Origin of the sequence: Pseudoalteromonas sp. PA2MD11 (assembly GCF_017808125.1) — a bacterium.
GTDB lineage: Bacteria > Pseudomonadota > Gammaproteobacteria > Enterobacterales > Alteromonadaceae > Pseudoalteromonas > Pseudoalteromonas simplex.
This window is the reverse complement of sequence record NZ_JADKNF010000002.1, coordinates 57,672-115,342: the sequence shown is the minus strand read 5'-3', so window position 1 is coordinate 115,342 and position 57,671 is coordinate 57,672. Positions and strand designations below refer to the sequence as shown.

46 protein-coding genes (2 of these 46 cut by a window edge) are annotated in these 57,671 nt (G+C 41.1%); 12 read left to right on the top strand and 34 right to left on the bottom strand.

The window, feature by feature from the left end:
- Nucleotides 1–626 carry the 3' portion of a hypothetical protein gene (locus tag ISP07_RS03195; RefSeq protein ID WP_209326769.1) on the top strand. 637 nt of this gene lie to the left of the window's left edge, so 626 of the gene's 1,263 nt are visible here — the last part of the coding sequence; the start codon falls outside the window, past its left edge; its stop codon occupies nt 624–626.
- Between the two features lie 206 nt (nt 627–832).
- Here ISP07_RS03195 and pyrF read toward each other — a convergent pair whose 3' ends face one another.
- The 9 genes from pyrF to gyrA all read right to left on the bottom strand — a co-directional run bounded on the left by pyrF (nt 833) and on the right by gyrA (nt 11,079).
- Complete coding sequence (pyrF, locus tag ISP07_RS03190; protein WP_063705476.1) at nt 833–1,537, bottom strand: orotidine-5'-phosphate decarboxylase; 705 nt, start codon at nt 1,535–1,537, stop codon at nt 833–835.
- A 32-nt stretch (nt 1,538–1,569) separates the two neighbouring features.
- Nucleotides 1,570–2,706, bottom strand: coding sequence for a lipopolysaccharide assembly protein LapB (lapB, locus tag ISP07_RS03185; RefSeq protein ID WP_209326768.1), 1,137 nt, complete (start codon nt 2,704–2,706; stop codon nt 1,570–1,572).
- Nucleotides 2,707–2,708: 2 nt separating this feature from the next.
- Nucleotides 2,709–2,990, bottom strand: coding sequence for a lipopolysaccharide assembly protein LapA domain-containing protein (locus ISP07_RS03180; RefSeq protein ID WP_054551349.1), 282 nt, complete (start codon nt 2,988–2,990; stop codon nt 2,709–2,711).
- A 20-nt stretch (nt 2,991–3,010) separates the two neighbouring features.
- Nucleotides 3,011–3,298, bottom strand: coding sequence for an integration host factor subunit beta (ihfB, locus tag ISP07_RS03175; RefSeq protein ID WP_036968575.1), 288 nt, complete (start codon nt 3,296–3,298; stop codon nt 3,011–3,013).
- A 65-nt stretch (nt 3,299–3,363) separates the two neighbouring features.
- Entirely contained in the window at nt 3,364–5,031 is a 1,668-nt protein-coding gene (gene rpsA / locus ISP07_RS03170; RefSeq protein WP_054551350.1) for a 30S ribosomal protein S1, read from the bottom strand.
- Between the two features lie 98 nt (nt 5,032–5,129).
- Complete coding sequence (gene cmk / locus ISP07_RS03165) at nt 5,130–5,837, bottom strand: (d)CMP kinase (RefSeq protein WP_209326767.1); 708 nt, start codon at nt 5,835–5,837, stop codon at nt 5,130–5,132.
- 104 nt (nt 5,838–5,941) lie between these two features.
- Nucleotides 5,942–7,222, bottom strand: coding sequence for a 3-phosphoshikimate 1-carboxyvinyltransferase (gene aroA / locus ISP07_RS03160; RefSeq protein WP_209326766.1), 1,281 nt, complete (start codon nt 7,220–7,222; stop codon nt 5,942–5,944).
- Nucleotides 7,223–7,224: 2 nt separating this feature from the next.
- Nucleotides 7,225–8,313 (bottom strand): 3-phosphoserine/phosphohydroxythreonine transaminase, encoded by a 1,089-nt coding sequence (gene serC / locus ISP07_RS03155; protein ID WP_209326765.1) that lies wholly within the window; start codon nt 8,311–8,313, stop codon nt 7,225–7,227.
- Nucleotides 8,314–8,382: 69 nt separating this feature from the next.
- Nucleotides 8,383–11,079 (bottom strand): DNA topoisomerase (ATP-hydrolyzing) subunit A, encoded by a 2,697-nt coding sequence (gene gyrA / locus ISP07_RS03150; RefSeq protein WP_138600685.1) that lies wholly within the window; start codon nt 11,077–11,079, stop codon nt 8,383–8,385.
- A gap of 176 nt (nt 11,080–11,255) precedes the next feature.
- On the opposite strand from gyrA, the gene ubiG reads away from it, so the two are divergent.
- From ubiG to yfaE, 5 genes are all read left to right on the top strand, one after another.
- On the top strand, nt 11,256–11,966 hold the full coding sequence (gene ubiG, locus ISP07_RS03145; protein WP_209326764.1) for a bifunctional 2-polyprenyl-6-hydroxyphenol methylase/3-demethylubiquinol 3-O-methyltransferase UbiG: 711 nt from the start codon (nt 11,256–11,258) through the stop codon (nt 11,964–11,966).
- On the top strand, nt 11,966–12,640 hold the full coding sequence (locus ISP07_RS03140) for an HAD family hydrolase (RefSeq protein ID WP_063528553.1): 675 nt from the start codon (nt 11,966–11,968) through the stop codon (nt 12,638–12,640). Before ubiG ends, ISP07_RS03140 begins: the two co-directional genes overlap by 1 nt.
- A gap of 392 nt (nt 12,641–13,032) precedes the next feature.
- Nucleotides 13,033–15,318, top strand: a complete 2,286-nt coding sequence (gene nrdA / locus ISP07_RS03135) for a class 1a ribonucleoside-diphosphate reductase subunit alpha (RefSeq protein ID WP_054551357.1) — start codon at nt 13,033–13,035, stop codon at nt 15,316–15,318.
- Nucleotides 15,319–15,388: 70 nt separating this feature from the next.
- Nucleotides 15,389–16,519 (top strand): class Ia ribonucleoside-diphosphate reductase subunit beta, encoded by a 1,131-nt coding sequence (nrdB, locus tag ISP07_RS03130; protein ID WP_054551358.1) that lies wholly within the window; start codon nt 15,389–15,391, stop codon nt 16,517–16,519.
- Nucleotides 16,519–16,791, top strand: coding sequence for a class I ribonucleotide reductase maintenance protein YfaE (yfaE, locus tag ISP07_RS03125; RefSeq protein WP_209326763.1), 273 nt, complete (start codon nt 16,519–16,521; stop codon nt 16,789–16,791). The genes nrdB and yfaE overlap by 1 nt, the downstream gene beginning before the upstream one ends.
- Here the strand turns inward: yfaE and ISP07_RS03120 are convergent.
- Nucleotides 16,788–17,315, bottom strand: a complete 528-nt coding sequence (locus tag ISP07_RS03120) for a YaeQ family protein (RefSeq protein ID WP_209326762.1) — start codon at nt 17,313–17,315, stop codon at nt 16,788–16,790. The genes yfaE and ISP07_RS03120 overlap by 4 nt on opposite strands.
- A gap of 162 nt (nt 17,316–17,477) precedes the next feature.
- Here ISP07_RS03120 and ISP07_RS03115 point away from each other — a divergent pair, with 162 nt between their 5' ends.
- Nucleotides 17,478–19,898 (top strand): TonB-dependent receptor domain-containing protein, encoded by a 2,421-nt coding sequence (locus tag ISP07_RS03115; RefSeq protein ID WP_209326761.1) that lies wholly within the window; start codon nt 17,478–17,480, stop codon nt 19,896–19,898.
- An 85-nt stretch (nt 19,899–19,983) separates the two neighbouring features.
- On the opposite strand, the gene glnS is transcribed toward ISP07_RS03115, so the two are convergent.
- A complete protein-coding gene (gene glnS, locus ISP07_RS03110) occupies nt 19,984–21,651 on the bottom strand; it encodes a glutamine--tRNA ligase (RefSeq protein ID WP_209326760.1) in 1,668 nt (555 codons plus the stop codon).
- Between the two features lie 228 nt (nt 21,652–21,879).
- Between glnS and ISP07_RS03105 the strand changes: the two genes are divergently transcribed.
- Nucleotides 21,880–22,950 carry a DUF3083 family protein gene (locus tag ISP07_RS03105; RefSeq protein WP_209326759.1) on the top strand — a complete coding sequence of 357 codons (1,071 nt, stop codon included), beginning with the start codon at nt 21,880–21,882 and terminating at the stop codon, nt 22,948–22,950.
- 76 nt (nt 22,951–23,026) lie between these two features.
- On the opposite strand, the gene argA is transcribed toward ISP07_RS03105, so the two are convergent.
- The 9 genes from argA to sdhC form a co-directional block, all read right to left on the bottom strand.
- A complete protein-coding gene (gene argA / locus ISP07_RS03100; protein ID WP_175078374.1) occupies nt 23,027–24,367 on the bottom strand; it encodes an amino-acid N-acetyltransferase in 1,341 nt (446 codons plus the stop codon).
- A 194-nt stretch (nt 24,368–24,561) separates the two neighbouring features.
- The gene (gene sucD / locus ISP07_RS03095) at nt 24,562–25,434 is read right to left on the bottom strand and encodes a succinate--CoA ligase subunit alpha (protein ID WP_054551365.1); all 873 of its coding nucleotides are present in this window, start codon (nt 25,432–25,434) and stop codon (nt 24,562–24,564) included.
- Nucleotides 25,434–26,600, bottom strand: coding sequence for an ADP-forming succinate--CoA ligase subunit beta (gene sucC / locus ISP07_RS03090; RefSeq protein ID WP_054551366.1), 1,167 nt, complete (start codon nt 26,598–26,600; stop codon nt 25,434–25,436). Before sucC ends, sucD begins: the two co-directional genes overlap by 1 nt.
- A gap of 177 nt (nt 26,601–26,777) precedes the next feature.
- Nucleotides 26,778–28,274 carry a 2-oxoglutarate dehydrogenase complex dihydrolipoyllysine-residue succinyltransferase gene (gene odhB, locus ISP07_RS03085; RefSeq protein WP_199529670.1) on the bottom strand — a complete coding sequence of 499 codons (1,497 nt, stop codon included), beginning with the start codon at nt 28,272–28,274 and terminating at the stop codon, nt 26,778–26,780.
- A gap of 3 nt (nt 28,275–28,277) precedes the next feature.
- Nucleotides 28,278–31,097, bottom strand: coding sequence for a 2-oxoglutarate dehydrogenase E1 component (locus ISP07_RS03080; RefSeq protein ID WP_209326758.1), 2,820 nt, complete (start codon nt 31,095–31,097; stop codon nt 28,278–28,280).
- 84 nt (nt 31,098–31,181) lie between these two features.
- Nucleotides 31,182–31,898, bottom strand: a complete 717-nt coding sequence (locus ISP07_RS03075) for a succinate dehydrogenase iron-sulfur subunit (protein WP_054551369.1) — start codon at nt 31,896–31,898, stop codon at nt 31,182–31,184.
- A 10-nt stretch (nt 31,899–31,908) separates the two neighbouring features.
- Nucleotides 31,909–33,681 carry a succinate dehydrogenase flavoprotein subunit gene (sdhA, locus tag ISP07_RS03070; RefSeq protein WP_054551370.1) on the bottom strand — a complete coding sequence of 591 codons (1,773 nt, stop codon included), beginning with the start codon at nt 33,679–33,681 and terminating at the stop codon, nt 31,909–31,911.
- On the bottom strand, nt 33,682–34,029 hold the full coding sequence (gene sdhD / locus ISP07_RS03065) for a succinate dehydrogenase, hydrophobic membrane anchor protein (RefSeq protein ID WP_054551371.1): 348 nt from the start codon (nt 34,027–34,029) through the stop codon (nt 33,682–33,684).
- Nucleotides 34,020–34,397: a succinate dehydrogenase, cytochrome b556 subunit gene (sdhC, locus tag ISP07_RS03060; protein WP_082389167.1), complete on the bottom strand. Its 378-nt coding sequence runs from the start codon at nt 34,395–34,397 to the stop codon at nt 34,020–34,022. Before sdhC ends, sdhD begins: the two co-directional genes overlap by 10 nt.
- Nucleotides 34,398–34,805: 408 nt before the next feature.
- On the opposite strand from sdhC, the gene ISP07_RS03055 reads away from it, so the two are divergent.
- The 3 genes from ISP07_RS03055 (at nt 34,806) to ISP07_RS03045 (ending at nt 37,845) form a co-directional block, all read left to right on the top strand.
- Nucleotides 34,806–36,092, top strand: coding sequence for a citrate synthase (locus ISP07_RS03055; RefSeq protein WP_054551373.1), 1,287 nt, complete (start codon nt 34,806–34,808; stop codon nt 36,090–36,092).
- A gap of 111 nt (nt 36,093–36,203) precedes the next feature.
- Complete coding sequence (locus ISP07_RS03050; protein WP_209326757.1) at nt 36,204–37,418, top strand: aminotransferase class V-fold PLP-dependent enzyme; 1,215 nt, start codon at nt 36,204–36,206, stop codon at nt 37,416–37,418.
- A gap of 13 nt (nt 37,419–37,431) precedes the next feature.
- A complete protein-coding gene (locus tag ISP07_RS03045) occupies nt 37,432–37,845 on the top strand; it encodes a SufE family protein (RefSeq protein WP_054551375.1) in 414 nt (137 codons plus the stop codon).
- 3 nt (nt 37,846–37,848) lie between these two features.
- Here ISP07_RS03045 and tcdA read toward each other — a convergent pair whose 3' ends face one another.
- Genes tcdA through ISP07_RS03010 form a run of 7 tightly spaced genes read right to left on the bottom strand, consistent with a single transcriptional unit; the run spans nt 37,849 to nt 45,183 of the window.
- Nucleotides 37,849–38,643 carry a tRNA cyclic N6-threonylcarbamoyladenosine(37) synthase TcdA gene (tcdA, locus tag ISP07_RS03040; protein WP_209326756.1) on the bottom strand — a complete coding sequence of 265 codons (795 nt, stop codon included), beginning with the start codon at nt 38,641–38,643 and terminating at the stop codon, nt 37,849–37,851.
- Nucleotides 38,644–39,318, bottom strand: coding sequence for a TIGR01621 family pseudouridine synthase (locus tag ISP07_RS03035; protein ID WP_209326755.1), 675 nt, complete (start codon nt 39,316–39,318; stop codon nt 38,644–38,646).
- 2 nt (nt 39,319–39,320) lie between these two features.
- On the bottom strand, nt 39,321–40,076 hold the full coding sequence (gene kdsB / locus ISP07_RS03030; RefSeq protein ID WP_209326754.1) for a 3-deoxy-manno-octulosonate cytidylyltransferase: 756 nt from the start codon (nt 40,074–40,076) through the stop codon (nt 39,321–39,323).
- Nucleotides 40,064–40,261 carry a Trm112 family protein gene (locus tag ISP07_RS03025; protein ID WP_036968654.1) on the bottom strand — a complete coding sequence of 66 codons (198 nt, stop codon included), beginning with the start codon at nt 40,259–40,261 and terminating at the stop codon, nt 40,064–40,066. Before ISP07_RS03025 ends, kdsB begins: the two co-directional genes overlap by 13 nt.
- Nucleotides 40,251–41,228: a tetraacyldisaccharide 4'-kinase gene (lpxK, locus tag ISP07_RS03020; protein ID WP_209326753.1), complete on the bottom strand. Its 978-nt coding sequence runs from the start codon at nt 41,226–41,228 to the stop codon at nt 40,251–40,253. The genes ISP07_RS03025 and lpxK overlap by 11 nt, the downstream gene beginning before the upstream one ends.
- A complete protein-coding gene (gene msbA, locus ISP07_RS03015; RefSeq protein WP_209326752.1) occupies nt 41,228–42,970 on the bottom strand; it encodes a lipid A export permease/ATP-binding protein MsbA in 1,743 nt (580 codons plus the stop codon). Before msbA ends, lpxK begins: the two co-directional genes overlap by 1 nt.
- A 59-nt stretch (nt 42,971–43,029) precedes the next feature.
- Nucleotides 43,030–45,183 (bottom strand): DNA internalization-related competence protein ComEC/Rec2, encoded by a 2,154-nt coding sequence (locus ISP07_RS03010; protein WP_209326751.1) that lies wholly within the window; start codon nt 45,181–45,183, stop codon nt 43,030–43,032.
- 96 nt (nt 45,184–45,279) lie between these two features.
- Between ISP07_RS03010 and ISP07_RS03005 the strand changes: the two genes are divergently transcribed.
- Nucleotides 45,280–45,789, top strand: a complete 510-nt coding sequence (locus ISP07_RS03005) for a DUF2062 domain-containing protein (RefSeq protein WP_054551382.1) — start codon at nt 45,280–45,282, stop codon at nt 45,787–45,789.
- Nucleotides 45,790–45,867: 78 nt separating this feature from the next.
- Here the strand turns inward: ISP07_RS03005 and ISP07_RS03000 are convergent, their stop codons facing one another.
- From ISP07_RS03000 to ISP07_RS02970, 7 genes are all read right to left on the bottom strand, one after another.
- Nucleotides 45,868–47,613: a DUF3466 family protein gene (locus tag ISP07_RS03000; protein WP_194441518.1), complete on the bottom strand. Its 1,746-nt coding sequence runs from the start codon at nt 47,611–47,613 to the stop codon at nt 45,868–45,870.
- An 11-nt stretch (nt 47,614–47,624) separates the two neighbouring features.
- Nucleotides 47,625–49,535, bottom strand: a complete 1,911-nt coding sequence (locus tag ISP07_RS02995; protein WP_199529675.1) for an ABC transporter ATP-binding protein — start codon at nt 49,533–49,535, stop codon at nt 47,625–47,627.
- A gap of 14 nt (nt 49,536–49,549) precedes the next feature.
- On the bottom strand, nt 49,550–49,783 hold the full coding sequence (locus ISP07_RS02990) for a glutaredoxin family protein (protein WP_054551385.1): 234 nt from the start codon (nt 49,781–49,783) through the stop codon (nt 49,550–49,552).
- Complete coding sequence (rlmKL, locus tag ISP07_RS02985; RefSeq protein ID WP_209326750.1) at nt 49,776–51,893, bottom strand: bifunctional 23S rRNA (guanine(2069)-N(7))-methyltransferase RlmK/23S rRNA (guanine(2445)-N(2))-methyltransferase RlmL; 2,118 nt, start codon at nt 51,891–51,893, stop codon at nt 49,776–49,778. Before rlmKL ends, ISP07_RS02990 begins: the two co-directional genes overlap by 8 nt.
- 344 nt (nt 51,894–52,237) lie before the next feature.
- Nucleotides 52,238–52,768, bottom strand: coding sequence for a cell division protein ZapC domain-containing protein (locus tag ISP07_RS02980; protein ID WP_138600650.1), 531 nt, complete (start codon nt 52,766–52,768; stop codon nt 52,238–52,240).
- A gap of 120 nt (nt 52,769–52,888) precedes the next feature.
- Entirely contained in the window at nt 52,889–53,899 is a 1,011-nt protein-coding gene (pyrD, locus tag ISP07_RS02975; RefSeq protein WP_209326749.1) for a quinone-dependent dihydroorotate dehydrogenase, read from the bottom strand.
- Between the two features lie 114 nt (nt 53,900–54,013).
- Nucleotides 54,014–57,671, bottom strand: the 3' portion of a protein-coding gene (locus ISP07_RS02970; protein WP_209326748.1) for an NAD-glutamate dehydrogenase. Its footprint extends 1,181 nt past the window's final position; the window shows 3,658 of its 4,839 coding nt (coding positions 1,182–4,839); its start codon lies beyond the right edge, outside the window — the gene reads right to left on this strand; it ends in the stop codon at nt 54,014–54,016.

Below are 57,671 nucleotides of genomic sequence, written 5' to 3'. Positions count from 1 at the left end.
TAAGAAAAAGGGAGTCAGAACTTTCTTCAAAACTGCAGCTGCTGAAAGAAGAGCATGAAAAGCAGATACAGAGCCGGATAGATATTAAAGTTCCAGAATACGTTGCTAATGCAATCTCTGCTCTAGAAGAAAAAGAAAATGAATACAAAACACAGGCTAAAGAATGGAGTGACAAGGGAATATTGGCGCTTAAACTATCTGTTGGGGCGGCTATACTCGCGCTTGGCTATGGAGCATTCGAATTTAGCAATACACCCAAAGAAGAGATTAGCTGGTTGTTTTTTGGCTATTTAATGCTAAAAGGGCTAATTGTTATCGGCTTATTCGCTGCTTGGGCAAAGCATTCTTTTAACCAGTCAAATGCATACATGCATGAAGCATTAAAAAGAACTGAAAGAACGCATGCGATTAGTTTTGGTAAACTGTACTTAGAAATATACGGTAACGATGTAAGCAAGCAGGACATGAAATCTATATTTGAAAACTGGAATATGGAAAGCCAGAGTGCATTTAAAGAAATCAAGCAAGAAGACTTTCAACCCCAGACGCTTGAAAAACTAAAAGACATAATTAGCATCATGAAAACGAATTCCACAGAACCATCAAGTCCAGAAACTAACAAGTAAAGGCAGCGGACACAGCAAAGCTTCGCCGCTGCTTTAAGCGTTACTGACTAAATACTCTAACTCACTTTTGTCCAAAAACGAGTTTGATTAGCTAATTCTCAAATGCAGATAACCTAGGGAAATTGCCACAAACAAAAAGAGCATTGTATATAGCGCAATAAATCACGCTTACAATGCTCTTTAAAGACTATTTTAAAATAACGAGGTTATTTTAGTGAGTCGTTAATTTCTTTTAGTGTCGCAACTGGGTCTGCCGATTGGGTGATTGGGCGGCCTACAACTAAATAGTCGCTGCCATCTTCAACGGCTTGTTTTGGTGTCATGATGCGCTTTTGATCACCAGCATCGCTGCCTGCTGGGCGAATACCAGGAGTAACCAGTTTAAAGTCTGCGCCAAGTTCTGCTTTTAGCTTTTTCGCTTCTTGTGCTGAGCACACTACCCCATCAAGGCCTGATTCTTTAGCAAGATTTGCTAGGTAAATTACTTGCTCTTCTGGTGTTTTATCTACACCTAAACGAGTAAGCTCAGCGGCATCCATACTAGTTAGTACAGTTACTGCAATCAGTAATGGAGCATCATCACCAAACTGCTCTAAAGCTTGTTTTGCTTTAGTCATCATTTCAACGCCACCTGAGGCATGCACGTTAACCATCCATACACCCATTTTTGCAGCTGCGGTTACAGCTTTAGCTACTGTGTTTGGAATATCGTGAAATTTTAGGTCTAAGAATACATCAAAACCTAAGTCGATTAGTTCCTTAACAAAGCTAGGACCGAAATACGTGAACATTTCTTTGCCTACTTTAAGGCGACACGTATCAGGCGATAATTGCTTTACAAACGCAAGAGCTGTTTGTTGATCATCATAATCAAGGGCAATTAATACTTTTTTTGAATCTTCGACAGACATAACTTTCCTAAAAACTAATGGACTAATATGAATTAAAAACCGTCTATGCCACGGCTTGGAACAATTGTTTCCCAGTGCTTACAAGATGGACATACCCAATAAATGGTATGACTGGTAAAGCCACAGTGTTGGCACTGAAAATCAGGTTTGGTTGCGATATAAGACGTTACTAGCTTATCAATTTGATCGAGTACATCTTTAATATCGTTGTTTTGTTTGGCAAGTAGCTGTAATAAAAAGCTAAAGCCACGAATAGTCGGATGACGCTTTAAACTATCCGTTAAAAATTTGATTGCTTGCTCGATATGGCCTTGCTCAAGTAAAGCTTGGCAGTGTTTTATTTTTATTAATACGCCACCTTTATCGAGCAGTTCATTGAGCAATTCGTAAAACTGATGCGTTAAATTAAGCTTTTGATAGCTCAGTGCTAATTCTTCAATAAATACCGGCGCAAAAAACGTGAATTGGCTAATAAGCTCGCGCCAATAGTAAATTGCTTTTACATAATCTTCTTTGGTGAAAGCACTGTGGCCAAGCTCATACAATGGGCGAATGGCTTTGTGGTTTAAGCTAATGGCTTTACGCATAATTTGCGTATCGTTATCTTGTAAGGCTGCTTCACAGTAAAAATTGGCAATCGCTTTTACATGCTGAGGTTTAGTGAATAACTCACTGTGGGCCTCGTACATGTTAATGCCCTTTTCCCATTCACGGGTTTGTGAATAAAGATTAATAATTGGCTCTAAGGCTTCTTTATAGCTTGCCTTAACAAGCCATACTAAATGCTCTTCTGCACCATCTAACAAGCCTGCCATAATGTAATCTTCAGCAAGTTCTAAGCGGCTGGTTGCAGCTTGTTGCTCATCAAGACTTGGATGTTTTAATAGCAGTTCATGAATTTTAATGGCGCGGTCAAGTTCGCCTCGGCGGCGGAACATAGTTGCAAGCGTTGAATAATGCTCAACTGAATCAGCGGCAACTTCGAGTAGATTAATAAGGTGCTCTAAGCCTTGGTCTTCTTCTCTGTCTAAGAGAAATTTAAGGCCTTTAGAATATTCAGAGGTAATTTGGCGATTAAGCTGATGAGCTTGGTTTTTAGCGCTGTTTTTACCCATTATCCAACCGTAACCGGCTGCAACGGGTAAAAGTAAAAACAGAAGCTCAATCATGATTAGGTGTCTTTATTAGCAACAAGCTTTTTATTGTTTTTTTCAGGCGCTAATTTTTTCTTTAAGCGATAATTTTGCCACTTTAACTGAGAAAACAGTGTAAAGCTTATAAAACAACCAATTGCGACACCTAAAATAAAGCAGATACTTATTACAACAGCTAGGGGCAAAGTATTACTGGCGATTAAATAATTGATTTGCACCAATTGTGGATTCTGTGAACCAAGTACAAACGCAATAAATAAACACAGCGCAATTAATACAATTTTTAATACCCTAAACAAGTAACTACTCCTGTATAAAACTAGGCAATACTCGCATTTACGCGGTCACGTAATTCTTTACCTGGTTTAAAATGTGGTACGTGCTTACCGTCTAACTCAACTGTTTCGCCAGTCTTTGGATTACGACCTGTGCGAGGAGAACGATAATGCAATGAGAAACTTCCAAAGCCACGGATCTCGATGCGATCTGAGCTAGATAATGAGCCGGCCATTTGTTCAAGAATTTCTTTAACGGCATTTTCAACATCTTTCACAGGGATGTGTGCGTGTTGCTCGGCAAGTTGTTCTATCAATTCTGACTTAGTCATAGCGTTTCCTTAAAGAGTGGTAAAGGAAGGGCAAAACTGCCCTTCCAACTTTAAAAGACTAGATATTAGTCTTTTTGAGCATTTTTGAATGCTGCAGCCATAGCGTTTTCGAACGCTGGCTCTTCTTTCTTAAGCTTCTCTAGTACTTCTTTCTCTTCTGCTTCGAAAAGAGCTTTAACAGATAAGCTTAAAGTGCGGTTCTTACGATCAACACCAACGTATTTCGCTTCGATTTCGTCGCCTGCAGAAACTACAGTAGTAGCATCTTCAACACGCTCTTGAGCGATATCAGCTACACGGATGTAACCTTCAACGCCTTCGATTAGCTCAACAGTTGCGCCTTTCGCATCAACTTCAGTCACTTTACCTTTAACAATAGCACCTTTTTTGTTTGCGTCCAGGTAGTTATTGAATGGGTCAGCTTCGATTTGTTTAACGCCTAGAGAGATACGCTCACGCTCTGGGTCAACTTGTAATACGATAGCAGTGATTTCGTCGCCTTTCTTGAATTCACGTACAGCTTCTTCGCCTGGCGTGTTCCAAGAAATGTCTGAAAGGTGAACAAGACCGTCAATACCGCCTTCAAGACCGATGAAGATACCGAAGTCAGTGATTGATTTGATCTTACCAGTAACTTGGTCGCCTTTGTTTTGTAGACGAGCAAATTCTTGCCATGGGTTAGCAATACATTGCTTAAGACCAAGAGAAATACGACGACGCTCTTCGTCGATTTCAAGAACCATAACTTCAACAGTGTCACCTAGTGAAACAACTTTTGAAGGGTGGATGTTCTTGTTAGTCCAATCCATTTCAGAAACGTGTACTAGACCTTCTACGCCTTCTTCGATTTCAACGAAACAACCGTAGTCAGTAAGGTTAGTTACACGACCAGAAAGCTTAGAACCTTCTGGGTAACGACCAGCGATAGCTGCCCATGGATCTTCGCCAAGCTGTTTAAGGCCTAGAGATACACGAGTCTTTTCTTTGTCGAATTTAAGAACTTTAACTGCGATTTCGTCGCCAACATTAACGATTTCTGAAGGGTGCTTAACACGCTTCCACGCCATGTCTGTGATGTGTAGTAGACCGTCAACACCACCAAGGTCAACGAACGCACCGTAGTCAGTAAGGTTCTTAACGATACCTTTAACTTCTTGACCTTCAACAAGGTTAGCAAGAAGCTCTTCACGCTCTTGTGAGTTCTCTGATTCGATAACTGCACGGCGAGAAACAACAACGTTGTTACGTTTTTGGTCAAGCTTGATTACTTTGAACTCAAGCTCTTTACCTTCAAGGTGAGTTGTGTCACGTACTGGACGAACATCAACAAGTGAACCAGGTAGGAAGGCACGGATTGAATCAACTTCAACAGTGAAACCGCCTTTAACTTTACCGTTGATAACACCAGTAACAGTCTCTTGCTCTTCACATGCTTTTTCTAAGCGGATCCACGCTTCGTGACGCTTCGCTTTCTCACGAGAAAGGATAGTTTCACCGAAACCGTCTTCGATTGCGTCTAAAGCAACATCTACTTCGTCGCCAACAGCAACTTCTAGTTCACCAGCAGCATTTTTGAATTGCTCAGCAGGGATTGCACTTTCAGATTTAAGGCCAGCATCAACAAGTACGATGTTGTTCTCGATTGAGATAACAGTACCTTTAACGATAGAGCCTTGCTCTGCTTCAAAACCCTTAAGGCTTTCTTCAAATAACTGCGCAAAATTTTCTGACATTATACGTCTCTAAATAATTAAATAACCAATTAGCAACCATGCTGCATGGGGTTGTTAAAATAGCACTGGCTTCCTGCCGGCACCTTAATAAATTACTTTTAAGCTTTTGGAAGCTTTCCTGCAAGTACGGCTTCGTCGAGTAAAGTTACAACTTTATCAAACACTTGCATTGCATTAAGCTCGCTAGTATCGAGCTCAATGGCGTCTTCTGCAGGAACAAGCGGCGCAACGTCACGCGTCATATCACGGTGATCGCGAGCTTTTATGTCCTCAAGTAGACCACTTAGTGTAACATCAAGACCGCGTTCGTTCAACTCAGCAAAGCGACGACGAGCGCGCTCTTCAGCTGATGCGGTTAAATAAATCTTCAATGGTGCATCTGGGAACACAACGGTGCCCATGTCACGACCATCGGCAATTAAGCCGCTCTCAGTACGAAACGCACGTTGACGACGTAATAATGCTTCTCTCACCCGTGGTAATGCAGCAATCTTTGATGCCGCAGCACCCACTTCTTCGTTACGAATTGTGGTTGTGACGTCTTCGCCTTCCAAGACAATTTTAGAAGTATGCGTTTGGCTATCGACCAAAAACTGTACATCTAAGTTTGCAGCTAGCGGAACTAGCGCATCTTCATTATCTAGTTCAATTTGATGATGAAGCGCTGCAAGTGACAGCACACGGTAAATCGCTCCACTGTCTAATACATCCCAACCTAATTTCTCGGCTAACAAGCGACAAACAGTTCCTTTACCTGAACCACTTGGGCCATCGATGGTGATTACGGGCATTGATAACGCCTGCATTTATAACCTCCTGCAATGCACACCAAAATAAAACCGCGATATTATACGCCAGTTCTAGAAATAGATCCGCATTTAGAATGTAACTTTTTATATTTTCTTCTGTTTTATTGACTTGAGACAGACTCTAGCACTTTGAAAAACGTTGGAAAAGTTTTGTATGTACACTTAGGATCGTTAATGGTTATCGGCTTTCCGCCAACGGCAACCATTGCAAAACACATGGCAATACGGTGATCGTTATAGGTATCAATCGCTACATCGTTAAATGTGTCTGGCGGTGTAATTTCGATGAAATCTTCACCTTCAACCACTTCTGCACCAACTTTACGAAGCTCAGTCGCCATGGCATATAAGCGATCTGTTTCTTTTACACGCCAGTTATAGATATTACGAATAGCTGTTTTACCTTTTGCGAAAAGCGCAACAGTGGCGAGTGTCATTGCCGCATCAGGGATTGCATTGGCATCAATATCGACCGCGTTCAGCTCGCCTTTACGTACCACCAGCTTTTCATCGTACCAATCGATTTTGGCGCCTACTTGCTCCATAACTTTGGCAAAACCAATATCACCTTGAACAGATGCCCCACCTACCCCGTTAATTTCAATTTCACCACCTGCTATTGCAGCCGCCGCAACAAAATAAGAGGCGCTTGATGCATCACCTTCAACCATAATGCGCTCAAGTGCTTGATACTGCTGACAGCCTTTAACGTAAAATGTTTCGTAATTGTCATGGCTTACAGAAACGCCAAAGCGCTTCATTACATCTAGTGTAATATCAATGTATGGCTTTGATACTAGCGTGCCTTTAATGGTGATTTCTGTATCGCCATTAAATAATGGCGCTGCCATTAGTAACGCTGTTAAGAACTGGCTAGAAATGCTGCCATCAATTGCAACTTTACCACCGTTGATTTTGCCGCCTTTTATGGCCAGTGGTGGATAATCTTTATGCTTAAGGTATTCAACATCACCACCCAATGCTTGCAATGCATCTACCAAATGACCGATTGGGCGTTCTTCCATACGAGGCTCACCCACCAGCTGGTACTCGCCTTCGACAGCAGCTAAAACCGCTGTCAAAGGACGATAAGCAGTACCGGCATTACCTAAAAATAAAGGCTCACTTGGGGTTTTAAATTTACCTGCAACCCCCTCTACGGTAGCCACTGTTTTATCTTCATTAAGCGATACATTTACACCTAGAAGATTTAACGCACCTAGCATGTGACGAATGTCATCACTATCTAGTAGGTTTTCAACAACCGTTGTGCCCTCAGCAAGAGCAGCTAGTAACAAAATACGGTTTGATAAACTTTTTGAGCCTGGCAGTGTCACACTACCATTTACCTTTGCAATCGGTTCAAGACGAAGCTGTTCCATAATTAGCTGTTCTCCTTGGCGAATTTTTCCATAAAATTAACCAAGGCTTGAACACCTTCAAGTGGCATCGCATTATAAATGCTTGCGCGCATACCACCGACAATACGGTGACCTTCAAGGGCTAATAAGCCTGCTTCTTTTGATTCACTAATGAATTTATCATTCAGTGATTCGTCGTTTAGCCAAAATGGTACGTTCATACGCGAACGGCAATGTTTAGCAACTTTGTTGCTGTAAAAATCTGAGCTATCAATGTAGTTGTAAAGAAGTTCTGCTTTTGCGATGTTTTGTTCTTCCATCGCTTTAACGCCGCCGTTTGCTTCAAGCCATTCAAATACTTCAGCTGCTAAGTACCACGCAAATGTCGGTGGCGTGTTATACATGCTGCCTTGTTTTGCTTCTAAGGCGTAATCAAGAATACCTGGCTTGGCAAGACCTTCACGCTCAAGAAGTGTTTTGCGAATAATAACAATCGATAAACCAGACGGGCCGATATTCTTTTGTGCGCCAGCGTAAATAAGATCAAACTGATTTACGTCAAACTCGCGCGATAAAATAGTCGATGACATATCAGCCACAATCGGTGCTGATGGGTGTGATGGTACGTCAAAAATTTCTATGCCATCTACTGTTTCATTCGGACAATAGTGAATGTATGACGCATCAGCTGGTAATTCCCAGCTACTTGCTGGTTTAATAGAGAACTGGCCATTTTGCTGCTCATCATCACGTACATTGATGCTTTCAACTGCAGTGAATTTTGCCGCTTCTGACGTAGCCCCTTTAGACCACACACCGTTTTCACAGTACACGGCTGGCTTATCATCAAGGTGAAGATTCAGTGGCACAGCACTGAATTGACCACGGCCACCGCCGTGCATAAATAATACTTCAAACTCATCGCTTATATTCATTAAACGACGCAGGCTCGCTTCACATTTAGCAGTAAGCGCTAAAAAGTCGCTGCTGCGATGGCTGATTTCCATCACAGAGACACCTAAACCTTGCCAATCTATAAATTCTTTTTGTGCTTTTTGCATAACTGCCGGCGGTAGCATTGCCGGTCCTGCACAAAAATTATACTTAGTCATTACTTTGCCTCATTCCAGTAATTATAGTGCGGATAAAAAAAGCGGCCGAAGCCGCTTTTTAAATCAATGTTATTCTGAAGGTGGGTTATCACCCGTTTCTTCAGTATTGGTATCGACTACTTCAACGGCCTCGCCTTCGATGGCTTCTAGCTCATCAACTTCGATTTCTTCGATACGTTGTAAACCAACTACTTGCTCTTCGTCAATAGTTCGTATCAAAATAACGCCTTGAGTATTACGACCAACCGTAGAAACCTCGTTTACACGGGTACGTACTAAGGTACCGCGATTCGAGATGATCATGATCTCGTCGTTATCGTCAACTTGTACTGCACCAACCACAGCGCCATTACGCTCGCTTACTTTGATTGATACAACACCTTGTGTTGCACGGCTCTTCGATGGGTAGTCTTCAAGTGCTGTACGCTTACCGTAACCGTTTTCTGTCACAGTTAGGATTGCACCATCTGACTTAGGTACGATTAACGACACAACGCGTTGGTCGTCAGCCATCTTGATACCACGGACACCTGTTGCTGTACGACCCATTGGACGTACACCTTTGAAGCGGATTTCTGGGTTACCGTTTTCGTCTAGAACTGGGTTACCGTTTTCATCAACAACTGCTGACTCTTCTGCTTCTTTAAAGCGAACAACTTTACCTGCATCAGTGAATAGCATGATTTCATTCGTGCCATCAGTGATATCAACACCAATTAGGCTATCGCCTTCATTTAGGTTAACAGCGATGATACCGCTCGCACGTTGACGGCTGTATGCTGTAAGTGGTGTTTTCTTAACTGTACCAAACGCAGTTGCCATGAAGATGTATTTATCTTCTTCGTACTCACGTACTGGTAAGATAGCAGTAATACGTTCATCAGCTTCAAGTGGTAATAAGTTAACAATTGGCTTACCACGCGCTGCACGGCTTGCTAATGGTAACTGATATACTTTCAACCAGTATAAGCGACCTGCTGTTGAGAAACATAAGATTGTATCGTGGGTATTTGCAACTAATAGACGTTCGATGAAGTCTTCATCTTTCATCTTCGTTGCTGATTTACCTTTACCACCACGACGCTGTGCTTCGTAATCCGATAATGGTTGATACTTAACGTAACCTTCGTGAGAAAGCGTTACAACAACGTCTTCTTCATTGATTAGGTCTTCAAGGCTAATATCGTGAGCTGCTGCACTGATTTCAGTACGACGTTCGTCACCATATTGCTCTTTAATTTCTACTAGCTCGTCGCGGATAACTTCCATTAAACGCTCTGGGCTTGAAAGAATGTGTAAAAGCTCAGCAATTAGATCAAGAAGTGTTTGATACTCGTCTAAGATCTTCTCATGCTCAAGACCTGTTAGTTTATGTAAACGTAAGTCTAGAATTGCTTGTGCTTGTTGCTCAGATAAATAGTACTGACCGTCACGGATACCTAAATCAGCCGCTAACCAATCAGGACGTGCTACGTTATCTTCACCTGCTTTTTCAAGCATTGCTTTAACAGTGCCTAATTCCCAAGAACGCGCTGTTAGTGCCGCTTTTGCTTCTGCTGGTGTTGGTGACTTACGAATAAGCTCGATAATTGGGTCGATATTCGCAAGTGCAATCGCTAAGCCTTCAAGCGTGTGAGCACGGTCACGGGCTTTACGTAAATCGAATACAGTACGACGTGTAACAACTTCACGACGGTGTACGATAAACGCTTCAAGCATTTCTTTTAAGTTGAAACACTTAGGTTGGTTGTTATCAAGTGCAACCATGTTCATACCAAACACAGTTTGTAACTGAGTTTGTGCATAAAGGTTATTTAAGATTACTTCACCAACATCACCACGTTTGATTTCGATAACGATACGCATACCGTCTTTATCTGATTCGTCACGTAGTGCGCTAATACCTTCAATCTTCTTATCTTTAACAAGCTCTGCGATCTTTTCGATAAGGCGTGCTTTGTTAACTTGATAAGGGATTTCGTGAACGATGATTGTTTCACGACCGGTTTTTTCGTCAACTTCGATTTCAGCGCGAGCACGGATATATACTTTACCACGACCGGTTAAGTACGCTTGCTCAATGCCTTTTTTACCATTGATAATCGCCGCAGTCGGGAAATCTGGACCTGGGATATATTCAATAAGGTCAGCAATTGACATGTCTGGGTTTTGAATAAGCGCTAAACAACCATTGATAACTTCTGTTAAGTTATGAGGTGGAATGTTCGTCGCCATACCAACCGCGATACCCGAAGAACCATTTACTAATAAGTTAGGTACTTTTGTAGGTAATACGTCAGGAATTTGCTCAGTACCGTCGTAGTTCGGTACGTAATCAACCGTTTCTTTTTCTAAATCAGCTAATAATTCATGTGACATTTTCGCCATACGGACTTCCGTATAACGCATTGCTGCCGCAGAGTCACCGTCAACAGAACCAAAGTTACCTTGGCCGTCAACAAGCATGTAGCGTAATGAGAAAGGCTGCGCCATACGAACGATGGTGTCATATACCGCGCTGTCGCCATGTGGGTGGTACTTACCGATTACATCACCAACAACACGCGCTGATTTCTTGTAAGGTTTATTCCAATCATTATTGAGTTCGTTCATTGCAAATAAAACGCGGCGGTGAACTGGCTTTAAGCCGTCACGTACGTCTGGCAATGCACGTCCTACGATTACACTCATCGCGTAATCAAGGTAGGAGTTTTTTAATTCATCTTCAATATTGACTGGCAGAATTTCATTGGCGAGATCAGTCATTTGATTTCACATTCCTTCAGTATTGACTCATTAAGAGGCAAACCGCCGTCTTAAGAGCTTTAGTTATTATTTCCAGACCATGCTATCACAATTTATTTAGATTTACAGGCGCTAAATCTTTGCGATTTATTAATTTCCCCCTATATAATGGCCTCAGATTAACGAGGAAGTTTTTTATGACCGAGCATCAAAATGTAGATAATGCAGAAATTGCAAAGTTTGAAGCCATCGCAGAACGTTGGTGGGACCGCGACGGAGAGTTCAAACCCCTTCATGAAATAAATCCTCTGCGTTTGGATTTTGTCGCTGATAAAGTAGGCGGCTTATTTGATAAGGAAACCTTAGATGTTGGCTGTGGTGGCGGCATCTTAAGTGAAAGTATGGCGCGTATGGGCGCGAAAGTAACCGGCATCGATATGGGCCAAGAGCCACTCACCGTTGCTAAGTTACATAGTTTAGAAACAGGCGTGCCTGTTGATTATATAAAAGTACCTGCAGAGCAATTCGCTGTTGAGCACCCTGCTCGCTTTGATGTAGTGACTTGCATGGAAATGCTTGAGCATGTTCCAGACCCTGCTTCTATTATTCGTGCTGTCGCTGAGCTTGCTAAACCGGGCGCCGATGTATTCTTTTCAACATTAAATAAAACACCAAAAGCCTACTTGTTTGCTATTGTCGGTGCTGAAAAGCTTTTAAAAATGGTACCTGAAGGTACACATGACCATAAAAAGTTTATCAAACCTGCGCAGCTTATTGCATGGGCAGAAGAAGCGGGATTAAAAGTACGCGCCAGTACCGGCCTTCATTATAACCCGTTTTCTAAGCAGTACAGCTTAAATGATGATGTAAGTGTTAATTACATCCTGCACTTTGAGAAACTAGCCTGATGAGTGGTGTGCAAGCACCCTCTATCGATTTTGATGCTTTTATCTTTGATTTAGATGGCACACTACTCGATACCGCGGATGACTTAGGTGGTGCATTAAACCGAGTGTTAGCAGACGCCAATGTGGCGCCTGTTGCTGAGCATGTTTATCGCCCTGCAGCTTCTAACGGTGCAAATGCATTATTAGAAGTGGGCTTTGGTGATAAATGGCCTGAACTTGAACAACTCGCCTTGCGCCAACAGCTTCTTGACTACTACGCCGAAGATATTGCTGTGCACAGTAAATGTTTCAATGGCATAGAACAGCTTTTAATTGCACTTGAGCAAAACAATATTAAGTGGGGCATTATGACTAATAAGCCCGGCTTTTTAACTGAGCCCTTAGTGCAAGCTATTCCCTCTTTGCGTGATGCAAAAGCGGTTGTGAGTGGCGATACATTAGCTGTGTCAAAACCATCACCGGATCCACTATTACACACCGCTGAGATCTTAGATGTTGATCCGAGCCGTTGTTTATATATCGGTGATGCTGAACGTGATATTCAAGCAGCAAAAGCAGCCAACATGTATAGCGCAACAGCGTTATGGGGTTACATACCGAGTGTAGACGCTGCACTTGGCTGGCAAGCGGATTTCAATTGGCAAACGCCGATTGATGGTTTCAACCATATATAGTGTTATTTAAAAACTGAAACACCATATATTGTGATTTGATTTACTTTTGAGCATTCATTGATGATAAAAAAATCAGTCAAAATTTATTTTTCAAAACGGTAAATTTTCTGGATCTTTTGTTGATTTCTACAAATTTCGTCGTCTATGAATGTTCAAAGGTTAATGGTTACTAACACAATGCGCTTATCCAATAGTTATCCACAAATTGGGGCAATTCTATCCCTTGCAAAACAACTCAGACCACACTATCTTGTGATCTGCAATTTAAACAACACCAGATATTGTGGCTAAATGTTATTCAATTAGTTTATCTTGGTGTTGAATAATAATAATTACATTAAAGAATACCTTTGTCTTACAACTAAAATTTCCCAAGGAATACAGGCAAAACTATGAACCAACAGCTATCTGTAAGCAAACGTGACGGCCGTAAAGAGTCACTTGATCTAGATAAGATCCATCGCGTGATCGCTTGGGCCGCAGAAGGTCTAGAGAATGTGTCTGTCTCACAAGTTGAATTAAAATCACACATTCAATTTTATGACGGCATTCGTACCGATGACATTCATGAAACAATCATCAAAGCTGCAGCTGATCAGATCTCTAAAGATACGCCTGATTACCAATACCTCGCTGCTCGCTTAGCTGTATTCCATTTACGTAAAAAAGCATATGGTCAATTTGAGCCGCCGCGCTTATACGATCACATCACCAAATTAGTTGAAGACAAGCGTTATGATCAACACCTACTTGTTGATTATACCGAACAAGAAATTGACGAGTTAGATGCTTACATTGATCACAACCGTGACTTAAACTTCAGCTACGCTGCTGTTAAGCAACTTGAGGGTAAGTATTTAGTTCAAAACCGTGTTACTGGTGAAATCTACGAAAGTGCACAGTTTTTATATATCTTAGTGGCTGCAAGCTTATTCTCTGATTATCCAAAAGAGACACGCCTTGATTACATCAAGCGTTTTTATGATGCAGTATCTACATTCAAAATTTCATTACCTACACCTATCATGGCAGGTGTACGTACCCCTACACGTCAGTTCAGCTCGTGTGTACTTATTGAATGTGGTGATAGCCTAGATTCTATTAATGCAACATCGTCTGCGATTGTTAAATACGTTTCGCAACGTGCAGGTATTGGTATTAATGCCGGTCGCATCCGTGCGCTTGGTAGCCCTATTCGTAACGGCGAAGCGTACCACACAGGTTGTATTCCGTTTTATAAGCACTTCCAAACAGCAGTTAAGAGCTGTTCACAAGGTGGTGTTCGTGGCGGCGCAGCAACGTTGTTCTACCCACTTTGGCACTTAGAAGTTGAAAACCTACTTGTTCTTAAGAACAACCGTGGTGTTGATGATAACCGTGTACGTCACCTTGACTACGGTGTGCAGTTCAACAAATTAATGTATAGCCGTTTAATCAAAGACGATTACATCACATTATTTAGCCCATCAGATGTACCGGGTCTATACGATGCATTCTTTGAAGATCAAGCGAAGTTTGATGAGCTATATATCAAATACGAACAAGACGAGTCAATTCGTAAAAAACGTATTAAAGCAATTGAGTTATTCTCAATGTTTGCTCAAGAGCGTGCAAGCACAGGTCGTATTTACTTACAAAACGTTGACCACTGTAATACGCACAGCCCGTTCATCTCGACTGTGGCACCAATTCGTCAATCTAACTTATGTTTAGAAATTGCATTACCAACTAAGCCACTTAGCAATGTAATGGATGAAGAAGGTGAAATTGCACTTTGTACGCTGTCGGCGTTTAACTTAGGTGCGATTGAGTCACTTGACGAATTAGAAGAACTTGCTGAACTTGCAGTACGTGCCCTTGATAACTTACTTGATTTCCAAGACTACCCTGTTCCTGCGGCGAAAAACGCAACGATGGGTCGTCGTACGCTAGGTATTGGTGTTATTAACTACGCGTACTACTTAGCGAAAAATGGTAAGCGTTACTCAGATGGCAGCGCAAATGCCCTAACTCACAAAACATTTGAAGCAATTCAATATTACCTAATGAAAGCATCAAATGAGTTAGCGAAAGAACGTGGTGCGTGTCCTAAATTTAACGAGACAACGTATTCTCAAGGCATTATGCCAACAGATACTTACAAACGTGACCTAGATCAGTTCTGTGATGAGCCTCTTCACTTAGATTGGGATTCATTACGCGAAAGCATTAAAGAGCACGGTATGCGTAACTCAACGCTATCTGCCCTTATGCCTTCAGAGACATCATCGCAAATCTCTAACGCAACAAATGGTATCGAGCCACCACGTGGTCATATCAGCGTTAAAGCAAGTAAAGATGGTATCTTAAAGCAAGTAGTGCCAGATTATGAAAATCTGAAAGATAACTACGAGCTACTGTGGGATATTCCTTCAAACGATGGTTACCTACAACTGGTTGGTATTATGCAAAAATTCGTTGACCAAACGATCTCTGCAAACACTAACTATGATCCATCTAAGTACGAAGGCGGTAAAGTACCTATGAAGGTGCTATTAAAAGACCTACTGACTGCGTACAAACTTGGTGTTAAAACCCTGTACTATCACAACACACGTGATGGTGCATCAGACTCTCAAGATGAGTTAACACCAGAGGTAGAAGATGACGGTTGTGCAGGCGGCGCTTGTAAAATCTAATTAAATTAATAACATAACAAAAGCGGGCTCATTAGCCCGCTTTGTCCTGACTGTTTTTTGAGAAATCACTATGTCATATACAACTTTTAGCCGAAATCATAATAACCAATTACAAGAACCGATGTTTTTCGGCCAGACGGTAAACGTGTCACGTTACGACCAACAAAAGTACCCTATCTTCGAAAAGCTAATTGAAAAGCAACTTTCGTTCTTTTGGCGCCCTGAAGAAGTTGATGTAAGTAAAGACCGTCTTGACTTCCAAGCGTTACCAGAACACGAAAAGCACATATTTTTAAGTAATTTAAAATATCAAACGCTTCTTGATAGTGTACAAGGCCGTTCACCTAACGTTGCGTTACTACCTATTGTGTCTATTCCTGAGTTAGAAACTTGGATTGAAACATGGGCGTTCAGTGAAACCATTCACAGCCGTTCATACACGCACATTATTCGTAACGTTACGCAATCTCCTGAACTTATCTTTGACGATATCGTAAGCAACGAGAAGATCAGTGAGCGTGCTGATGCAGTAACTAAGTACTACGATGATTTAATTAACATGATTTCTGTTTACAACCTATATGGTGAAGGAAAACATGTGATCAACGGTGAAGAAGTTAAAGTCAGCTTATTTGACCTTAAAAAGCAACTTTACCTAGCAATGATGTCGGTTAACATCCTAGAAGCGATTCGTTTCTATGTAAGCTTTGCTTGTTCATTTGCTTTCGCTGAGCGTGAATTAATGGAAGGTAACGCAAAAATCATCAAGCTAATTGCCCGTGATGAAGCGCTACACTTATCTGGCACACAGCACATCTTGAACATTATGCAAGAAGGTAAAGACGACCCAGAAATGGCAATCGTTGCAGCACAATGTCGTGAAGAAGCAATTCAGATGTTTGTTGAAGCAGCAGAACAAGAAAAAGATTGGGCAGAATACCTGTTCAAGGATGGTTCTATGATTGGTCTTAACAAAGATATCTTATGCCAATACGTTGAATACATCACTAATGCACGTATGACTGCGGTAGGCCTACCTGCACAGTTCGAAAGTAAGAGTAACCCTATTCCGTGGATCAACTCTTGGTTAGTATCTGACAACGTTCAAGTTGCCCCACAAGAAGCTGAAATCAGCTCTTACCTTGTTGGTCAAATTGACTCTCAAGTTGATGCATCTGACTTTGGTGACTTCGACCTGTAATGAGCTCAAACACCACTGCAGAGGTTATCCTTGCAGGAACAGACAGCCAGAATCTTGAATTTGATTCTGGCTGTTCATCTCTCCTTGAATGCCTAGAACAACACAAAATAGATGTACCCTACCAATGCCGTGAAGGTTATTGTGGCGCTTGCCGTGCAAAATTAGTCGAAGGTGATGTGAGCTACAATCAAGAGCCGCTTGCGTTCGTGAGAGCTGGCGAAGTATTGCTGTGTTGTAGTAAACCCAATGGGAAGGTAAAAATTGAGCTTTAATGCCAAATAAGCTCACTGGTTTGGTAGAAATTTTCTTTATCTGACACACTCACCATTTGCTGATCAATCGTAACATCCCACTGTAGATTTTTAGTTAGATGACTCGCTAATTCCTCAATGAAGCTGTCATCAAACGCAATTAAATGGCCATTATTGATCAGATCCAACTGGTGTTCATTTTCTTTAAGCCAGTCGTTGTTTAAGGTTGTCACGACCCACAGTTCATCAACCCGCTTTGCAATTTTATTCAGTTGTAAAATATCCGGTTGGTCAACAGCAAGCCATGTTTGATAATGGTCATCCAATGCTTTTATTGACACATCCGGTTCAGCATGACTGAACCTTGCATTCAATATGGCTGTTTCATTGTGTGAAAATAAGCAATAACTTAAAAGCTTGAGTACAAAGTGTTGATAGCTTTCACGACGGTCACAAGCAGTGGTGAACACCTCTTTGTGATTACGATGCTCTCTTAAATCAGCAATAGTAAAATTTGCTTTAAATACCCTATTTTTATCAGACATAAGATTCAGCCATCTCAGTGTAACAGTCTAAGTATAGTGTATGATGTTAAAATCGCGACTTAGGGTTAAGGTATAGGTAAAGTTATAGTATAACGTTATTGCGATTAATATTTTCAGCGTTATAATATAACGCAACACTCAACAACAAACTTAGAAGTAGTAATGATTAAGCAAGTTTCAATTCTTTCTAGTGCTGTTGCCGCTGCGCTGTTTTCTCAATCAACAATGGCTGCTGTGATCACAGGTCAAGTATTAGATAAAAACCAACAACCTATCAGCAATGCTGAAATACATGTACACGGCAAATCACAAAGCGTTGTGACTGACAAACAAGGTCAGTTTAAAATTGATGTAGACAATAAAGGTCAGCTTCACATCAGTAAAAACAATTTCATCGATAAGCGTATTGCTATTAATGGCGAAGACCAAAATGTTGTAGTTACCCTTACACCAACCTCAGTTGAAACTGTTGTTGTTTATGCATCAGCGCTTCATAAAAATAGTCTTGAAATGATTTCGCCTGTGAATGTTTTAGCCGGTGATGAGTTAAAAGACAAAGCAAAACCGACATTAGGCGAAACATTAAAAGGTTTACCGGGCGTTAATGCTAGCTACTTTGGCCCAGTTTCATCAAGCCCAATTATTCGTGGTTTAGATGGTCCGCGTGTGAAAATCACCCAAAATGGCCTTGATAGCAGTGATGCATCTCGTATCGGCCCTGACCACGCAACATCAAATGACAGCCTAGCAGCAGAGCAAATCGAAGTACTTCGCGGCCCTGCTACTCTACTTTATGGCTCTGGCGCTATCGGTGGTGTGGTGAACGTTGTTGATAACCGTATTCCTACCGATAACATCGAGTCTTTAACCGGCGCTGCTCAATATACACACGATACAGTATCTAATACCAACACCTATGCTGCAAAACTTGAAACCGGTAATGATGGTTTCAACTTCCATTTCGATGGAACAAAGCGCAAAGGTCACGATTACGACACGCCAAACTTTGAGCTTCCTGAGGAACATGAAGAGCACGAGGAGCATGAAGGTGAAGAGCATGAAGAACACGAAACTGCTAACAGCGTAGAAAACACCTTTATTGATAGCCAAACAGTTAACTTTGGTACTAGTTACGTGGGCGATCACCTAACGTTAGGTGTGTCATTCGGCCGCATCGAAACAGATTACGGTATTCCTGCTCATGAGCATCATCATCATGAAGAAGAAGAGGAAGATCATGACGAACATGAAGGTGAAGAAGAGCACGAAGAATCAGTATTTGCACAGTTAGAGCAAGACCGCTGGCAAGGTTACATGAGCTATGCACTTCATGATAACTGGATTGAAAATATCTCACTACGCGTTGGCTACACAGACTACAAACACGCTGAAATCGAAGATGGTGCAGTGGGCACGGTGTTTACAAACAAAACAACCGAAGCACGTGCAACCGTTGAGCACAAGTTAGGCCTCTGGCACGGTATGGCTGGTTATCACTACACTGAGTCTGACTATGATGCAGATGGTGAAGAAGCCTTTACGCCAGCAAGCGTTACTAAAACAAACGCGCTATTCGTTCTTGAAGAGCGCCAGTTTGGTGATGTGACCATTGAGCTAGGTGCACGCCTTGAAGATTATCAAATCGATTCTGCTGTAAGCATGGCTGAGCATCATCATGATCACGATCATGAAGAGGAAGAAGAGCACCATGACGAAGAAGAAGCTGAAATCATTAACTACAGTGAAGATTTCACAAACCTAAGCTTATCTGCAGGTGCAATTTGGCAATATCAAGAAGGCCAAAGTGTTGCTTTAAGTGTATCTCGTTCAGAACGTGCGCCGCTAAGTGCTGAATTACTTTCAAACGGTATTCATATCGCAACAGGTACTTACGAGCTAGGCCTTGGTTATCATATTGAAGATGGCGAAATTCATTTTGAGCCCGAAGATATCGAGCAAGAAACTGCAACGAACTTTGATCTAAGTTTCCGTCGTTTTATTGGTGACTTTGGTTACACAGTTAACTTCTTCTATAACGACATTGAAAACTACTACTTCCAGCAAAATACCGGTTTAGTTTTCGATGAAGAGCATGGCTTAGAATCAGCAGCTGACGCAGATGAAGATGCAATGGCGGTTTACCAATTCACAAGTAAAGATGCAAAACTATACGGTATTGAATTTGACGTACACTATCAAGTGACGCCAAATGCGCTAGTTAAAGTGTTTGGTGATTCAACAACGGCTAAGCTAAAAGATGATGAAGGTTACTTACCTCGTATCCCTGCTAATAAACTGGGTTCTGAATTACAGTACACAGTGTCTGATTGGAAGTTTAGCCTAACCGGTACTCATTATTTTGAGCAGTCTGATATTACTGCTTACGAGACAAAAACTGACGGTTATACCCTATTTGATGCATCAGCTAACTACCAACTTGACTTAGGCCCTGTTGATACACAGCTTTATATTAATGTTGACAACTTAACCGATGAACTTGGTTTCGTACACAGCTCATTCATTAAAGAAAAAGCACCACTACCTGGTCGTAACTTCAGCTTGGGTATTCGCGGTTATTTCTAATCGCTTTTAATCGTTATAAAAAAACCCTTTCACTTTTAAAGTGAAAGGGTTTTTTATTAAGCATAGAAACTAAATAGATTAGGTATTAGCCCTTTTGTTCAATCTTCGCCCATGAATCACGAAGACCCACTGTTTGATTGAATACTAATGTTTCTGCTTTGCTATCACGACAGAAGTAACCTGTACGCTCAAACTGGAAGCCCTGCTCTGCTTGAGCATGTGCAAGTGACGGCTCAACTTTCGCATTTTCAAGAACCACGAGTGATTCAGGGTTTAGTGTTGCGTTAAAGTCTTCTGCTGCAGCTGGGTTTGGTACGTTAAATAAACGGTCGTATAAACGAACTTCAGCTGTGATAGATTCACTTGCTGATACCCAGTGAATTACACCTTTAACCTTGCGGCCATCACTTGGGTTTTTACCCAGAGTTTCAGGATCGTAAGAGCAGAAGATAGTCGTAATTTCGCCGTTTTCGTCTTTTTCAACGCGCTCAGCTTTAATGACATACGCACCACGTAAACGTACTTCTTTATCAAGAACTAAACGCTTAAATTTGTTGTTTGCTTCTTCACGAAAGTCTTCACGCTCGATATAAAGTTCACGAGTGAAAGGTACGTCACGGCGACCCATCTCTTCTTTATTCGGGTGATTTGCAACAGATAACGTCTCTACTTTATCTGCGTCATAGTTTTCGATAACAATCTTCACAGGATCAAGAACAGCCATTGCACGCGGTGCATGCTCATTTAGGTCTTCACGGATACAAGCTTCTAGCATACCCATTTCAACCATGTTCTCTTGTTTAGTGATACCGATACGAGAACAGAACTCACGTACAGATGCAGGTGTATAACCACGACGACGTAAACCCGCAATCGTTGGCATACGTGGGTCGTCCCAGCCTTCAACATGACCATTTACTACTAAGTCGTTTAATTTACGCTTAGACATAATGGTGTACTCAAGATTTAATCGTGAGAACTCGATTTGTTGTGGATGACACTCAAGGCTGATGTTATCTAATACCCAATCGTATAAACGACGGTTATCTTGGAACTCAAGCGTACATAGAGAATGTGTGATACCTTCTAACGCATCAGAGATACAGTGCGTGAAATCGTACATTGGATAAATGCACCACTTGTCGCCTGTTTGGTGGTGATGAGCAAAACGTACACGGTATAAAATTGGATCACGCAATACCATGAATGAGCTTGCCATATCGATTTTAGCACGCAGTACACATTCGCCTTCTTTGAACTCACCATTACGCATTTTTTCGAATAGCGCTAGGTTTTCTTCAACTGGCGTATCACGGTATGGGCTATTTTTACCCGGCTCTTTTAAAGTACCACGGTATTCACGGGCTTGATCTGGCGATAAGAAACACACATACGCTAGGCCTTTTTCGATAAGCTCAACAGCATAGCCGTATAACGCATCGAAATAGTTAGATGAATATTTAATTTCACCATCCCACTGGAAACCTAACCACTGCACATCTTCTTTAATCGAGTTTACGTAGTTGATGTCTTCTTTTTCTGGATTCGTATCATCAAAACGTAAGTTACAAAGACCTTGATAATCTTGGGCGATACCAAAATTTAAACAAATAGACTTTGCATGACCAATGTGTAAAAAACCGTTTGGTTCAGGTGGAAAACGCGTGTGTGTAGTCGCATGCTTACCGCTTGCTAGATCTTCGTCGATACGCGTTCTAATAAAGTTACTTGGGCGATTCTCAATTTCCGCCATAGGAGCATAATCCTCTGAATATTGCATGGTGACAAAACTAATGCATTATTACAAAAACAAACCCTAACATACAGTGGTTGCATCATGTTTATTGAAGATATTACGTCGATTGTTGAGTACATAGTTCACAGACTCGACAAAATCGGTAAAAAAATTGTTCTAACGCAATAAAATGATCATTGACTAGCGATATAGTGCCGTCAGTTTCACTACCAATAAGGAAAAAAGATGGCTTCGCTCAATCAACATCGAGTCTATATTCCAAGCTCAGCACGTGCAAACCAGTATGTGTTAGTTGAATTTAAACCTACTGATGAGTTTTTTGCCCAGTTTACCAATGTGAGCTGTGCTTATAAGCGTCTTGCAAGGGAGTTATTTGCACTATGTGATGAGTATGAATTACATAATGTACACCTAATCGCCAACGATAAACTGCCAGTGGTTCGTTACCATGATGAGGCATATAGCTTAGAAACCGCTAAGCAAATTTTGTTTTTCTATAACCCACAATACCATGAAGCACATAATGTATTTGCTGATGGTGAGCAAAAATGCAAAAAAATTCGTTTATTATTCTTAGCGACTGGTGAAGATATTCGCGCTCATGCGGCTAGTTTTCATCATAATGTGCAAAGAGTAATCAATTCACTACAAGCAAAACTACTGAGCGGCCAACCACCTCTTAAAATTCGTGACCACCAACATCTAACTTATGATTTATTTGCTAAAGCAAAAGGCCACAAAGAAAGCTATGGCTATAAATTACGTAGCTTATATCCACGTTACCAGTCCCGCCAATGTCATTTGCCAAATGAACACAGTGAGATGACATACGCTGGGTTTTCGATTCCAGTAACTCGCGCCATTAAAACGCAATTTCAGCATATGCTGAACGAAGAGAATTATACGCAGTTTTATCAATATATCTTTGATGCGTTCAAACAAGCATGTGATAAACGCGGATTAACACTCGGCGCTTTCATCGCTAACGGTACCCGCCCTATTGTTCGTAATAGCAATATTGATAACGCACAAAGTAACTGCGAACTGCAAAAGCTAACCTTTGATTGCAGCTCTGAGCAGGTGCAATTACAACAGTATTGGGATGCAGATCAACTTGTAGATTCACTACATTTTGTGATTGCCGCTGCCGATAAAGACAAGCATGACATTGGTTATGGTAAGTTTATGAATCAAGTGCAAAGTGCGATAAATGAAGTTACTGACGAGCTGGCATTTAATCCAACTCGCCAAGATTTACGCGTACGTTTTTATCAGCACATTAACTATCAATATTAAGACTATACCCAAGCCCCTCAATATGCTGAAACTCGCACCTTGGGGTGGTTTGGGTATATTAGAGGTGACACATGCGTCACCTCTTATTACCTAGCTTAGTTAAATCTAGACGCAATACTTTAGAGCGGCGTTCATGGTTATAAAGCGCTTTTTTCTTCGCAGGTAGCTCATCAACTGTCACTATTTCAAAACTTTGCTCTAAAAACCAGTGAATGCTGCGTGTGGTGAGAGCAAATAAATGCGAATAACCTGCACGTTTAGCCTTATTAATAATAAACCTCAGTAGATAACTGCCGCGGTCGGCATCTCGGTACTGAGGGTGAACAGCCAAACTTGCAAACTCCCCCACTTGTTCATCTGCAAACGGATACAGAGCCGCACAGGCTATGATAAGTCCATCACGCTCGATAACCGTAAATTGTTCAATTTCGATTTCTAGCTGCTCACGAGAACGGCGTACTAAATAGCCTTGTTGTTCAAGGGGTCTAATAAGGTTAATGATACCGGTAATATCAGCAATACTTGCACTTCGTAATTGCTCAGAGCTTTGTGGTGCGATTTGTGTACCAATACCATCTAAAGAGAACAGCTCTTGTAATAGTGCACCATCTTCTTTATAACTAACAAGATGGCAACGATGCACGCCACCCCGACAAGCATCAATTGCAGCTTGCAAGAAAACAGTGGCGCTTACACATGAGTCAGGTTGCTTGCGGTAGCTTGCTAATAGTTGCTCGGCTTCATTTGGCATTAGCTCTGCAATTGCTTCACCATTTTCATCCAAAATACCGGCTTCTTTACAGAACCCAAGCATTTTATCAGCGCGTAGTTTGAGAGCTACTTGCGTAGCGATTTCTTCAGCGGTTAAGTTAAAGCTTTCACCTGTAACAGACGCCGCTATTGGCCCAAGCAGAACAATTCCGTTGTTATCTAACTGGTGGCGAATACCCGCAACATCAATACGTCTCACTCTACCTGAATGATGATAGTCAACACCTTCATCAACACCTAGAGGCTGAGCAATAACAAAATTACCACTCACCACATTTAAAAATGAGCCAGACATAGGTGTACTACTTAAAGACGTAGATAAACGCGCGGTTATATCGAACTGCATTGCACCCGCAACTTTTTTAATTACATCAAATGTTGCGTTATCAGTTACCCGTATCTCATTATGAAACTGACTAGTTATGCCAACTTGTTCAAGCGCTGCGTTAAACTGTGGACGAGCACCAAACACTAAAACAATCTTAATACCAAGACTAGTTAGTAGCGCGACATCGTTGATGATGCTGCGACAACCAGACTGATCGATCGCCTCTCCGCCAAGCATAACAACGAATGTTTTACCGCGGTGAGCATTAACGTATGGAGTTGACTGGCGAAATCCATCTACCAATTCTGTGGTACGCACGTAATATTTACCTTATTAAAGTCGAATGTTTTAATAAAAACAGATATACAAGCCACAAGTGTAGAGAATTTATATTCACAAATAAAGCATTATTATTCTTAATTTACAGGTGGAATTTTCGTGCATGTTATAAGATAGTGGCAGATACAAAAAAGGCCCGCATAAGCGAGCCTTTTTTAAGAGATTAGAACTGATTACCAGCCTGTCTTCTCTTTAAGTGCATTACCGATGTCAGCTAGTGAACGTACAGTTTTTACGCCAGCAGCTTCTAATGCAGCAAATTTCTCATCAGCAGTACCTTTACCGCCTGCGATGATTGCACCAGCGTGACCCATACGCTTACCTGCAGGTGCAGTAACACCAGCAATGTAAGAAACAACAGGTTTAGTTACGTTGTGCTTGATGTATTCTGCAGCTTCTTCTTCTGCAGTACCACCGATTTCACCGATCATAACGATAGCTTCAGTTTGCTCGTCTTTTTCGAACATTTCTAAAACGTCGATGAAGTTAGTGCCAGGGATTGGGTCACCACCGATACCAACACATGTTGATTGGCCGAAACCAGCGTCAGTAGTTTGCTTAACCGCTTCATAAGTAAGAGTACCAGAACGTGATACGATACCTACTTTACCAGGCTTGTGGATGTGACCAGGCATGATACCGATCTTAGTTTCACCCGGAGTGATAACACCTGGGCAGTTAGGACCGATCATACGAACACCAGTTTCATCAAGCTTAACTTTAACGTCAACCATGTCTAGTGTTGGGATACCTTCAGTGATACAAACGATTAGCTCGATGCCAGCATCGATAGCTTCTAAGATTGCATCTTTACAGAAAGGTGCTGGTACGTAGATAACTGATGCAGTTGCGCCAGTTGCTTCAACAGCGTCACGTACTGTGTTGAATACTGGAAGACCAAGATGCGTTTGACCGCCTTTACCTGGGCTTACACCACCAACCATTTGTGTACCGTACTCAAGCGCTTGCTCAGAGTGGAAAGTACCTTGGCCACCTGTGAAACCTTGACAGATAACTTTTGTATCTTTATTGATTAATACAGACATTATTTGCCCTCCGCAGCAGCAACAACTTTTTCAGCTGCGTCTGTTAGTGATTCAGCAGCGATGATGTTAAGGTCAGAACTAGCTAGTACTTCACGACCAAGTTCAGCGTTAGTACCTTCTAAACGTACTACTACAGGAACATTTACACCTACTTCTTTAACTGCACCGATGATACCTTCTGCGATCATGTCACAACGAACGATACCACCAAAGATGTTAACTAAAACAGCTTTAACGTTGTCGTCAGATAAGATGATCTTGAATGCTTCAGATACACGCTCTTTAGTTGCGCCGCCACCAACATCTAGGAAGTTAGCTGGCTTGCCACCGTGTAGGTTTACGATGTCCATAGTACCCATCGCTAGGCCTGCACCGTTAACCATACAACCAACGTTACCGTCTAGTGCAACGTAGTTAAGCTCGAAGCTTGCAGCGTGAGCTTCACGCGCGTCTTCTTGTGAAGGATCGTGCATTTCACGGATTTTAGGTTGACGGTAAAGCGCGTTACCATCTACACCGATTTTACCGTCTAGACAGTGAAGGTTACCTTCGTCTGTAATTACTAGCGGGTTGATTTCTAATAATGCGAAATCGAAATCGTTGAACATGTTTGCAAGACCCATGAAGATCTTAACGAACTGTTTCATTTGAGTAGGGTTTAAACCTAGTTTGAAACCTAATTCACGAGCTTGGTAAGCTTGAGGACCAACTAATGGATCAATCTCAGCTTTGTGAATTAATTCTGGAGTTTCTTCTGCAACTTGCTCGATTTCAACACCACCTTCAGTAGATGCCATGAAAACAACTTTACGAGAAGCACGATCTACTACAGCGCCAAGGTATAATTCGTTAGCGATGTCAGTGCAGCTTTCAACAAGGATTTTAGCTACTGGCTGACCATTTTCGTCTGTTTGGTAAGTAACTAAGTTTTTACCTAACCAGTTCGCAGCGAACTCTTTAACTTCGTCGATTGTTTTAACTAGCTTAACACCGCCAGCTTTACCACGGCCACCTGCGTGAACCTGTGTTTTAACAACCCACATATCACCGCCGATTTTCTCAGCAGCTGCTGCAGCTTCTTCAGGTGTATCGCAAGCGAAACCTTGAGAAACTGGTAAACCATATTCGGCAAAAAGTTGTTTTGCCTGATACTCATGCAAATTCATGATGCTTTATCCAATTTTTTATACTAAAAGAGCTGAATATTTATGCAAAATAAACAGCTATCCCAAATTGCGCACTTAGTATAAATCCCAAGGCTCCACATGAAAACCCCAGTTAGACCAAAGGCGCAAAAAAAAAGCTGTGAACGAGGTTCACAGCTTAGTTTTCATACAACCAGATTAAACATCTAGTAGTAAACGAGTCGGATCTTCAAGTAACTCTTTAATTGTTACTAAGAAACCTACTGATTCTTTACCATCGATTTGGCGGTGATCATAAGATAACGCTAAGTACATCATTGGTAAGATTTCAACTTTACCATTTACAGCCATAGGACGCTCTTGGATTTTGTGCATACCTAAGATTGAAGACTGTGGTAAGTTGATGATTGGTGTAGATAGTAATGAACCGAATACACCACCGTTAGTGATAGTGAAGTTACCACCTGTCATATCATCAATTGATAATTTACCGTCACGACCTTTAAGCGCTAGCTCACGGATACCTTTTTCGATTTCAGCAACTGATAGCTTGTCACAGTCTTTAAGTACTGGTGTAACAAGACCACGTGGTGTAGAAACCGCAATGCTGATGTCGAAGTAGTTGTGATAAACAATGTCATCACCGTCGATAGACGCATTTACTTCAGGGAAACGCTTAAGTGCTTCAGTAACTGCTTTCACGTAGAAAGACATGAAACCTAAACGGATACCGTGACGCTTTTCGAATACTTCTTGATACTGCTTACGAAGGTCCATGATTGGCTTCATGTTAACTTCGTTGAAAGTCGTTAACATTGCAGTTGAGTTTTTCGCTTCAAGAAGACGATTAGCGATTGTTTTACGTAAACGAGTCATAGGAACACGTTTTTGTGTACGGTCACCCATAGGTGCTGCTGGCGCTGCTGCTTCTGCTTTAGGCGCTGCTGCCGGAGCTTTTAAGAATGTATCAACATCTTCTTTAGTTACACGGCCATTTTTGCCAGTACCTTTGATTTTTGATGCATCAAGACCTTTCTCAGCGATTAAACGACGAACTGACGGTGTTAATACGTCAGAGCTGTCATTTGATTCGCTTGCTGGTGCTGCTTCAGCTTTAGGAGCTGCTGCCGGTGCTGCACCCGCTTTAACTGTACCAATTACTTGCTCACCAAGTACTGTTTCGCCTTCAGCGTGAATGTGCTCACCCATGATACCGTCTTCTTGAGCAACAACTTCAAGAACAACTTTATCAGTTTCGATGTCAACAAGGTTTTGGTCGCGTGTTACCGCTTCACCTGGTTGAACGTGCCAAGTAGCAATTGTCGCGTCTGCGACTGATTCTGGAAGTACAGGTACTTTAATGTCCACTTCTTTACCTTCTGATGCTGGTGCTGATTGCGCCGCTGGCGCGTCTTCTGATTTAGCTGGTGCAGAGTCGTCACTTGCTGGTGCAGCATCTGCATCACCAAGTAATGCAATTACTTGTTCGCCAAGTACCGTTGCACCTTCTTCTTGTGAAATTTCAGTGATTACACCGTCATTTGGTGCAACAACTTCTAAAACAACTTTATCTGTTTCGATATCTACTAAGTTTTGGTCGCGGCTTACTTTGTCGCCAACACTTACGTGCCATGTTGCAACAGTAGCATCAGCAACCGACTCAGGAAGTACAGGAACTTTAATTTCTGTGCTCATTGCTTATCCTTTCTTTTCAATAGTAAGCGCATCTGCAACGAGCGCTTGTTGTTCTTTATTATGCACTGACATGTAACCACACGCTGGTGATGCTGATGCTTTACGACCTGCGTAAGTTAATTTAGCACCGGCTGGGATTGCATCAACAAAGTGGTGTTGAGAACAATACCATGCACCTTGGTTTTGTGGCTCTTCTTGACACCAAACAAAATCTTTAACGTGTTGGTAACGCTGCATGATTGTATCCATCTCAGCGTGTGGGAATGGATATAATTGTTCTACACGAACAATAGCAATGTTATTTAATTCTTGCTTACGACGCTCTTGTAGTAGTTCGTAGTAAACTTTACCACTACAGAATACAACGCGTTCTACTTTATCTGCTGCAATATCATCGATTTCATCGATCATATTATGGAACACACCTTCAGATAACTCTTCAAGTGAAGATGTTGCCAACGGGTGACGAAGTAGCGACTTAGGCGTCATAACAATCAATGGACGACGAAGTGGACGTACTGATTGACGACGAAGCATTGCATAAACTTGCGCAGGTGTTGAAGGAACACATACTTGCATGTTGTGATCAGCACACAACTGTAAGAAACGCTCTAAACGTGCCGAGCTATGCTCAGGACCTTGACCTTCATAACCGTGTGGAAGTAAACATGTAAGACCACATAAACGGCCCCACTTCTGCTCACCTGAACTTAAGAATTGGTCAAATACAACTTGTGCACCGTTCGCAAAGTCACCAAATTGTGCTTCCCACATTACAAGCGACGTAGGTTCAGCTGTTGCGTAACCATATTCAAACGCAAGTACCGCTTCTTCAGAAAGAACTGAGTCATAGACTTCAAATGCACCTTGCTTTTCGCTGATATTTTGCAGCGGCAAGTATGTTGATGCATCTTTTTGGTTATGAACAACAGCATGACGGTGGAAGAATGTACCACGGCCTGAATCTTGACCTGTTAAACGGATATCTGTACCCGCATCAACAAGCGTTGCATAAGCAAGTGTTTCAGCCATACCCCAATCAAGTGGTTTTTCACCTGTTGCCATTAGCTTACGGTCGTCGTAGATTTTCTTAACGCGCGACTGTGCTTTGTGGTTTTCTGGGAAGCTTGCTACTTTTTCGCCAAGCTCTTTTAACTTTTCAACCGATACTGTTGCATCGTACTCAACATCCCAATCGTGACCAACAAACTTAGCCCAATCAGAAGAGTGTGATGTTTCTAGTTGAATTTCTTCAACAACACAGTTGCCTTTGTCTAAACCGTTACGGTAATCATCAGCAAGTGCTTTTACTTCATTTTCTGAGAATGAACCTTCAGCAACTAATTGGTCTGCGTAAATTAGACGAGGTACTGGATGCTTTTTGATTTTTTGGTACATAAGTGGTTGAGTCGCGTTCGGCTCATCCGCTTCGTTATGACCATGACGGCGATAACATACTAAATCAATCACTACATCACGTTTAAACTGGTTTCTGAAATCAAGTGCGATTTGAGTAACAAATGCAACCGCTTCAGGATCGTCAGAGTTAACGTGGAAAATTGGTGCCTGAACCATTTTCGCAATATCAGTACAGTATGGTGTAGAACGTACATCAGACTGTTTAGACGTTGTGAAACCAACTTGGTTATTTACAACGATACGGATACTACCACCACAACTAAATGCATTAGTTTGCGATAAGTTAAATGTTTCTTGTACAACACCTTGACCTGCGATTGCAGAGTCACCGTGAATAGTAATTGGTAATGCTTTAATACCTGACTTATCACCTAGACGGTCTAAACGAGCACGTACCGAACCCATAACCACTGGGTTAACGATTTCTAAGTGAGACGGGTTAAATGCAAGTGCCATGTGCACGTTGCCACCCTTAGTTGCAAAGTCAGATGAATAACCCATGTGATATTTAACATCACCTGAGCCTAATGTGTCTTTGTGTTTACCAGCGAACTCATCGAATAATTCTGATGGGTTTTTACCTAAAACGTTCACTAGTACGTTCAAGCGACCGCGGTGAGCCATACCAATAACAGCTTCTTTTTGTCCGCTTTCACCTGCACGATGAATTAGTTCTTTGAGCATTGGTACTAACGCATCACCACCTTCAAGTGAGAAACGTTTTGCACCAGGGAACTTAGCCCCTAAGTATTTTTCAAGACCATCTGCAGCTGTTAATCCTTTAAGGATACGTAGCTTTTCTTCTTTAGAGAACGTTGGACGTGATTGCACTGATTCTAAACGTTGTTGTAACCAACGCTTTTCTTCAGTTGAAGTGATGTGCATATACTCAGCACCAACCGACCCACAATAAGTCGTTTTGAGTGCTTGATATAGCTCACCTAATGGCATGGTTTCGCGACCGACAGCAAACGAACCCACATTGAATTCACGGTCAAAGTCAGCTTCAGATAAATCGTGGTACTCTAATTCTAGATCACGAACACGTTCGCGTTGCCAAATACCTAATGGATCTAGGTTGGCATTTTGGTGACCACGGAAACGGAAAGCATTAATAAGTTGTAGCACTTTGACCTGTTTAGGATCACCAGAGCCACCCTCTGCTACCACTACTTCTCTATGCTTGTTTTTAGCAAGCTGTGCAAATTGTGAACGAACTTCTGAATGTTTAACGTCAACATCCACACCATCAACTTTTGGTAATTGTTCGAACACTTCTCGCCATTCTTCTGGCACAGAAGTCGCATCATCTAAGTACGCTTCATAAAGCTCTTCTACGTAAGCAACGTTACCGCCGTTTAAGTGAGAAGATTCTAGCCATGCCTTCATCACACCTTCGTGCATTTATAAGCCCTTTTCTTTAGCGCAGAAATTAATTGTTGTAAAAACAAGGTGGTTAATCACTTAACCACCTTACATATTCAAGCTTTAAACAGCGCGGTTTAAAAGCATTGATTTGATTTGTCCAATTGCTTTGGTCGGGTTAAGACCTTTTGGACACACGCTAACACAGTTCATGATACTGTGACAACGGAACACGCTGAACGCATCGTCAAGGTCAGCAAGACGCTCTTCAGTAGCTGTATCGCGGCTATCAGCCAAGAAACGATACGCATGTAGAAGACCCGCAGGACCGATGAACTTGTCTGGATTCCACCAGAACGAAGGACACGATGTTGAACAACATGCACATAAGATACACTCATATAAGCCATCTAACTTATCACGTTCTTCGATTGACTGAAGACGCTCACCCGCCGCTGGCGTGTCGTTAATTAGGTAAGGCTTAACTTTTTCGTATTGAGTGTAGAACTGACTCATGTCAATAACAAGGTCACGTACCACAGGTAAACCTGGTAATGGGCGAATTACGATTTTACCTTTGCCACCTTTAAGTAGCGTTGATAAAGGCGTGATACACGCTAAACCATTTTTACCATTCATGTTGATACCGTCTGAACCACACACACCTTCACGGCATGAACGACGGAATGATAATGTTGGATCTTGCTCCTTCAATTGCATAAGCGCATCCAATACCATCATATCTTGGCCTTCTTGCGTTTCTAGCGAGAAGTCCTGCATACGTGGTGCATTATCAACATCTGGATTGTAACGATAAACCGAAAATTGTACTTGTGCCATCGTCTCGCTCCTAGTATGTACGTGCTTTAGGTGGGAAAGCTTCACGCAGTTTCGGCGCGTAGTTTACATCACGTTTGCTCATTTCTTCGCTCTTAGGATCGTAGATTGAGTGACATAACCAGTTTTCGTCATCACGATCTGGGAAGTCAAAACGAGAGTGTGCACCACGGCTTTCTGTACGGAAGTTTGCAGCTACTGCTGTTGAGTAAGCTGTTTCCATCAAGTTATCAAGCTCTAGACATTCGATACGTGCAGTGTTGAACTCAGTCGACTTGTCGTCAAGACGAGCGTACTGAAGACGTTCACGAATTTCTTTAAGCTCTTTAAGACCTGTTGCCATTGCATCACCTTCACGGAATACCGAGAAGTTAAGTTGCATACACATTTGTAGGTCTTTCTTGATTTGTACTGGGTCTTCACCTTGGCCAGCTTTAGAGCTTTCCCAACGGTTAAAGCGTGCAAGTGATGCTTCAAGGTCTGAATCAGACGCATCTTTACCTGCTTCAACACCGTTAAGGTACTTACCTAAGAAGTTACCAGCTGCGCGGCCGAATACAACTAAGTCAAGTAGTGAGTTACCACCTAGGCGGTTAGCACCGTGTACAGATACACATGCAATCTCACCAACAGCGAATAAACCTTCAACTACTTTCTCTTGGCCGTTTGCATCAATTTGTAATGCTTGACCATTTACGTTAGTTGGAACACCACCCATCATGTAGTGACATGTTGGGATAACTGGAATTGGCTCTTTAGCTGGATCAACGTGTGCGAATGTTTTCGCAAGGTCACATACGCCTGGTAGACGTAAGTTAAGTGTTTCTTCACCTAAGTGGTCAAGCTTAAGCTTGATGTGTGGACCATAAGGACCATCGCAACCACGACCTTCACGGATCTCAGTCATCATTGAACGAGCAACAACGTCACGAGATGCTAAGTCTTTTGCATTTGGGGCGTAACGTTCCATGAAGCGTTCGCCGTCTTTATTTAGAAGGTAACCACCTTCACCACGACAACCTTCAGTTACAAGTACACCGGCACCGGCGATACCTGTTGGGTGGAACTGCCACATTTCCATATCTTGCATTGCAACGCCAGCACGTGTAGCCATACCAACACCGTCACCAGTGTTGATGTGTGCATTCGTTGTCGATGCATAGATACGGCCTGCACCACCTGTTGCTAAAACAACAGCTTTTGATTTGAAGTAAACAACTTCACCAGACTCGATGTCGATTGCTGTACAACCAACAACGTGACCGTCGCTGTTTTTAACTAAATCTAGTGCGTACCACTCAGAGAATACGTTAGTTTTGTTTTTAACGTTCTGTTGGTATAAACAGTGTAATAGCGCGTGACCTGTACGGTCAGCTGCTGCTGCAGTACGTGCAGCCTGTTCACCACCAAAGTTTTTCGACTGGCCGCCGAAAGGACGTTGATAAACACGGCCATTTTCAAAACGAGAAAATGGTAAACCCATGTTTTCTAATTCAGTAATAGCTTCTGGGCCTGTTTTACACATATATTCGATAGCGTCTTGGTCACCGATAAAATCGGAACCTTTAACAGTATCGTACATGTGCCATTCCCAGTTATCTTCATGTGAGTTACCCAGCGCAACCGTAATACCACCCTGTGCAGACACAGTGTGAGAACGTGTAGGGAAAACTTTTGAGATAAGTGCACAGGTTTTGCCTGATTCAGTGATAGCTAGTGCTGCGCGCATACCCGCACCACCGGCACCAATCACTACAGCGTCAAATTCACGAACAGAATAATTCACTTAAACACCCCATAAAACGATTAGACCAATTGCTACGTAAGCAACAGCCATAAGGTTTAATACAAAGCCTAAAACAGCACGTAATTTAGCGCATTTAACATAGTCAGTAAGAACTTGCCAAAGGCCGATACGGGTGTGAACCATGATGCAAACTAGGGTAATTAAGGTAAACCCTTTCATTGCTAGGTTAGAGAATAGGCCTTGCCAGGCTTCGAAAGTGACTTCTGGCGTACATAAAAAATAGCCGATAATAAAAATCGCGTAAGCGCTGATTATTAATGCTGTTGCACGTAGTGATACGAAATCTTGTACACCATCACGTTTAAGAGTTGCTTGATTTAAAACCATATCCACACTCCTGCTAGAATTGCAGCTACAACACCTAAAGCTAATGCAACTTTAGCGCTGAAGTTACCTGATTCAAGTTCTTCCCAGTGACCCATGTCCATAATGATATGACGGATACCACCAATTAAGTGATACGCCAATACAGAAATGGTGCCCCATGCTATGAATTTGGCAATGAATCCGCTGAACAGACCCTTGACGAATTCAAAACCTTCTGCAGAAGAAAGAGACTCAGACCAAGCCCAAATGACAAACGTTAAAGCAAAAAATAATGCAACACCGGTGACGCGGTGTAAAATTGATGCTTTAGCCGTTGCCGGCATAGATATAGTTGTTAGATCTAGATTTACAGGTCTTTGCTTTTTCACAGTTACTTGCCCATCTTGCCCTTATCGGGCTCATCTACTTGTTTTTCTAAAACCCATCAAAATGAATTTCGATGGAACTATCTAAGTAAACCGTGTTGATACACAAAAAGTTCACACTTATGCAAAACTCAAATGTAAAAATAAAGTTTACCTACAGACAATACGGTATAAAACCTTGGATAGTATATATAGCCAAAGGTCTTTTTACAATTCTTGTTTAGTAAGAGACGTTTGCGAATTAGCCAATAGTATAATATTTAATCCTGACAGAATATTTATTATCCATTTGTGCATAATGTTTATAAAAATTGACTTTATACCCCTCTTTCACGTTAAAATGAAAAGAATGTGCTTAAACAGATTCAGAACATAACAATCAGAGTTGTTATCTTAATAGGAGATAAATAGATGGCGGATAAGAAAGCCACGGTCCATATTGATGGTCTTGATCCAATCGAACTTCCAATTTACCAAGGCACTGCTGGCCAAGACGTAATCGACGTACGTACGTTAGGTTCACACGGTCACTTCACTTACGACCCAGGTTTCATGTCGACCGGTTCTTGTGAATCTTCAATCACTTACATCGATGGCGGCAAAGGTGTTCTATTACACCGTGGTTACCCAATCGAGCAATTAGCTGATGAATCAAACTACATCGAGCTTTGCTACTTACTATTAAACGGCGAATTACCGACTAAAGAACAATACGAAGCGTTTGCTCAAGAAATCACGCACAACACAATGCTTGATACTAAAATCGCAAACTTCTTCCAAGGTTTCCGCTTTGACGCTCACCCAATGGCAATGCTGTGTGGTGTTGTAGGTGCTCTTTCTTCTTTCTACCACGAAGATTTAGACATTACTGACGCAACACAACGTAAAACAAGCGCAATCAAGCTAGTTGCTAAACTACCAACTATCGCTGCGATGGCTTACAAATACAATGTAGGTCAACCGTTTGTTTACCCACGTAACGACTTAAGCTTCGCTGAAAACTTCTTACACATGATGTTCTCAGTACCAGCTGAAGAATACAAAGTAAGCCCTGTCCTTGCTAAAGCAATGGACAAAATCTTCATGCTTCACGCTGACCATGAGCAAAACGCATCAACGTCAACTGTTCGTCTAGCTGGTTCTTCAGGTGCTAACCCTTACGCGTGTATCGCGGCTGGTATCGCATCTCTATGGGGCCCTGCGCACGGTGGTGCTAACGAAGCATGTCTTAACATGTTAGAAGAAATCGGCTCTGTTGACCGTATCGACGAGTACGTTGCTAAAGCTAAAGATAAGTCTGATCCTTTCCGTCTTATGGGCTTTGGTCACCGTGTATACAAAAACTTCGACCCACGTGCGACAGTAATGCGTCAAACATGTCACGAAGTACTTGCTGAGCTAAACATTCAAGATCCACTTCTTGATATCGCTATGAAGCTTGAGCAAATTGCACTTGAAGACCCATACTTCGTTGAGAAGAAACTTTACCCTAACGTAGATTTCTACTCAGGTATCATCTTAAAAGCAATCGGTATTCCAACAAGCATGTTCACTGTAATCTTTGCAATGTCACGTACTGTTGGTTGGATCTCTCACTGGGATGAGATGCTTTCTCAACCTGGTCACAAGATCAGCCGTCCTCGTCAGTTATACACTGGTGAAACTTCACGCGATTACGTACCAACAGACAAGCGTTAATACGAATTTGCGTTTAAAAAAGGCCGCTATGCGGCCTTTTTTGTTGCCCTGCACTTGTCTATTTGTGCAAAGTAATTAAAATCGTCGCATTCTTGTAGCTTAAGGCCTTTCATGTTCGATATCACAAAAATACGTGCTGACTTTCCAATACTGAATGAAACAGTCAATGAGCAGCCTTTGGTGTATTTAGACTCAGCGGCTACCTCGCAAAAGCCACAGGCAGTTATTAATGCCCTTAGCCGATTTTATAGCCATGAGAACGCCAATGTGCACCGCGGCCGCCATACACTCAGTGAAAACGCGACACGCCAATATGAACATACCCGAACGCTACTTGCAGATTATTTCTCTGTAAAAAGTAATGAGATAGTGTGGACCAAAGGCGCAACCGAATCGATTAATTTAATCGCAAATGGTCTGGCTTCGAGGCTTAACCCTGGCGATAAAATTGCCATATCAGCCATTGAACACCACGCCAACATAGTCCCTTGGCAACAATTAGCACAGCGCACCGGTGCAGAAGTCATTATTTTGCCGATAGAAAATGATTTAACTATTAATAGCGTGCACTGTAGTGAATTTATCAAGCAACAAAAGCCTAAAATAGTCGCTATTACCCATGCATCAAATACCCTTGGGAATATCACTGATTTAGCGCCAATCATTAACGCATGTAAAGCCATTAATGCTATTTCGGTTATTGATGGTGCGCAGGCTGCGATGCATTTACGGCCTAATTTACAAGAAATTTCCTGTGATTTTTACGTGTTTTCTACCCATAAAATGCTCGGGCCGACAGGTTTAGGAGGCCTATATGGCCGATTTGAGCTGTTAAATTCGCTCGATGTATATCAAACCGGTGGCGAAATGATTGAAACAGTGAGCCTAACACACAGCACTTTTCGTGATGCGCCGGGTAAATTTGAAGCAGGAACACCCAATATTGCAGGTGTCATTGCCTTTAGTGAGGCAATAAATTATTTAATATCGTTAGATTTTCAGCAAATGCGTCAACATGAGCATACAGTTTTTGACTATGCGATAAAACAATTATCAGCTATTGATGGTATTAATATCTATTCAAACCAAACAGATAACATCGGTAACATTAGTTTTAATTATCGCGATGAACATCCGTTTGATTTAGCCACCCTACTTGATGGATTTGGCGTTGCCGTGCGTAGTGGCCATCATTGTACGCAACCTATAATGAGTCATTTAGGCATCCCAGGTACTGTACGAGCAAGTTTTGCGTTATATAACACTAAAGCTGATGTCGATGCCTTTATCAGTGCTGTTAAAAGTAGTATTGAGTTATTAGATTAATTTTGGATAAGTTATGAATTCAGCGTTTGAAGCCGTTAGTAAAAACATTGAAACAGCTGCTGGGTGGCAGCAAAAATATCGCCAAATAATGCTCTTAGGTAAGCAATTACCTGTTATGCCTGAAGTACTTAAAGTAGATGATGCTCTAGTTAAAGGCTGTGAAAGTAAAGTTTGGCTATATATCGACTTTGATCATACTGAAAACAGCCTGGTTTTAGCAGGCGATTCAGATACTCGCATCGTTAAAGGACTATTGGCTTTAATTTTAGCCTTATACAATGGTCTAACACCGGAGCAAGCGGCGCAAATAAATGCCTATGATGAATTTGAACGACTCGGTCTAATTAGCCATTTGAGCCCTTCTCGTGGTAATGGTATTAAAGCCATGGTTGATAAAATTCAAACCATGGCTGAACAAAAACAATAAGTTTTATAAACTACGCTGTTTTTTATCTAGGTATTTTCTAATGGCTTTGGCTGCAACAAAAAAACCAAAGCTGCCTGTCACCATGGTTGCAGAGCCAAAACCATTATTACAGTCCATATTCATTGAACCATCTGCACCTTGTTTTGCTTGGCAAACCTCACCGTCAGAGGTTGGATATACAAGCTGCTCTGTTGAATAAACACAATCAACGTTAAATTTTCGCTTTGGATTGCTACTAAAGTTGTACTGTTTTCGCAAAATATAACGTACTTTTGCAAGCAATGGATCATGGGTTGTCTTTGCAACGTCACCAAAACTGATTTGACTAGGGTCGGTTTGCCCGCCCGCGCCTCCAGTGGTAATAACCGGTAGTTTTATGCGTTTACAGTGAGCAATAAGCGCAGCTTTTTCTTTTACAGCATCAATACAATCAATCACATAGTCAAAACCTTGAATATGCTCACGAATGTTATCTAGCGTAATGAAATCGTCAATAACATTAATTTTGATATCTGGATTTATAAGCTCACAACGTGTTTTCATCGCTTCTACTTTTGCTTCGCCTACGGTGCCAGTTAAAGCATGAATTTGACGATTAACATTGGTAGCACAAATATCATCTAAATCAATGAGGGTTAGTTGCCCTACACCCGTTCGAGCCAATGCTTCAGCAGCCCAACTCCCTACGCCACCAATACCAATGACACAAAAATGTGCTTGTTGTAACCAATCAAATTGTTGATGGCCATATAAACGTTTAATGCCACCAAAACGGATGTCTTGTGTTGTTTCTTTCATTTACCAATCCAACGTCCAAGGAGCTGTCCACTCTTTGAATTCGTCTGAGTTAAAAACTTCATTAAGATGAGCACCTAAAGTGTAATCACATCGATACTCTTTAAGCTGCTCTTTATAGCTAAATTGTAGTGCATAGGCATGCAAGTTGGTGCGCTCGTCTTTACTACCAGCATAGGTACTATCACCTAGAATTGGAGCGCCTAAGCTTTTCATTGCGACTCTAAGCTGATGTGTCTTACCAGAGAATGGCTTTAACAAATATGCACGAAGCCCTGGTCGAATACTTTTTGAGTAAAAGCGTGTTATAGCAGGATTCGTTTGGCTCTTTAACAGCTTAAATGCACCACGACGACTTTTTTGCATATCCCCTTTAATCCAACCTTGCTTTTTCTTAGGCTTAGCATCACTAACGGCTAGATAAAACTTATTTATTTTATGATCAGAAAATAGCGAAGTGAATTCGGCTGCTGCTTCTTTGTTACGGGCTAATATAATTAAACCTGATGTTACTTTATCTAGCCGATGAACCGGATAGAGCTTCTCATTAACAAGCTCTTCAGCAAGTACGACAAAACCAGCACATTGTTCACTATGAAAGCTCACACCTGCTGGTTTATAAAAAACAAAGAAGTCATCTTCACTGGCGTGAAGATGAACATTGTTTACATCATGCATTTTTAGTTGCCAAGCACTGCAATAACGCGCGCTAAGTCTTCAGGGGTATCTACGCCTGCTTGCGGCGCACACAGAGCTTTTGCGATTTTAATTTTGTGACCATGATAAAGTACGCGAAGCTGCTCTAATGACTCTAAAAGCTCTAATCGAGATTCTGGTAATTCGATGTAGTCCTTAATAAAGCCAGCACGATAAGCATAAATACCAATGTGGCGCGCAAAATCAGCAAGATTTAGCTTATCTCGCTCATCATTCATCATCGCATCACGGTGATAAGGGATAGGCGAGCGTGAAAAATACAGTGCGTTGTTGTCTGCATCGTTAATGACTTTCACGCAATTGGGATTAAATATATCGTCAATCTCATCAATGCTGGTGCTCAAAGTCGCCATTGGCGCATCAGAATCAGCAAGTAGCATGGCAACTTGAGATACATTTTCGCTTGCCAATAAAGGCTCATCACCTTGCACGTTGACAACAATAGTGTCACTTTCAAGTTTTAACTGTTCAACAACCTCAGCTAAACGTTCTGTGCCTGATTGGTGATCTTCTCGTGTCATCAATACATTATCAGTAAACTTCTTTACTGCATCAAACACTGTTTGATGATCAGTCGCTACATAAACTTGTGATGCACCTGACGCAACTGCTTTTTCATAAACATGTTGGATCATTGGTTTACCACAAATATCAGCAAGTGGTTTACCTGGTAAACGCGTCGATGCGTAGCGAGCTGGGATAACGACTACGAATTCCACTTATCAACCTCTTCTTGGCTTAATTCACGGGCTTCATTTTCTAAAAGCACCGGGATATCGTCTTTGATTGGGTACGCTAATTTCGCAGCAGTACTGATAAGCTCTTGATTCTCTTTATCAAGACGTAATTTACCTTTACACACTGGGCAAGCGATAATTTCAAGTAATTTTGTATCAAAGGCCATTGAGGATCCCTTTTTGTTTTAATAATAAATTAAGTTTTTCGATAACTGCTGCTGTTGGCTTTGCATCAACAGGTAAATAATACCAATTTGGTTTAGCAAAACTAAAGCATTTAACTGCATCTTTTTCTGTCATAAATACAGCGTCATCTGCAAAATCGCTAAAGTCATTTGCTTGGTAGGCATAATGATCACGAAAATGATGAGTCGATAGTAAGTTAATGCCTTGCTGCTCAAGACTTATTTCAAAGCGTTTGGGGTTACCAATAGCACTGACCGCATGGCCTTTATCTTGAACTGAATTGGCGAGTTCTGAATTACTCACAGTTCGAAATGGGCTTGATGCTAAATCATAGCGGCTTTGTGCGTTGCCACCATTTTCTATGACTAAATCAACCGATTTTAAGCGCGCTTTGGTTTCACGAAGTGGACCTGCAGGCATTAATAAACCGTTACCAAATTGGCGTTCACTATCAACAATACAGCATTCGATATCACGCGCCATTTTATAATGCTGCATGCCATCATCAGAAATAATGACATCGATATCCTGCTGCTCTAATTTTTTTATACTGGCTTGTCGGTCAGGGCCAACCATTACAACACAACCTAGGCGGCGCTTAATAAGTACAGGTTCGTCACCCGCTTGCATTGTCGTCGTTTGTTCAGTCACTAACAAAGGATACGAATCAGACTGACCACCATAGCCACGGCTGATCACAGCCACTTTTAAACCTTGCTGCTGTAAGTACTCAGCAAGCCAAATAACAAATGGCGTTTTGCCGTTACCACCCACACTAATGTTACCAACCACAATAACCGGAACATGCGCTTTAAATGCTTTTAGTATATTAAGCTTATAAAACAAAGCGCGAAGTGTTGAGATAAGCCAAAAAAGCACACTGAAAGGTAACAGCAGAACACTGACTAAACCTGGTTTTTTATACCAGCTTTTTTCAATAAAACTCACTACTGCTCACCAAACTGCATTTTACATAAGGCACTATAGGTACCGTCTTTTTCTAGTAGTTCGCTATGCGTGCCCTTTTCGATAACTTGACCATGGTCGATAACATAAATGCAATCACTGTTTTCTATTGTTGATAAACGGTGTGCTATCACAATCGATGTTTTTTCTTTCATCAAGCTATCAAGTGCTTGCTGAATCAGTTTTTCAGATTCAGTATCAAGTGCAGATGTCGCTTCATCAAGAATCAAAATAGGGGCATCTTTTAATATTGCACGAGCAATGGCTATTCGCTGACGCTGGCCGCCTGATAACATAACGCCATTTTCACCCACCATGGTATCTAAACCTTCTGGTAAGTCTTTAACAAACTCCCAAACATGGGCTTGCTTGGCAACAGCCATTAACTCCTCGTTTGTTAATTCGCGGTCGAGGCCATAGCAAATGTTATTCGTGATGGTGTCGTTAAATAAAACCACTTGCTGTGAAACGAGTGCAAATTGCTTACGTAAGTCTGTCAATTTGTAATCAGCGATGTTGACGCCATCAAGCAAAATTTCACTGTCACCTTCAAGCTCATAATAACGCGGCAATAAATTTGAGATGGTCGATTTACCTGAGCCGGAACGGCCCACTAATGCGATGCTTTCGCCGGCATTAATCGAAAGTGATAAATTCTTTAATACAGGCTCATCTTTCGTTGGGTATTTAAAGGTCACATTGTTCACTTCAATTTTCCCAGTTACTTTATCAACGCTGTAGGTGCCTGTGTCTTTTTCTACTTCTTCATCAAGTACCAAAAAGATACTTTGCGCTGCAGAAATACCACGTTGTAAATCGCTATTAACGTTTGAAAGTTGCTTAAGTGGACGCAGTAACATCATCATTGATGAAATTAGTAATACGAAGTCACCTGAACTGATGGTATCAATCATTGACGGCATAGACACAACCCATAAAATCACGGCCATCGCGCTTGCTGCTAATATTTGGATAACAGAAACACTTAGCGCTTTGGTTGCATCCATTTTAATGCGCTGTTGGCGATTATGATTATTAATAGCCGAAAACTGCGTTATCTCTTGTTGTTGACCACCAAAGCCATGTATCACTTTATGACCAGAAAGCATTTGCTCTGAGCTACGAGTTACTTGGCCCATCGCTGATTGGATTTTTTTCGAAATCATACGAAAACGTTTCGATACAAAGGCAACGATCACGGCCACCAGCGGAATAATAACTAAAAATATCAGTGACAGCTTCCAGCTGGTATAAAACATATTGAAAAGTAAGAAAACAACAAAGGCCCCTTCTCTAACAACAATTAACAGGGCTTTAGTAATGGCTTGTTGAACCTGCTCAGTATCAAAGGTGATTTTAGAGATTAAATCGCCATTTGAATTTTTATCATGAAAAGACACCGGCAGATGTAAAATATGTTCGAATAATTGTTGGCGCAACGTTCTTACAACTTGAGAGCCAACATAACTTAAACAGTACGACGACATATAGTTAAACATGCCACGACCTAATACCAATGCAATCACAACAAATGGTGCATAAGTTAAAACATCAGTGTTACGATCATTTAAACCTTCATCAATGAAGGGCTTCATTAAATTGATAAACAATGCATCCATGGCTGAATAGCCAATCATGCCTACAATGGCGAAAAACGCGATTAACTTATAATCACCCACATAACTGATTAATCGCTTATAGATTTGGGATGTAGTTTGATCCATAACACTCTCTTATTCATAGACTTCGACTATTGTAGCCTTTAGGGGGTAAAAACAAAACGTCAATCTTGTTCGAACCAATAACTTTCCTGCTCTCGCGCAAATTCTAAGCGATACGTATCTGAATAAAATTTTATGCGTATATGGCCATACTTTGCCGTCGATAACTGCTGTATATGGTGTTGGTTATAACGATTTACAACGTCAGGATGCGGAAAGTGCCATTGCCCTTGGTAAGCAGATGAATGGATAACTACTTCAGGATTTACTGCATCTATAAATTCATAACTTGACGAGGTATTACTGCCATGATGGGGGCTTATTAAAATAGTCGCTCGTAAATCCACCTCCTCTTCAACAAGTTTAGCTTCTGCCGCTGCTGATATATCTCCAGTTAGTAAAAGTGAATAATTAAAACCTGTTACTTTTAATAAGCAAGATTGGTCATTGCGACTCGCTTTTTCTACCTTTGCTGTAAAACTTCTGATATTAAGCTCAGCAAGTTTGATGGTGGTTGTTTTGCACTTATTTAACACCCCCTGAGGATGAAAAGTAGCTAAAGTGTGTTGATAGCCAGCCTCTTTCCAACTGGCTAAACCGCCAGAATGATCGTTATCTAAGTGGCTTATTATGGTGGCAATCACAGATAGCTGCTGTTTATTGATGTTGTTAAGTAATACGCGGTGTACATAATCATAACGGCCAAAATACTGTGGGCCTAAATCATAAATTATCGCTTTATTTTTGCTGCTTACCATCACCATTAAGCCATGCCCGACATCAAACACATCCAACTGAAACTTAGCTTCTGGCTGTAATTCGCTATCAACGGCATATATACAAACAGGAATTAAACACACATATTTATTAGGGCTAAAGTACAACAGCAGAAGTGTTATGTAACTGATGATCAATAATGAGAAATTAAACTCATTGAACGACAACCAACGCCAGTCATTAGGGATAGAAAGCAATAGTTGATAACTAAAATACAGGGCACTGTCGATAAGTGATAACAGACCTGAAATATCCAGTAGGCTAGAAATCAGACTATAAAAAATCAACAAAGGCAATAACAGCACACCAACCAAGGGCACAGCAATAAGGTTAATCAATAAACCAATCACGCTAGTACCTGAAAAGTAATATAAGGATAGCGGTAGTAAACCAACAAATAAAGCGCATTGAACTTGCAGTAGCTGTACAAATCGCTTTAAAAAACTAAGTGACAAATTAATTGTTTTTTTAGTCAGTAGAAAGATGATCGTAACGGCCAAAAAACTGAAATAGAGCCCAGGATTCAACAGCGTAAATGGGTCTATAAACAACACCACACTCAAGGCGTACAAAATTGAACGCCAACGCACTGGGTTTTTTCCTAAGTTATAGATTACAAGGTAGCAGCCTAACATTAGCAGCGCCCGGCTTGCAGAAACTATAAAATCACTTAAGTAAACATAAACGAGCGAGCAACTGAACCCTATTACAACAAATAGCTTATTTAATTGAATTGATTGGCTAACACGAAAGTGACTCACTCTTAGCAGCCACTTACTACTATAAAAACCGACTGCGAAGATAAGTCCGATATGAAGACCCGAAATAGCAAGTAGATGAGACAATCCTAATTCACGCAAGTGCTTTTTATCTTCATAACCTATTTTACTTTTGTCACCGGTTAAAAGCGCATAATAAAGCCATTGTAATTGGGTGTTTGCCGTAATTTTATCAATATAAGTGCGGTAACTCACACGCAGGGAGTCATATTGATGATGATTTAAACAGCTTATCTCTCCTACGCTTCGGCCTTTATAAAATACTCGCTCAAATAATGCTTGCCGTTCTCTATTAAAACTGTAGAAATTTTTTACTGACCGATAAGGTTTAAGTTTGAGTACTGCGCTTAATTCATCTCCACTAGTAACTGGTTTATCTGAAGTAATGCTGAGCATTGCATTAGGAGCAGGTCGGATGCTTGTAGGGCAAGATTCAATATGTTTCAGACTTGCTTTAATGTAGTAAGGGCTTTGTTCACTGTATGTTTCAACTACCTGAAATCGAACTAATCGGCTATGTTGATAATCTATTTTGCAGTCAGAGATTGAGTAAAAGATGAAGTAATGAAAAATCACTACCAAAATAGCGCAAATAAACCCTGACAATAGAGTTAAAAAAGGCTTAAAATAGGCACCTGCTAGCAATACAGCAAAACTCATTATATAAAACGCCGCAGTGCCAAATGTATATAGGGTGAAAAAACAGCCTATGACAAAGCCGCTGCATAACCAAATAGATGTAAATGGTTGCTTTAAATGGCTAAGAAAACGATCCAACGCTTTTTACCAGATCATAACAAGGTAAAAGAACACAAGTATTTAAGAATTTTTGGTCGTTTATTGCATGATGCCAATTTATGGCACTTAAATAGACGCTCAGCACGTGGTGCATTTGCGGTTGGTTTATTTTTTGCGTTCATCCCTGTTCCTTTTCAAATGGTTCTTGCAGCCGCCCTGGCTATTCCATTTCGAGTAAATTTACCGATTTCTGTTGCAACCGTGTGGATCACGAACCCACTAACCATGCCTCCTATTTTCTATTGTTCATATATTGTAGGCACGATTGCCCTTGCTCAGCCACAACAGCACTTCCAATTTGAACCAAGCTGGCAATGGTTTATAGATAGCCTTACAACAATTGGCCCAGCCTTTTTAGTTGGCTCACTTATTTGTGCTACTGCTGCTGCTATCATCGGTTATTTTGCTACCGACATGCTTTGGAAACGCTCAGTCCGAAAAGCATGGATACATCGCCATAAAAAATAACTGATTTCAGTATAGACAAAAAACCCAGCTTAAAGCTGGGTTTTTAATATTGATTAGTAAGTCTCGATTACGAAACGATTACTTTTTAAAGAAGCGACGTGCAGCTGCAAATGGTAATAGCAATAAAGCATACCATGGGAAGCTTGCTGATTGACGCTCGTATTGTTCAATCTCTTCTGCAGGACATTCTTCAACACTGCCATCAATTGGTGTTAACTTAACAGCAACAGCAATACTTTCATATTCGATATTGCCATCAACATCAACTACAACATTACCGAATGAATCTGTCTTTTCAACAGTTTTAGTCGCAACACCAAAGATTTCATTATTGTTGTTAATTGATTTCGCTTCAGCAACCGTATATTTAAAGCGAGTCTCACCATCTTCTTCATAACAAGGTAACAAGTCATTGAGATTAACTATAGAATCATCACCCACCGTATAAATAAAGCCTTCTCTACGACGAGTAGTGGTGTTATAGATATCTGTTTCACCTTCACCAACAATAATACCGTTATCATTAATATCGTTTGCAACTGAGCTAGAGCTAGAGAAATAATCGGATGGGAAAACTACACTATCGCTTTTTTTATCATAATAAAAAAACTTAGTGCGTGTTGCTGTGTCAATTCTTTTAGCAGCATAACCAACAATAATATCATTATTATTTACAGCTAAAGCTTGTCCCGAAGTCCAATCATCGTCTTGGTCTATAAACTGTTTTACTTCACCATTTTCAAAGATAACTGGCATTGTAATTCTAGTATCGGTGTCTTTGTAACGAACATCTGATGTACCCACAATTAAACCTGAGTCGTTCAGAGTTATTGCGTTGCTACGAAAAGCGAAATCTTCATCATCTTCTGGTGTTAAACCTAAACCATACAATTCTGTATTAGTGATGTTTAAAGAGCTATCTAACGTCCACTTAACAGCACGCTTGTTAAAAATACCCGCCGTATAGCTTCGATTGTATGTTTCGACACAGTCTGAGACTGGTTCATCTTCACCATCACAGTTATCAGTAATATCATCGAGAGGATCAACTGCGATATCAATTGAAACACTACCTACAACCTCATAGCCGTTAGTTGTTTTGATAATATCATTTGCTGTACTAATACCGCCGTACTCGTCGAACTCTGGTGCAAGTTCAACTTTTACACCGTCTTCTGTAATTACAATAGCACGACTAATAAAATCTCTTAAGAAATGTGTTTCCTCTTCATCTTCATCAGTTTGTGTAAACGATGTTTTTTCATATGGGGCACTCCCCCAACCAACCATAACACCATCATCACTAACTGCATTTAGGATGTTCGTAGTTGAACGCGTTAAGCCATCATAATCTAGTGATTGCTCATCGAATAATACCTGTTCCGAAACACCCTCGGAGCCGTATATCGTCGCAGCTACACTTGATAGTTTCTGATACTCTGAATTAGTTAAACGGTTAGATTGAGTGTCTGTAATAAAATCAATCATAAACTGATGGGCATCAGCATTGGTATTCACTGCATCATTATTTTCAATATCATCTAATGTAAAAGTAATCTCTTTGTCTATTGATTCAAAATATGATTCACGAGCATCATAGGCATTTTTGATAGCAGAGTCTGTAAAATCAATATATGAGATATCAATTGGTAACCTATAAAGAGAATTGGCTATACCTATAATATGACCATTCTCACTGACATCTGTTACGTAATTATGTTTTGCTCCGTCTAGCCCACCTAATTCTTCTAATTTATAGGTTGCGCTCATCGCTGAGGTACTTAGGGTGGCTAAAATACTGGCAGCGAGTAATTTGTATTTCATTTTAATCCTTACTACTGATTCTTTAAATCTTCGAGTTCTTCCCAGCGCTCAAAAGCGACTTCAAGCTCAGACTCTAACTCGGCTAAATGGTTCAATGCTTCTGTTGTAATTGCAGCATCTTGCTTAAAAAAGTCAGGGTCATTAACCACAACTTGCTGAGCGTCTAACGCTTTTTCAAGTTGTTCCACTTTACTGGGTAATTCTTCTAATTCAAGTTTTAATTTGTAAGAGAGTTTATTACTTTTCTTTGGTGTTTTATCTTGGCTAACAACGGCCGGCTTTTCTTGCTTAATTTGTTGCTGTTGTTGTTTTTCTTGCTCAGCTAAATGAGCGGCATAGGCTTCATAGTCGCTATAACCACCAACAATGTCGGTTATCTTGCCGTTACCTTCAAATGCCCATACAGAATTACAGGTATTATCAATAAATTCACGGTCATGGCTTACAATCAGCACGGTGCCCTGATATTGGTTGATGATCTCTTCTAAGAGCTCTAAAGTTTCAATATCGAGGTCATTGGTTGGCTCATCGAGAACAATAATGTTAGATGGCTTTAAAAATAACTTTGCTAATAATAAGCGGTTTTTCTCACCACCTGATAGCGCTTTTACTGGCGTACGCGCTCTTGCCGGTGGAAATAAGAAGTCTTGTAAGTAACCAAGCACATGACGTGAGCGCCCGCCCATCATCACTTCTTGCTTACCTTCAGCTACGTTATCTTGTACTGTGGCTTCTTCATCAAGCTTTTGACGATACTGATCAAAATAAGCAAACTCTAAATTAACACCTTGCTTAACACTGCCGCTATCTGGTGTTAAGTCACCAAATAAAATTTTAAGCAGTGTTGTTTTGCCAATACCATTGGGTCCGACAAGGCCAACACGATCGCCACGCATAACAAGGGTCGAGAAATCCTTCGCGATCACTTTATCTTTAAATGCATGACAGATGTTTTTCGCTTCGAATACTAATTTACCTGAACGCTCCGCTGTTTCAATATTGAAATCGGTTTTACCGACCTGATCAACACGCTGCTTACGCTCTTTACGTAACTCTTTTAAAGCGCGCACACGGCCTTCATTACGCGTTCTACGTGCTTTAATACCTTGGCGGATCCACGCTTCTTCTTCTGCTAAGCGTTTATCAAATAGTGCGTTTTGTGTTTCTTCTACTTTTAAATCATGCGCTTTTTGCTCAAGGTACGTCGCGTAATCGCCAGGGTACGAAACCAGCTTACCACGGTCTAAGTCAAGAATACGGGTTGCAACTGCTCGAATGAATGCACGGTCGTGAGAAATAAAAACGATACCGCCTTTAAACTCTTTTAAAAACTGCTCAAGCCAAATAACACTACTCATATCTAAGTGGTTGGTAGGCTCATCAAGTAGCAGTAAATCGGGTTCACTAACCAAGGCTCTTGCAAGCGCAACTTTACGTAACCAACCACCTGATAATGATTCAAGCTTGGCTTCTGGGTCTAGCTCTAAACGAGATAAAACGAGCTGAATACGGGTATCAAAGCGCCAGCCATCAACAGTTTCTAATTGATTAGATAAACGCTCTAATTTGTTGAGCAATTTATCGTTATAGTCTGTTTGCATTTGATTACTAACTTGGTGATATTCTATCAGTAAGTTAGCGATGTCAGGCATACCCTGCGCTACATAATCAAATACTGAGCCTGCCGCCCCTTTTGGTGGATCTTGCTCTAAACGTGAAATGCGAATACCGCCTAATTGGTTGATTTCGCCATCATCCAAAGTCACTTGGCCATCAAGCACTTTTAGTAGTGTTGATTTACCTGCACCGTTTCGACCAACGATACAAACACGCTCTCCTGACTCAATAACGGCATCGGCATCATCTAGTAGCGGATGCGTACCATAAGCGAGTTGAGCTTTGGCTATTCTGATTAAATCCATCGTGATTACTACTCTTATTCTTTATTATCAGCAATAAATTGCGCTAATTGCTCAGCATCAAAAGGCCAAAATAATTTCTCGCCTTGATGAGATTCCACAACCGGAATACTGGTTTGGTAAAGTTCAATCAGCTGTTCACTGTCCATAATGTCTTTTGCTACAAACGAAGCGTTTGCAGCAATTAATAATTCATCGGCCATTTCACACAGATGACAGCCATCAGTGTGGTACAGGGTAAAATTAGCCATGAGTAATAAGCCAGCTATTATGAATTTGCTTATTACGTTTAAAATCTGGTGATAAAGTCTTGTCAGAAATGTTTTCTGCTTTTAAACCCAGACCCATTAGCCCTACTTCATCCATGCTAAAGCCACGCTTATTGTTTGAGAATATAAGCGTACCGTTCGGGCTTAAAATTTTCTTAACCCAGGTAAGTAGTTTGATATGGTCGCGTTGTACATCAAACGCATCTTTCATACGTTTTGAGTTTGAGAACGTCGGTGGATCTAAGAAAATTAAATCATATTGGCCTTGTGCATACTCAAGCCACTTCAAGCAGTCTGCTTGCTCAAAACGATAACGTGTATTGCTGATATCATTCAGGGCAAAGTTTTCTTGCGCCCACTTTAAGTAGGTTTTTGACATATCAACCGTGGTAATGGCTTTAGCACCACCCACAGCAGCATGCACAGATGCACTGCCCGTATAAGCAAACAAGTTTAAGAAACGTTTACCTTGTGCGTTTTGTTGGATATAACGACGAGCTAAACGGTGATCTAAGAACAAACCAGTGTCTAGATAATCAAATAGATTTACTTTGAATTTAGCGCCAAACTCTTCAACGACTTGAGTACGATTTTGTTTTGCTACCTTGGTATATTGTTCTTCACCTTTTTGTTTTTTACGCACTTTAACTGCGATATTTTCTGGTGCGATATTTAACTGCTCTGCAGTCAGGCTGATCACATCTTGCAAACGTTTTTGAGCCGTATTATCGTCGATTTCTTTCGGTGCAGCATATTCAAAAATAACCGCTGAATCATCGTATACATCAACAGCTACGTTATATTCTGGAATATCCGCATCATAAACACGGTAGCAGCTCACTTCATTTTGCTTTAACCAGTTCTTTAAATTTTGCTTATTTTTCTTTAAACGGTTTGCAAAGGCGGTTGAACTTTCAAAGTTAAGAGCTGGCTTATCTTCTTTGCTAAGTTCTACTTGTTTATCGTCTAGTTGGTAAAGATTTAATACAACATCTAACGGGCCATTTTTAAACTTATAGCGTTTTAACTTAACTAACTTTAATAACTTAAATAAGCTTTCGTCAGTGCCAAGTAAAGCAAGTTTCCAATGATTAAAGTGCTTTTTGAAGCCAACACCTAAGCTACGGTGTAAGTTAACCAGCTCAGCCATTGAGCCTAAACGTTCACCATAAGGTAAGTTTGAAATCACCACACCAGGTAGTTTCGCAACGGAGGTTAACTTAGTGGCATCGCTTTGTTTAAACTTAATCACATTAGCAAGGTCTGCACGCTCTGCGTTTTCTTGCGCTTTTGCAATCACACTTCCGTCAATATCATGGCCAATAAGCCAAAGTTTAGGATCTGTAATTTGTGCAGTTAGTTCTGCTTTTAATTCTTTGTACTTTTGAATACGGAAACTAGGCAGGCGCTCAAAGGCAAAACCTTCACGGAATAAGCCCGGTGCTTCATTGCGAGCCATGCTTGCGGCTTCAATTAAAATGGTACCCGAACCACAACATGGATCGAATAAAGGTTGTTGTACGTTTTCAAGCCAACCACTTCTTTTTACAAGAGCAGCAGCTAAATGCTCCTTAATCGGCGCTTTACCTTGATCTTGACGATAACCACGCTCAGATAAACGCGGGCCAGAATAATCGATATAAAGCGCAACACCTTGACGGTTCAATCTTGCTACAACTCGAACGTTGGCATTGTATTTATCAACATCTGGACGTTGTTCGAACAAATCAGCGAAGTAATCAACAATCGCATCTTTTACAACTAGACCTGAAAATTGCGTATTTTTTAAGTCGTTATTTGTACCACTAAAATCAACAGCAAAGGTTTGTTTAGGGCCAAACCATTCCTGCCAAGGCTGCAAGCGCGCAAATTGATAAAGGCTGTCTTTGTCTTTTACGCCTTCTTTTTCTTCTATCAGCATCATGATACGAGTCGCAAAACGGCTCGATAAACAAATCTTTTGTGCTAATAAGCTATCTGCTTCAAAACGTACAGAGCCCACGGTTTGTTTTGAGACTTCGGCACCGAGTGCTGTAAGCTCATCAACAAGTAAATTTTCTATTCCGATAGAAGTAAGTGCGATAAATTGCAAAGTAAAAACCCTTAAATGCTAATTGCGCAGGATTATAGCATAGCTTGGCGAACAAAAACGCCAACATTTGCAGGGATAGTAGGGCGTGTTGACTTTTTTTGATTAATTTTGCAGCAGTGTGTTTGGTATTTTGGCAAGGCAGAGCCTATGTAGTGTGATTGTTTCCCATAAATAGGCGATAACGCAGCATAAATGCCAAACACGCGCTGCCCTTCGGGTTCTTCCTAGGGGCGATTAACTCTTTGTTGCTCGATTTTTACTTAACCCACTAAGTTACAAATCTCGCGCCGCGATTAAATCGCCCATAGAGTGAACAAATTTTAATTCACAAAGGTCAACACGCCCTAGGCTGATTTGAACTGTTTTTGTTGAATATAAACAGGATGGATACGGTTATTTAAAACCTTAATAGCCTCAAACTGTTCAAGAGAAAGGTTTTCGTCTAGTTGAAAGTGTTGGCTTAGGTTAATACACACTGAGGCTTCGCTTGAGTGGTCAACAATTAAAAACTCACCTTCTTGTGCCTGTGAGCACAACTTCACTACAGCTTCGACACTTGGCTGGCTACCATGATACTCATGAAAGAACCAACTTTTTGCAAGTACTGGCTTTAAATGAAATTTGACCGCAGTAGCATTTAGCGCGATTTGGCAAAGCTGTGCAGGGTTCCATAGTGAGAAAGTTTCGAGGTATTGATAAACTTGCTGATAAAATGCAGCGTCTTCAAGGCTAAAGTTAGGCTCTTGTAAAACTGCATCGGTGAGTTGGCGAAGTTTGTAAGGCGTGCACAGTTGCATATCTTGGTCAAGGTCAACCAAGAGACGATTATTTTTCGCACAAGCAAGCCATTTCCATTGCTTAGATGCTTGTAACATGTCTCCTCCCTAACGAATAAATACTGTGCGCTTAATCATAAATTATAACTAAAGCAGACCATTAATAAAATGATTTCTTAGAACATTTTATTAATGATCAATTGCTTAGATAACTGATCCTTATAAGCTATTTAGGATCGTTTTTACCAATTCTGGGCCTTTATAAATGAATCCAGTATAAACTTGTACAAGGTCTGCACCAGCTGCAAATTTCTCTTTTGCAGAATCCGCATCATCAATACCACCCACACCAATGATAGGTAACTTACCACCAGTTAAACGCTTAAGCTCACTAACCACGTGGGTTGAACGCTGACGTACTGGTTGGCCAGATAAACCGCCCGCTTCGTTTGCGTATTGTTGACCTTGTACCATCGCGCGCTCAAGCGTGGTATTTGTAGCAATAACACCATCGATCTTATTGTTGATCAATGACTCACTAACTTGGCCAATTTGTACTTCATCAAGATCAGGGGCGATCTTAACCAACATAGGAACTTGTTTGTTATGTTTAGCAACTAGATCAAGTTGTTCATTCTTTAAGCTTTGCAATAAGTCATCAAGTGCTTCACCATATTGTAAGTCACGAAGACCTGGGGTATTCGGTGAAGAAATATTTACTGTGATGTACGATGCATGCTCAAATACTTTACGCATACAGTGGATGTAATCATCTTTACCCTGCTCGTTAGGTGTATCTTTATTTTTACCAATATTAATACCTAGAATACCGTCATATTTCGCCGCTTTAACATTATTAACTAGGTTATCAACGCCCTTATTGTTAAAGCCCATGCGGTTAATAATCGCATTTGATTCAGGTAAGCGGAAAATACGTGGCTTGTCATTACCCGCTTGAGGACGTGGTGTAACAGTACCTACTTCAACAAAACCAAAACCCATTTGCGAAAATGCATCAATACACTCGGCATTTTTATCTAAGCCTGCCGCTAAACCTACTGGGTTTTTAAACTCTAAACCAAGAAAATTGACGGGTTTATTAGGGACAGATTGAGACCACGCAGCACTCAATGGCGTATGAGCAAATCGGCGTAAATTATTAAGTGCAAATTCATGAGCCCACTCCGCATCACGGGTAAACATAAAACGGCGAGCTAGATCATAAAACATGGTTTGTTCCTTAGGTAAAAATAAACAAGGTAGCCGTTTATAAACGGACCATTGCAAAGTAAGGGCAAAAAAATACCCCAGCGAGCTGGGGTATGTATTTTAACGACTTTTCACTTATTTGGAAGTGTCACAGTTGTGGCTTAACAACATTAGTTCACGAAGTGCCACTGAGAATTTCGCAAAATCATGGCTTTGCGATGTTTTGAACTCAGATAGCATCTGCTTCCAACGTTGTAATAGTAGATCTTGGTTATCCATCCACTCATCAATTTGTGCATCAATGTCTTTGCTGTCTGCAGCAAAGCTATTAAGTACCACAGCTGATAATGTGCGTTGTTGCCAATCCAACTCTTCACGGTATGAAGCACGAGCAAGTGCTTGCCAGTGGTTTGCAACTGGTTGGTTGGTGATTTGGTCAAGGAACCAATGTAAGCCCATACGCGCACCAAGCTTAAAGTAGGTATTAGAAACCATATCAATACTACGCTCTGAATTATCTGCGATTTCAGCTAAGTCCATTACAGAGAATAGGCTTGATAGTGACACAATACGTGTTGCAAGTGCTTTTGGTACATTGCTGTCAATTAGCTTCTCAGCCGCTTTAACTAGGCGATCGCTTTCTTTTTCAACCATGTAGCTGTTTAAGTTTTCACTTAAATCAGCAAATGTTGGTGCAAAGAATTCAATTGCTTGCTCAATCGTTTGAGCTTTATTGCGATGACGTAAGAACCAACGTGTTGCACGACGAACCGTACGACGTAATTGATATAGCATTTCTGTTTGTACAGCTGCTGGGATCTTATTATCAAGTGCAACAATTGATGACCATGTTTCTGGCATCTGGAACACTTCTTTTGCAATTGAGTAGCAAAGTGCGATTTCAGCTTCGTTAGCACCTGTTTCTTCGTGCATACGAATCATGAAGTTAAGACCCATATCGTTAACGATGTTATTTGCAAGTTTCGTTGCGATAATCTCTTTACGAAGTGGGTGGTTATCCATTGCATCGTTGAACTTCTCACGAAGTGGCACTGGGAACGACTTAACTAATAACTGACGGTAGTAAGGGTTTTCAGTGATTTCATCAACCACTAGAGACTCTTTAAGAACCATCTTCGCGTAAGAAACAAGTACAGAAAGCTCTGGACGAGTTAAATCTTTACCCGCTGCTGCGCGCTCTGCAAGTTCTTCATCCGTTGGGATGAACTCGATTGCACGGTTAAGCTTGCCATCTTTTTCAAGGGCATGGATGAAACGTACTTTTTCTTTAAGCGTTGATGTACCTTTTGATTGAGTAATCGATAAGGTATGCGTTTGACGATAACAGTCTTTTAATACTAACTCAGACACTTCATCAGTCATTGAATAAAGTAACTCATCACGCTGTTTACGTGTTAAGTCACCTTCAGCAACTAGACCATTAAGTAAGATTTTGATGTTTACTTCGTTATCTGAACACGCAACACCACCTACGTTATCGATGAAGTCAGTGTTAACGCGACCGCCTTTAGCAGCAAATTCGATACGACCTAATTGAGTTGCACCTAAGTTACCGCCCTCACCTAAGATCTTCGCACCAAGCTCAGAACCGTTAATACGTAGCGCATCATTCGCGCGGTCACCCACATCAGCATCAGTCTCTTTAGAGTTCTTGATGTAAGTACCGATACCACCATTCCAAAGTAAATCAAACTCCATCATTAGAGCCGCTTTGATTAACTCGTTAGGTGTCATGCTTGCTTTCTTAGTACCAAGCATTTTCTTAATTTCTGGGCTTAAGCTAATTGATTTAGCCGCACGAGAGAAAATGCCACCACCTTGTGAAATAAGGTCTTTGTTGTAATCTTCCCAAGAAGAACGCGGTAGATTAAATAAACGCTCACGCTCTGGGTAAGATGTCGCTGCATCTGGGTTTGGATCAACAAAGATATGCATGTGGTTAAACGCTACTTGTAAGCGAATGTGCTTAGAAAGCAACATACCATTACCAAATACGTCACCCGCCATATCGCCGATTGCTACAACAGTGAAATCAGTTGTTTGACAGTCAATATCCATTTCACGGAAATGACGTTTAACAGATTCCCACGCACCTTTAGCAGTGATACCCATTTTCTTGTGGTCGTAACCTACTGAGCCACCTGATGCGAATGCATCACCTAGCCAGAAGTTATATTCATTTGCGATGCCGTTTGCGATATCAGAGAAAGTCGCAGTACCCTTATCGGCAGCAACAACTAAATACGGGTCATCTTCATCATGACGAACAACATCAACTGGTGGCACAATCTCACCACGTTCAATGTTATCTGTGATATCTAATAAACCACGGATGAAAATCTTGTAGCACTCTTGGCCTTCTTTGAAGAATGCTTCACGGTCTGTCGGTAGCTGTTTACATACGAAACCACCTTTTGAACCGACTGGCACGATAACCGTGTTTTTAACTTGTTGTGCTTTAACAAGACCCAGTACTTCAGTACGGAAGTCTTCACGACGGTCAGACCAACGTAAACCACCACGAGCAACTTTACCACCACGTAAATGCACACCTTCAACGCGCGGCGAGTATACAAAGATCTCAAACGCAGGCAGTGGTAATGGCATTTCTGGGATCATAGAAGGCTGAACTTTGAACGATACGTATGACTTAAATTGGCCATCCGCTTCTTTTTGGAAGAAGTTCGTTCTAAGAGTTGCATTGATCATATCAACGTATAAACGGATGATACGGTCATCATCTAGGTTTGCTACGTTTTCTAGTTCAAGATTAACTTGTGCAACTAGCTTCTCAAGTGTCTTCTCACTACCTGGGTTCTTAACTGAGAACTTTTTAGTGAATAAGTTAACAATTTGCGATGCAATGTGTGGGTAATTTGCAAATGTGCTTTCGATGTAAGTTTGTGAGAAAGTTACACCAATTTGACGCATGTATTTAGCGTAGGCACGAAGAATAGACGCTTCACGACCTGTTAAGCCACCCATTAATACTAAACGGTTGAAACCATCATTTTCTAAACGGTTATTCCACACGTTCGTTAACGCTGCACGGAAACGCGCTGACACTTTATCAAAATCAGCAATGCCCTTGTTGTCAATTAGCATGGTGAAATCCATGATCCAATTAACTTTACCGTCAGTCGTTTTCACTGAGTAAGGTGTTTCACCAACTACGCGTAAACCAAAGTTTTCTAACATTGGCATAACGTCAGACAGGTGGATTGGCTCATCTTTATGGAATAAGCTTAAACGAACAACATTAGTGTTTGCTTCTTCTTGTGGACGGTAGAACAACATTTCTAGTTTGTTCTCGTCATTCAGAAGTTCTAGCTTTTCAATATCAACAACCGCTGCACTAGGTAAAACCTGATCTTTATACGCACTTGCAAACGCTTGTGCATATTTACGGTTTAATTCTTTACCGCGTGCTTCACCTGCGCTTTCAAGTAGTGCAGATTGGAGTCTATCTTCCCAAGTACGGGCTGCTTCAATTAGGTTGTTTTCGATGTCTTTCACGTTATATTCAATATTATTGTCAGTCACACGCACCGTGTAATGTGTACGGGCTAATGTTGACTCAGAGAAGAAAGTAGTAAATTCGACTTTATCGTCAGAATTAAATGCATTGGCTAAGATACGTTGCGTTTCACGACGTAGTGCTGTGTTATAGCGTTCACGCGGTACATAAACCATGCAAGAGAAGAAACGGCCATATGCGTCTTTACGCACAAAAATACGGCACATATCACGCTCTTGTACTTGTAATACGCCC

Coding starts and splice junctions, on each gene's coding strand:
- rpsA (WP_054551350.1), bottom strand. CDS start 5,031: ATGTCAGAAAATTTTGCGCAGTTATTTGAAGAAAGCCTTAAGGGTTTT.
- cmk (WP_209326767.1), bottom strand. CDS start 5,837: ATGCAGGCGTTATCAATGCCCGTAATCACCATCGATGGCCCAAGTGGT.
- ISP07_RS03010 (WP_209326751.1), bottom strand. CDS start 45,183: ATGAGTTTTGCTGTATTGCTAGCAGGTGCCTATTTTAAGCCTTTTTTA.
- serC (WP_209326765.1), bottom strand. CDS start 8,313: ATGACTAAGTATAATTTTTGTGCAGGACCGGCAATGCTACCGCCGGCA.
- ISP07_RS02980 (WP_138600650.1), bottom strand. CDS start 52,768: ATGTTACAAGCATCTAAGCAATGGAAATGGCTTGCTTGTGCGAAAAAT.
- lapB (WP_209326768.1), bottom strand. CDS start 2,706: ATGATTGAGCTTCTGTTTTTACTTTTACCCGTTGCAGCCGGTTACGGT.
- ISP07_RS03080 (WP_209326758.1), bottom strand. CDS start 31,097: ATGCACGAAGGTGTGATGAAGGCATGGCTAGAATCTTCTCACTTAAAC.
- ISP07_RS03045 (WP_054551375.1), top strand. CDS start 37,432: ATGAATTCAGCGTTTGAAGCCGTTAGTAAAAACATTGAAACAGCTGCT.
- ISP07_RS03140 (WP_063528553.1), top strand. CDS start 11,966: ATGAGTGGTGTGCAAGCACCCTCTATCGATTTTGATGCTTTTATCTTT.
- gyrA (WP_138600685.1), bottom strand. CDS start 11,079: ATGACTGATCTCGCCAATGAAATTCTGCCAGTCAATATTGAAGATGAA.
- ISP07_RS02990 (WP_054551385.1), bottom strand. CDS start 49,783: ATGGCTAATTTTACCCTGTACCACACTGATGGCTGTCATCTGTGTGAA.
- ihfB (WP_036968575.1), bottom strand. CDS start 3,298: ATGACTAAGTCAGAATTGATAGAACAACTTGCCGAGCAACACGCACAC.
- aroA (WP_209326766.1), bottom strand. CDS start 7,222: ATGGAACAGCTTCGTCTTGAACCGATTGCAAAGGTAAATGGTAGTGTG.
- pyrF (WP_063705476.1), bottom strand. CDS start 1,537: ATGTCTGTCGAAGATTCAAAAAAAGTATTAATTGCCCTTGATTATGAT.
- odhB (WP_199529670.1), bottom strand. CDS start 28,274: ATGAGCACAGAAATTAAAGTTCCTGTACTTCCTGAGTCGGTTGCTGAT.
- sucC (WP_054551366.1), bottom strand. CDS start 26,600: ATGAATTTGCATGAGTATCAGGCAAAACAACTTTTTGCCGAATATGGT.
- pyrD (WP_209326749.1), bottom strand. CDS start 53,899: ATGTTTTATGATCTAGCTCGCCGTTTTATGTTTACCCGTGATGCGGAG.
- ISP07_RS03005 (WP_054551382.1), top strand. CDS start 45,280: ATGGCTAAGAAAACGATCCAACGCTTTTTACCAGATCATAACAAGGTA.
- ISP07_RS03075 (WP_054551369.1), bottom strand. CDS start 31,898: ATGGCACAAGTACAATTTTCGGTTTATCGTTACAATCCAGATGTTGAT.
- ISP07_RS03055 (WP_054551373.1), top strand. CDS start 34,806: ATGGCGGATAAGAAAGCCACGGTCCATATTGATGGTCTTGATCCAATC.
- glnS (WP_209326760.1), bottom strand. CDS start 21,651: ATGGCGGAAATTGAGAATCGCCCAAGTAACTTTATTAGAACGCGTATC.
- ISP07_RS02995 (WP_199529675.1), bottom strand. CDS start 49,535: ATGGATTTAATCAGAATAGCCAAAGCTCAACTCGCTTATGGTACGCAT.
- ISP07_RS03115 (WP_209326761.1), top strand. CDS start 17,478: ATGATTAAGCAAGTTTCAATTCTTTCTAGTGCTGTTGCCGCTGCGCTG.
- sucD (WP_054551365.1), bottom strand. CDS start 25,434: ATGTCTGTATTAATCAATAAAGATACAAAAGTTATCTGTCAAGGTTTC.
- nrdA (WP_054551357.1), top strand. CDS start 13,033: ATGAACCAACAGCTATCTGTAAGCAAACGTGACGGCCGTAAAGAGTCA.
- ISP07_RS03025 (WP_036968654.1), bottom strand. CDS start 40,261: ATGGCCTTTGATACAAAATTACTTGAAATTATCGCTTGCCCAGTGTGT.
- ISP07_RS03105 (WP_209326759.1), top strand. CDS start 21,880: ATGGCTTCGCTCAATCAACATCGAGTCTATATTCCAAGCTCAGCACGT.
- nrdB (WP_054551358.1), top strand. CDS start 15,389: ATGTCATATACAACTTTTAGCCGAAATCATAATAACCAATTACAAGAA.
- ISP07_RS03120 (WP_209326762.1), bottom strand. CDS start 17,315: ATGTCTGATAAAAATAGGGTATTTAAAGCAAATTTTACTATTGCTGAT.
- ISP07_RS03000 (WP_194441518.1), bottom strand. CDS start 47,613: ATGAAATACAAATTACTCGCTGCCAGTATTTTAGCCACCCTAAGTACC.
- ubiG (WP_209326764.1), top strand. CDS start 11,256: ATGACCGAGCATCAAAATGTAGATAATGCAGAAATTGCAAAGTTTGAA.
- sdhD (WP_054551371.1), bottom strand. CDS start 34,029: ATGGTTTTAAATCAAGCAACTCTTAAACGTGATGGTGTACAAGATTTC.
- msbA (WP_209326752.1), bottom strand. CDS start 42,970: ATGGATCAAACTACATCCCAAATCTATAAGCGATTAATCAGTTATGTG.
- ISP07_RS03035 (WP_209326755.1), bottom strand. CDS start 39,318: ATGCATGATGTAAACAATGTTCATCTTCACGCCAGTGAAGATGACTTC.
- ISP07_RS03050 (WP_209326757.1), top strand. CDS start 36,204: ATGTTCGATATCACAAAAATACGTGCTGACTTTCCAATACTGAATGAA.
- tcdA (WP_209326756.1), bottom strand. CDS start 38,643: ATGAAAGAAACAACACAAGACATCCGTTTTGGTGGCATTAAACGTTTA.
- yfaE (WP_209326763.1), top strand. CDS start 16,519: ATGAGCTCAAACACCACTGCAGAGGTTATCCTTGCAGGAACAGACAGC.